50 protein-coding genes, 1 tRNA gene, 1 pseudogene, 1 CRISPR repeat array and 1 riboswitch are annotated in these 56959 nt (G+C 48.5%); of the genes and pseudogenes, 33 read left to right on the forward strand and 19 right to left on the reverse strand.

The genetic code is table 11. The features are described from left to right. Positions 1–178: 178 nt before the first annotated feature. The 7 genes from M0Q40_05205 to M0Q40_05235 all read left to right on the forward strand — a co-directional run bounded on the left by M0Q40_05205 (position 179) and on the right by M0Q40_05235 (position 9304). A complete protein-coding gene (locus M0Q40_05205; GenBank protein ID MCK9222010.1) occupies positions 179–2440 on the forward strand; it encodes an efflux RND transporter permease subunit in 2262 nt (753 codons plus the stop codon). Beyond that, positions 2437–3513, forward strand: a complete 1077-nt coding sequence (locus tag M0Q40_05210) for a TolC family protein (GenBank protein ID MCK9222011.1) — start codon at positions 2437–2439, stop codon at positions 3511–3513. The genes M0Q40_05205 and M0Q40_05210 overlap by 4 nt, the downstream gene beginning before the upstream one ends. Before the next feature lie 70 nt (positions 3514–3583). Continuing rightward, on the forward strand, positions 3584–5146 hold the full coding sequence (locus M0Q40_05215; GenBank protein ID MCK9222012.1) for a TolC family protein: 1563 nt from the start codon (positions 3584–3586) through the stop codon (positions 5144–5146). Between the two features lie 25 nt (positions 5147–5171). Next, positions 5172–5768 (forward strand): TetR/AcrR family transcriptional regulator, encoded by a 597-nt coding sequence (locus tag M0Q40_05220; protein ID MCK9222013.1) that lies wholly within the window; start codon positions 5172–5174, stop codon positions 5766–5768. A 230-nt stretch (positions 5769–5998) separates the two neighbouring features. Beyond that, on the forward strand, positions 5999–7729 hold the full coding sequence (locus tag M0Q40_05225; protein ID MCK9222014.1) for a GGDEF domain-containing protein: 1731 nt from the start codon (positions 5999–6001) through the stop codon (positions 7727–7729). Positions 7730–7826: 97 nt separating this feature from the next. Then, positions 7827–8807: a MoxR family ATPase gene (locus M0Q40_05230; GenBank protein ID MCK9222015.1), complete on the forward strand. Its 981-nt coding sequence runs from the start codon at positions 7827–7829 to the stop codon at positions 8805–8807. Between the two features lie 68 nt (positions 8808–8875). Then, complete coding sequence (locus M0Q40_05235; GenBank protein MCK9222016.1) at positions 8876–9304, forward strand: hypothetical protein; 429 nt, start codon at positions 8876–8878, stop codon at positions 9302–9304. Positions 9305–9341: 37 nt separating this feature from the next. Here the strand turns inward: M0Q40_05235 and M0Q40_05240 are convergent, their stop codons facing one another. Beyond that, positions 9342–10418, reverse strand: coding sequence for a DUF362 domain-containing protein (locus M0Q40_05240; GenBank protein ID MCK9222017.1), 1077 nt, complete (start codon positions 10416–10418; stop codon positions 9342–9344). 250 nt (positions 10419–10668) lie between these two features. Then, positions 10669–10771, forward strand: a riboswitch (TPP riboswitch). 219 nt (positions 10772–10990) lie between these two features. Between M0Q40_05240 and thiT the strand changes: the two genes are divergently transcribed. The 6 genes from thiT to M0Q40_05270 all read left to right on the forward strand — a co-directional run bounded on the left by thiT (position 10991) and on the right by M0Q40_05270 (position 16983). Further along, positions 10991–11509, forward strand: a complete 519-nt coding sequence (thiT, locus tag M0Q40_05245; GenBank protein ID MCK9222018.1) for an energy-coupled thiamine transporter ThiT — start codon at positions 10991–10993, stop codon at positions 11507–11509. A gap of 109 nt (positions 11510–11618) precedes the next feature. Then, positions 11619–12122, forward strand: coding sequence for an ECF transporter S component (locus M0Q40_05250; GenBank protein MCK9222019.1), 504 nt, complete (start codon positions 11619–11621; stop codon positions 12120–12122). Positions 12123–12154: 32 nt separating this feature from the next. After that, entirely contained in the window at positions 12155–13561 is a 1407-nt protein-coding gene (locus M0Q40_05255; GenBank protein MCK9222020.1) for a copper amine oxidase N-terminal domain-containing protein, read from the forward strand. Between the two features lie 58 nt (positions 13562–13619). After that, entirely contained in the window at positions 13620–14204 is a 585-nt protein-coding gene (locus M0Q40_05260; GenBank protein ID MCK9222021.1) for a uracil-DNA glycosylase, read from the forward strand. Positions 14205–14400: 196 nt separating this feature from the next. Continuing rightward, the gene (fusA, locus tag M0Q40_05265; protein MCK9222022.1) at positions 14401–16470 is read left to right on the forward strand and encodes an elongation factor G; all 2070 of its coding nucleotides are present in this window, start codon (positions 14401–14403) and stop codon (positions 16468–16470) included. Positions 16471–16602: 132 nt separating this feature from the next. Beyond that, positions 16603–16983 carry a TIGR04086 family membrane protein gene (locus M0Q40_05270; GenBank protein ID MCK9222023.1) on the forward strand — a complete coding sequence of 127 codons (381 nt, stop codon included), beginning with the start codon at positions 16603–16605 and terminating at the stop codon, positions 16981–16983. 3 nt (positions 16984–16986) lie between these two features. Here M0Q40_05270 and M0Q40_05275 read toward each other — a convergent pair whose 3' ends face one another. After that, complete coding sequence (locus M0Q40_05275) at positions 16987–17628, reverse strand: cell wall hydrolase (GenBank protein MCK9222024.1); 642 nt, start codon at positions 17626–17628, stop codon at positions 16987–16989. A 797-nt stretch (positions 17629–18425) separates the two neighbouring features. Continuing rightward, positions 18426–20637: a CRISPR direct-repeat array (repeat unit 30 nt; unit sequence GTTTTGGATCTACCTATGAGGGATGGAAAC). Between the two features lie 246 nt (positions 20638–20883). On the opposite strand from M0Q40_05275, the gene M0Q40_05280 reads away from it, so the two are divergent. From M0Q40_05280 to cmr6, 11 genes are all read left to right on the forward strand, one after another. After that, positions 20884–22464 (forward strand): methyl-accepting chemotaxis protein, encoded by a 1581-nt coding sequence (locus tag M0Q40_05280; GenBank protein ID MCK9222025.1) that lies wholly within the window; start codon positions 20884–20886, stop codon positions 22462–22464. 180 nt (positions 22465–22644) lie between these two features. Further along, a complete protein-coding gene (locus tag M0Q40_05285) occupies positions 22645–23139 on the forward strand; it encodes a chemotaxis protein CheW (GenBank protein MCK9222026.1) in 495 nt (164 codons plus the stop codon). Between the two features lie 26 nt (positions 23140–23165). Next, on the forward strand, positions 23166–24758 hold the full coding sequence (locus tag M0Q40_05290; protein MCK9222027.1) for a methyl-accepting chemotaxis protein: 1593 nt from the start codon (positions 23166–23168) through the stop codon (positions 24756–24758). A 976-nt stretch (positions 24759–25734) separates the two neighbouring features. Next, on the forward strand, positions 25735–25956 hold the full coding sequence (locus tag M0Q40_05295) for an IS110 family transposase (protein MCK9222028.1): 222 nt from the start codon (positions 25735–25737) through the stop codon (positions 25954–25956). 345 nt (positions 25957–26301) lie between these two features. Further along, entirely contained in the window at positions 26302–28065 is a 1764-nt protein-coding gene (locus M0Q40_05300; GenBank protein ID MCK9222029.1) for a TM1812 family CRISPR-associated protein, read from the forward strand. A gap of 33 nt (positions 28066–28098) precedes the next feature. Then, entirely contained in the window at positions 28099–29322 is a 1224-nt protein-coding gene (gene cmr1, locus M0Q40_05305) for a type III-B CRISPR module RAMP protein Cmr1 (protein MCK9222030.1), read from the forward strand. Next, positions 29319–31244: a type III-B CRISPR-associated protein Cas10/Cmr2 gene (gene cas10 / locus M0Q40_05310; GenBank protein MCK9222031.1), complete on the forward strand. Its 1926-nt coding sequence runs from the start codon at positions 29319–29321 to the stop codon at positions 31242–31244. The genes cmr1 and cas10 overlap by 4 nt, the downstream gene beginning before the upstream one ends. Positions 31245–31256: 12 nt before the next feature. Beyond that, positions 31257–32363 (forward strand): type III-B CRISPR module-associated protein Cmr3, encoded by a 1107-nt coding sequence (locus M0Q40_05315; protein ID MCK9222032.1) that lies wholly within the window; start codon positions 31257–31259, stop codon positions 32361–32363. Beyond that, complete coding sequence (gene cmr4 / locus M0Q40_05320) at positions 32360–33229, forward strand: type III-B CRISPR module RAMP protein Cmr4 (GenBank protein ID MCK9222033.1); 870 nt, start codon at positions 32360–32362, stop codon at positions 33227–33229. The genes M0Q40_05315 and cmr4 overlap by 4 nt, the downstream gene beginning before the upstream one ends. After that, complete coding sequence (gene cmr5 / locus M0Q40_05325) at positions 33201–33680, forward strand: type III-B CRISPR module-associated protein Cmr5 (GenBank protein ID MCK9222034.1); 480 nt, start codon at positions 33201–33203, stop codon at positions 33678–33680. The genes cmr4 and cmr5 overlap by 29 nt, the downstream gene beginning before the upstream one ends. Next, on the forward strand, positions 33655–34806 hold the full coding sequence (cmr6, locus tag M0Q40_05330; protein MCK9222035.1) for a type III-B CRISPR module RAMP protein Cmr6: 1152 nt from the start codon (positions 33655–33657) through the stop codon (positions 34804–34806). Before cmr5 ends, cmr6 begins: the two co-directional genes overlap by 26 nt. A 207-nt stretch (positions 34807–35013) precedes the next feature. Here cmr6 and M0Q40_05335 read toward each other — a convergent pair. Continuing rightward, positions 35014–35089: transfer RNA gene (locus M0Q40_05335), tRNA-Trp, on the reverse strand. Between the two features lie 125 nt (positions 35090–35214). Beyond that, positions 35215–35565, reverse strand: a complete 351-nt coding sequence (locus tag M0Q40_05340; GenBank protein ID MCK9222036.1) for a hypothetical protein — start codon at positions 35563–35565, stop codon at positions 35215–35217. A gap of 237 nt (positions 35566–35802) precedes the next feature. Here M0Q40_05340 and M0Q40_05345 point away from each other — a divergent pair, with 237 nt between their 5' ends. The 7 genes and pseudogenes from M0Q40_05345 to M0Q40_05375 all read left to right on the forward strand — a co-directional run bounded on the left by M0Q40_05345 (position 35803) and on the right by M0Q40_05375 (position 42244). After that, a complete protein-coding gene (locus tag M0Q40_05345; GenBank protein ID MCK9222037.1) occupies positions 35803–36381 on the forward strand; it encodes a phosphate propanoyltransferase in 579 nt (192 codons plus the stop codon). A gap of 164 nt (positions 36382–36545) precedes the next feature. Then, a pseudogene (locus M0Q40_05350) lies at positions 36546–36626 on the forward strand (zinc ribbon domain-containing protein). 13 nt (positions 36627–36639) lie between these two features. Beyond that, on the forward strand, positions 36640–36909 hold the full coding sequence (locus M0Q40_05355; protein ID MCK9222038.1) for a hypothetical protein: 270 nt from the start codon (positions 36640–36642) through the stop codon (positions 36907–36909). Positions 36910–37394: 485 nt separating this feature from the next. After that, entirely contained in the window at positions 37395–38747 is a 1353-nt protein-coding gene (locus M0Q40_05360) for an extracellular solute-binding protein (protein ID MCK9222039.1), read from the forward strand. A 13-nt stretch (positions 38748–38760) separates the two neighbouring features. Continuing rightward, positions 38761–40092, forward strand: coding sequence for a DNRLRE domain-containing protein (locus tag M0Q40_05365; protein MCK9222040.1), 1332 nt, complete (start codon positions 38761–38763; stop codon positions 40090–40092). A 309-nt stretch (positions 40093–40401) separates the two neighbouring features. Continuing rightward, positions 40402–40743, forward strand: coding sequence for a hypothetical protein (locus M0Q40_05370; GenBank protein MCK9222041.1), 342 nt, complete (start codon positions 40402–40404; stop codon positions 40741–40743). Next, a complete protein-coding gene (locus tag M0Q40_05375) occupies positions 40682–42244 on the forward strand; it encodes an endonuclease/exonuclease/phosphatase family protein (protein ID MCK9222042.1) in 1563 nt (520 codons plus the stop codon). Before M0Q40_05370 ends, M0Q40_05375 begins: the two co-directional genes overlap by 62 nt. 422 nt (positions 42245–42666) lie before the next feature. Here the strand turns inward: M0Q40_05375 and M0Q40_05380 are convergent, their stop codons facing one another. After that, on the reverse strand, positions 42667–43005 hold the full coding sequence (locus M0Q40_05380) for a LysM peptidoglycan-binding domain-containing protein (GenBank protein ID MCK9222043.1): 339 nt from the start codon (positions 43003–43005) through the stop codon (positions 42667–42669). A gap of 271 nt (positions 43006–43276) precedes the next feature. Between M0Q40_05380 and lexA the strand changes: the two genes are divergently transcribed. Then, entirely contained in the window at positions 43277–43891 is a 615-nt protein-coding gene (gene lexA / locus M0Q40_05385) for a transcriptional repressor LexA (GenBank protein ID MCK9222044.1), read from the forward strand. Between the two features lie 248 nt (positions 43892–44139). Here lexA and M0Q40_05390 read toward each other — a convergent pair whose 3' ends face one another. Further along, positions 44140–44457 (reverse strand): hypothetical protein, encoded by a 318-nt coding sequence (locus tag M0Q40_05390; GenBank protein ID MCK9222045.1) that lies wholly within the window; start codon positions 44455–44457, stop codon positions 44140–44142. Between the two features lie 353 nt (positions 44458–44810). Here M0Q40_05390 and M0Q40_05395 point away from each other — a divergent pair, with 353 nt between their 5' ends. Next, positions 44811–45113, forward strand: coding sequence for a 3D domain-containing protein (locus M0Q40_05395; GenBank protein ID MCK9222046.1), 303 nt, complete (start codon positions 44811–44813; stop codon positions 45111–45113). Between the two features lie 39 nt (positions 45114–45152). Here the strand turns inward: M0Q40_05395 and M0Q40_05400 are convergent, their stop codons facing one another. The 13 genes from M0Q40_05400 to M0Q40_05460 all read right to left on the reverse strand — a co-directional run bounded on the left by M0Q40_05400 (position 45153) and on the right by M0Q40_05460 (position 56324). After that, complete coding sequence (locus M0Q40_05400) at positions 45153–45770, reverse strand: tetratricopeptide repeat protein (GenBank protein MCK9222047.1); 618 nt, start codon at positions 45768–45770, stop codon at positions 45153–45155. A 275-nt stretch (positions 45771–46045) separates the two neighbouring features. Further along, complete coding sequence (gene surE, locus M0Q40_05405) at positions 46046–46822, reverse strand: 5'/3'-nucleotidase SurE (protein ID MCK9222048.1); 777 nt, start codon at positions 46820–46822, stop codon at positions 46046–46048. A 27-nt stretch (positions 46823–46849) separates the two neighbouring features. Then, positions 46850–47518, reverse strand: a complete 669-nt coding sequence (locus M0Q40_05410) for an MgtC/SapB family protein (protein MCK9222049.1) — start codon at positions 47516–47518, stop codon at positions 46850–46852. 11 nt (positions 47519–47529) lie between these two features. Then, entirely contained in the window at positions 47530–47901 is a 372-nt protein-coding gene (locus M0Q40_05415; protein MCK9222050.1) for a hypothetical protein, read from the reverse strand. A gap of 51 nt (positions 47902–47952) precedes the next feature. Further along, positions 47953–48591, reverse strand: a complete 639-nt coding sequence (sigH, locus tag M0Q40_05420) for an RNA polymerase sporulation sigma factor SigH (GenBank protein MCK9222051.1) — start codon at positions 48589–48591, stop codon at positions 47953–47955. 314 nt (positions 48592–48905) lie between these two features. Next, positions 48906–50141: a methionine gamma-lyase family protein gene (locus M0Q40_05425; protein ID MCK9222052.1), complete on the reverse strand. Its 1236-nt coding sequence runs from the start codon at positions 50139–50141 to the stop codon at positions 48906–48908. A 2-nt stretch (positions 50142–50143) separates the two neighbouring features. Further along, entirely contained in the window at positions 50144–50389 is a 246-nt protein-coding gene (locus M0Q40_05430; protein MCK9222053.1) for a hypothetical protein, read from the reverse strand. A 13-nt stretch (positions 50390–50402) separates the two neighbouring features. Beyond that, complete coding sequence (trpA, locus tag M0Q40_05435; protein ID MCK9222054.1) at positions 50403–51161, reverse strand: tryptophan synthase subunit alpha; 759 nt, start codon at positions 51159–51161, stop codon at positions 50403–50405. A 34-nt stretch (positions 51162–51195) separates the two neighbouring features. Beyond that, positions 51196–52398, reverse strand: a complete 1203-nt coding sequence (gene trpB / locus M0Q40_05440; protein ID MCK9222055.1) for a tryptophan synthase subunit beta — start codon at positions 52396–52398, stop codon at positions 51196–51198. Continuing rightward, positions 52385–53005: a phosphoribosylanthranilate isomerase gene (locus M0Q40_05445; GenBank protein ID MCK9222056.1), complete on the reverse strand. Its 621-nt coding sequence runs from the start codon at positions 53003–53005 to the stop codon at positions 52385–52387. The genes trpB and M0Q40_05445 overlap by 14 nt, the downstream gene beginning before the upstream one ends. A gap of 22 nt (positions 53006–53027) precedes the next feature. Continuing rightward, positions 53028–53810, reverse strand: coding sequence for an indole-3-glycerol phosphate synthase TrpC (gene trpC / locus M0Q40_05450; GenBank protein MCK9222057.1), 783 nt, complete (start codon positions 53808–53810; stop codon positions 53028–53030). Continuing rightward, positions 53785–54828: an anthranilate phosphoribosyltransferase gene (gene trpD / locus M0Q40_05455; protein ID MCK9222058.1), complete on the reverse strand. Its 1044-nt coding sequence runs from the start codon at positions 54826–54828 to the stop codon at positions 53785–53787. The genes trpC and trpD overlap by 26 nt, the downstream gene beginning before the upstream one ends. Beyond that, positions 54825–56324: a chorismate-binding protein gene (locus M0Q40_05460; protein ID MCK9222059.1), complete on the reverse strand. Its 1500-nt coding sequence runs from the start codon at positions 56322–56324 to the stop codon at positions 54825–54827. The genes trpD and M0Q40_05460 overlap by 4 nt, the downstream gene beginning before the upstream one ends. Between the last annotated feature and the right edge of the window lie 635 nt (positions 56325–56959).

The raw sequence follows: 56959 nt of genomic DNA on the forward strand, positions 1-56959 counted from the left end.
AAATTCACATTAATCACCGGGATACTGCCATCATCTCCCATTTACTTTGACGGTATACCTCATTTGGGGCAGTCAACAAACTGGAAAATACCTTCTGTTTCGGAGGCTTGCCTGATTCGGGTTCAAGCAGGTTAAAGAACTATCCCGGGTCAACGGACGAGAAAACGTCAGTCTGCTCATTAATAAGGAAGCTCGGGCAAACACAGTGGATGTCGCTCGCAAGGTGCAGGAAGCCGTCGCCTCCTTACAGGATATGTATGCTGGCCAATGCCAGCTATCCATCGTCACGGATAACTCGGTATTCATAGAAATGTCCGTAGATACCGTTACCTCCAATGCAGTGGTTGGAGGCATTTTGGCGGTATTGGTGTTATTGCTTTTCTTAAGGAACATCGGTACCACCTTGATCATTTCTGTGGCAATCCCCATATCCATTATTGCGACATTTACCCTTATCTACTTTAATAACATGACCTTAAACTTAATGTCCTTAGGGGGGTTGGCCCTGGGAATCGGTATGCTAGTGGATAATGCCATTGTAGTCATTGAAAATATCTACCGTCACGTCAGTGAAGATAGTACCCCAAGGGTCGCTGCAGTCAAGGGAACAGAGCAAGTATCCATGGCAATTACCGCATCAACCCTGACAACTTTGGCTGTCTTTTTGCCTGTGGTATTTATTAAGGGAATTGCCTCTGAGATCTTCACCGACTTGTCCCTAACGATCACCTTCTCCTTGGCCTCATCACTATTAGTGTCGTTAACCTTAGTTCCCATGTTGGCCTCACGGCTCCTAAGAGCAACACCACACACAGACAAAGCTGGAGGTTTCTGGTCAACTATTACAGGTTTTCTACCCCGGGTAATTAAGGTAGGCTCTGAGAAATATGCAAGATCCCTGGAGCGTCTACTGAAGAGACGCTGGATGGTAGTTAGTGTCGCGGTTGTCCTTCTTTTGGTGAGTCTTGGCGTCTTTCGAACCATTGGCCGGGAATTCTTGCCTCAGATGGATGAGGGGACAGTCCTGCTTCAAATACAAATGCCCAAAGGTACCACCCTAGAGGAGACTAATCTGGTTGTGATGGAATTAGAGAGGGATCTTATGAACCTTGAGTACATCACCACTGTATTCGCCCAGGTTGGCTCCAACGTTGGGGGAGACAATGCAAAGATATCAGCACAGCTGGTTCCCCATGACAAACGAAAGATCACCACAGCCATGGCTATGGAAGATATCCGCTTGATTGCCAAGGACTATCCCCAAGCTGAGATTACGGTTGCCGGGGTGCCGGTCTTTGGGGATATGGGAATCGGGGAGACTCCCTTCAAGGTGAATCTCCAGGGAGATGATCTCGATCAGTTGGAGGATTATGCCTTAGTCCTTGCCGAGCACTTGCAAGAGATTCGAGGTCTAAGGGACATCAGGACCAGTATTGAGGAGCCACGAATTGAGGCCCAGGTACAGGTAAAGCGGGATAAAGCTTCTACCTATGGCCTATCGATCTATCAGATTGCGGCCTCGATCCGAACAGCAATCCATGGTCAAGTTGCAACCCGCTACCGGTCCGATGGAAGGGAAATCGATGTCCTGGTGAAGCTGGAAGATCAGCCTGAATTGGGGCTCGGGGCAATTGGGGATGTTCCCATTTCCACACCTTTGGGTACCACAGTCTTACTTAAGGAAGTTGCAGACATGAACATGGTTGAAAGCGTCGATAGGATTGATCGTCAGGATCAAAGTAGACAGATTTCCGTACAGGCTCAAGTTGCCAATCGCAGTCTTAGCAACATTGTCGCCGAGGCAGAGAAGATTATCGCCGAACTGGAGTTACCCAACGAAATAGACGTAGTCTTTGGCGGAGACACCCAATGGATGAATGAGGCCCTTGGGGATCTGGCGAAATCCTTGGTTTTGGCAGTATGCCTGGTATACATGATTATTGCCTCCCAATTTGAATCACTATGGCAGCCTTTGGTTATCCTCTTAAGCATTCCCTTTGCCTTTGTAGGGGTGGCATGGGCCCTGTTCTTAACAGGAAAAACGATCAACATATCGTCAATGATCGGTGTAATCTTGCTGGCGGGTATCGTAGTCAACAACGGGATTGTCTTGATCGACTATATCAACCAGTTGCGCCAAGAGGGGCATACAAGGGAGGCTGCTGTAATCCTAGCAGGGAAAACAAGGTTACGTCCGATTCTTATGACTACGTTAACTACGGTCCTTGGGCTTCTGCCCTTGGCAGTAAAAACCGGTGCCGGGGGCGAATTGGAGTCACCCATGGCGATTGTAGCAATCGGGGGACTTACTGTGTCGACCCTGTTAACACTCTTCCTGATTCCAACAATGTATACGATCATGGACGATTTCGTTCATAATCTAGTGGGACTTTTCCCCACTAGAAACAAGGAAACAATTAGCAAGGAGGTCCACTCATGAACAAACGTATCTTAGTCATATCTGCCACTTTGATCTTTTTGCTGGGTTCATCCCTGGGTTTCGCCAAAGAAGAGCATGTTACCCTGGAGAAAGCAACAGCCGTCGCCTTGGAAAACAGTCTTTCATTAATCGCTGCCCAACTGGAGCTGGACGATGCAAGGTTAGCGTTGGATCAGGCCCGAGCAGAGAATCTGGTAAAACCGAACCCGGCCAATCTGATCCAGGCCGAGTATAATTACGACATCGCGCGACGAAAACTGTTGATGACTGAGTTTGAAGTAGCTATGGAAGTAAAACAAGACTATTACACTGTCCTTAAGGCGCAGGATATGGTTGAGCTGACTACGAAAGCCCTAGAGCTTAGCGAACGACAACTAACCGTTGCCAAAAGTAAGTTCGCGGCCGGAACGGGAACCCAAAGTGAAGTAATCAACAGCGTCGGGGCCGTGGCAAAGTCGAAAGCCAATCTCGCCGAAGCAGAGGGAGGTTACCAACTGGCTTTACTCAAATTCCGTCAAACACTGGGTGTATCGTTGGATGCCGTGTATCTCCCTGGGGCTTTGCCTACCACGGAATTTGAAGCATATTTGCCTAATCTGGAACGGGATTTGGACTTTGCCCTGAACAATCGTGTCGAGGTTATCCAGGTAAACGCAGGTATCCTGGCTGCCCAAACCCAAATCGAAGCCTTTACTAATGACTACACCCCTGAACTAGCCCTACGAAGGGCAACCGTGGCCCTAAGAACCACCGAAAACATGGCCAAGCAGCTACGATATGGAATCACCCTAGAGCTGCGTCAAAACTATATCAATCTACAGACAGCTCAGCGGAAGTTGGAGGCAGAACAAGAAAGCGTCAAGGAAGCAAAGGAAAACCAACGCATCGCCCAAAGACTCCTGGAAGCAAACATGGCCACCCATGATCAGGTCCTCGCCAGTGAAGTAGGTCTACTACAGGCAACGATTAACGCCCGTCATGCTCTTTATGATTACGACCTTGGTGTTCTGAAGTACCAAAAGGCAGCAGCATATCCGCTTAAGACCCTCACTGACCAGGAAAAGGAGCACTAGTCTACTTAAGCCACATGCGTTACAAAAGAGGGGAGGAAGCAGGTTACATTACCGTAACCCTGTGCCAATAATGAGAAGAAAAACAACGAATCTGTGCTTGATTGTCTTACTGTGCACCATCGTACAAATTGCTCAGGCCAGTGAGCATCCCCTTTGCTTAGGGGATGCCATTGATCTTGTGCTCACAAACCACCCGAGCATCAAAGAGAAGAATGCAGATGTTGCCCAGATGACCACAGTGATTGAGCAAATCGAAGCAGGTCTTGGTTGGCGGGTTGATGCCAATGCTGATGTGGCTGCAGAAAAAGCTTCTAAGCTGGTGCAGTTACCATATAAGGTAAACAATGAGGAATCTGTACCGGAACAAGTAAACACCTATATAGGCACTGTAGCCATCAGCCGCAGCCTTTTTCCTTCACCTGCCACAAAGGCACAAAGTACGCAAGCCCAACTGGGTAAAGAAGGAGCCCTGTGGCAGTTGAGGTTAACCCAAAGCAACCTCATCGTCGATGTTGTGCAATCATACTACAATGTCTTCCGGGCCAAGGATGCCTTAGTCCTTACGCAACAGGCCTTAAGTAATGCAAAGACGGCAGTACAGGTAGCCGAAGACAAACGAAAAGCAAAAACAGCCACAGAACGAGACGTCCTGCTGGCTAAAACCGAGTATCTCGAATGTCAGGCTGGGGTAACCGCCGCCGAACATGCGTTGGATCTGGCGCTGCGGCAGTTCACCAGTCTCATTGGAAAACCCGGTCTGACACTAGCGGACATCAAGTCACCTGGGATATCCATCGAAGCTGCAAAAGATCCGTCTCCGTGGCAATGGACATTAGATCGAGCTATTGAAGCAGCATTGAAGCACCGTCCTGAGATCAATCTTGCCAAAATCGCAATATCCGCTAAGGAACAGGATCTGCTCAACGCCAAAGCGCAAAGCAGACCCACGGCGAACCTAGCGGCGTCATACCAGTGGGGAGAGCAAAAGCAGCAGGTAACATCCAGCATTGATTCCAGCGGCCGCTTTATAACAGCACTATCCAAATGGGATACAAATCTGCCCCCCCTAGAGCCTAGGGAATTGACCGACGACGAATGGAGCAAAATTGAGGAATCCTGGGAAGAACTCTTTGGACCAGATTTTGAATGGCAGCCCAATCGAGAACAGATCAACCGGCTCATGAATGCGGGCATGGAAGAGATCCAACCCACTGAAGACAACTGGAACATTGCCTTCAAGATCAATTTGAACATCTTCGACTCAGGACTGGTAAGAAAAGGTGTGGAAAAGGCCCAGCAGGAAAAGGAAAAGGCAAAGGCTAACTATGAACTAATCGCCCAATTAATCGAGCTTGAAGTTTCAGCTAGCTACAACGACCTTTTACAAGCGCATAATAGAATTCAGACTGTCTCTTCTCAACTACACCAGGCCCAAGCATTGTATGAAGACTCTTTGGCGACAAAGGCATACAGTGCCTTGACACCGCTAGAGGAAAAGCGTCTGGAAACACTGGTACTGAGCGAGGAAAATGCTCTGAAACAAGCCTATTATGATCACGAGATAGCTAAGGTGAAACTAGGAACAGCAATGGGGCTAGATCCTGAGTGGCTCTTAAGTGTACTTGCCTTTTAGAGCCGTTCCTAGGGGGCAATAGAAATTGATTAACGATCTCCAAAAAGAAAAATGGTACCGCATTTTGGACGCAGCCCAAAGCGTCTTCGCCCAGAAGGGATTCCACTATTCCACTGTGGAAGAAATCGCAGAAAAGGCTGGCGTGGGGAAGGGTACGGTATATCTTTACTTTCGAAGCAAGGAGGAAATCCTCAACTGCCTGATCACCACCCGCATGAATGATTTGAACGAGAAAATCCAGGCAACCACCCTACAAGGCACGAATACCCTTGATAGAATACGTAGGGCAATCACAGCTTGCTTTGAGTTCTGCCATGAATACCGGGAATTTGTCATTCTGCTCTACGGCCAATTGGGACTACTAGCTGAGTACATACCAAATGATGATCAGTTAGTGGGGGATTCCATATTGCTGGTGGAGGAAATCATGGAGCACGCCGCGGAAGATGAGATCAGATGGAGATGTGATACTGGTATTCTCTCCGCTGCCCTTAGGGGGATACTGCGCACAACCCTACTGGAATGGGCCATCAACCGAAACACCGAGCCTCCTCAGAAGGCTGCCGATGAGATTTTCAGACTGTTTTGTTACGGTGCAGTCGCATCGGTAAAAGATGAGTAGCTAAGCGATGTTTCTGTGGCAGTAGCCGTGAAAGCAGGAAGAATAGCTTCGTATATGGAACTATTAAACATGTCAGTGAGATAATCCGATTCCAGCGGGCGTGTCCGCATCAAACTATGATTACTTTGTTCTTGTATCTAAAAAACTTGATCACTAACGGGGCTTCGGTCTTGCTTGAACGAATGTTTGGATCGGCATAGAAGGGGACAAGGGCGTAGACCTGATAAGCAATGAAGCGCTACCTAATCTACACATTAATACTTCTTGGAGTGATCTTTCCTAGCCACCCTGACCCCCTTTTTGCCCAACCGAGAGCTTCCCAAGGTATCCTTGAACTACCTTCATGGGATTTCAGCCAACAAGGTTCCATAGCCCTACGGGGGCAATGGGAGTTCTACTGGAAACAGCTACTTGCCCCTGCGGATTTTGCTTCTTCTTCCCCCGAACTGACCGGATACATGGAGCTGCCCCGCCAATGGAACGGATATGTTGTCGACGGGGACCGCCTTCCGGGAGAGGGCTATGCCACCTTTCGTCTGCACGTCATCGCCCCTGGAGCCGACAGGATCATGGCTTTACACATACCCTATATGGGGACTGCATACAAGATGTGGATCAACGGGGAGCTCATAGCCGAAAACGGAGTTGTTGCTGACCGGAAGGCGAACATGGTCCCAGAGTACGCTCCATTGACTGTGCATTTCGTCTCTCTGGGCGAAACCACCGAGATCCTCGTGCAGATCTCTAACTTTCATCACCGCAGAGGCGGCATGTGGCAGCCGATCACCTTAGGTAATTGTGCGACCATCACCCGAGGGAGGGAACGCAGACAGCTGTGGAATATGTTCCTGCTTGGGGGTGTGTTTTTTATCAGCATAGTTCACTTAGGATTGTACCTGTTTAATAGAAATCAGCGGGAATCACTCTATTTTGCGATCTTTAGCCTCTTACTAGGGGGTAGAACCCTGTTCCTCGATGAGATACTTATTCAAAGGATCCTTCCCGGCATTTCCTGGGAATGGCTACTGAAAATTGAATACCTGGCAATGTATCTGGCTGTACCTGTGTTTGCCGCTTTTACCCAAGCTGCCTCCACAAAGCTCAGCCCTCCGCACATCACCAAAGGCTACTTGATAACCAGCACGGCATTCTCCATCTTTACATTGCTTACACCGGCAGTTATCTACACAAAAGCATTACTTGCCTTCCAACTGGTGATCGTTTCAGCAATTGTCTATTTCCTATATGCCACAATAAAAGTTATATGCAAGGAAGGGCATTCAGTTACATTTCTTTACATTGGTTCGATACTGATTGCACTAACCGTGATTTACGACATACTATTCTATCAGAACATCCTCAAGACCGAAGAACCGGGCGCCTTGCGTCTTACTGCTTTGCTCCTAGTTGAGACGGCACTGTTCACGTTGTACTCCCGTAATACCAGCAAGTTAGCTCTCATTGACCCGGTCACCGAAATTTATAACCGAAACATGCTCTATCAGGAACTAGACCGTGTCCTTGCTACCTCCAAACGTTTTCGTAAGCCGTGCTCCTTGGCCATTATTGATATTGACCAATTTAAGAAGTATAACGATACCTACGGACATCTACAAGCCGATACATTTTTGCACAAATTCGCACAGTTTCTCAAACGCAGCATTCGTCGCTCGGATCTTGTTGCTCGTTTTGGCGGGGATGAATTCGTCATTATTCTACCTGCAACCGCTGCCGAGCAGGCCTTGGCAGTGATGCAAAGGCTTAAGGCTGCAGTAGACCGACACTTTCTACCCACAACACCACTCATTTCTATCTCTGTTGGTGTTTCCACCTATCCGGATCCGGCCACGACCCAGCAAGAGCTACTAGAACAGGCCGACCAAGCCCTCTATGGCGCCAAACAGGTTAGGAATAATGTCCGACACTATCAGCAAATTGTGATATCCCCATCGAATAATTGACAATTGCAGCAGGAAATTGCTCTCGGGCCACGTAATATATTGGTAGAAGGAAGTCACTATCAATCACGGCTTATTGCATATAGGGAGCGAATTGCCATTGTCATCTATTAGTATCCCCGTTAATGTAGAAACCTGGGCTAAGCAGATCACGGACAATATTGCCCAGGTTATCGTTGGAAAAACTGAAGCAATCGAATTACTCCTCGTGGCCTTGCTCTGTGAAGGCCATATACTAGTCGAAGACGTCCCCGGAGTAGGTAAGACCATGTTGGCCCGGTCTCTTGCCGCTAGCCTAGGGTGCAAGTTCAGCAGGATCCAGTTCACCCCGGATCTACTTCCCTCAGATATTACGGGAGTGTCCATCTTCAATCAAAAGACCAATGACTTTGAATTTCGTCCAGGACCAGTAATGTCACAGATCCTTCTTGCAGATGAGGTAAACCGGGCCACACCAAGAACACAGTCTAGTCTACTAGAGGCTATGGAAGAACGCACGGTTACCGTAGACGGTAAAACCCATCAATTACCCCGACCATTTCTTGTAGTTGCTACCCAAAATCCCATTGAATACGAAGGCACATTTCCACTGCCCGAGGCACAATTGGATCGCTTTTTTCTCAGACTTGAGTTAGGGTACCCAACGGAGGCAGAGGAGAACCAAGTCTTAATCAGGCTACAGAAACAGCATCCCATTGAGAATCTAGGGCCCGTTACCGACGGCGACACAATCCGCAAAATGCAACAGGCAACTAGGGAAATCTACGTAGAAGAGTCGGTACGCCAGTACATTGTCAGCATAGTGAGGGCAACTAGGCAGCATCGGGATATTGCTCTAGGTGCAAGCCCGCGGGGTTCACTCGCCTTGTTTAAGGCAAGTTGCGCCCTCGCCGCATTACAGGGCCGGGACTTTGTCACACCCGATGATGTTAAGCGCTTAGCCGTGGCTGTTTTGGCCCACCGAATCATTTTGAAATCAGAAAGTCAATTGCGAGGAAGATCGGACAAAGACACAATCGAGGACGTCCTTAATTCAGTACCTATAGTTCTAGAAGAAACCCCTGAAGGAACTTCAGGGTAAGTCAGTACCCCTAGGTCCTGCACAACAGAATCTATCCATAAAAGGGGCCAGGGAAAAGGAGGAGTCTTGTGAAAACAATGAACAAGTACTTGCGGGCCATACTGCTAATCATTGGTACATTAGTGATTGCCTCCCTGATCTGGTACGGTTTTTTGGTCGGGCTGGAACGTCTATCAAGACGCCGCTTTGGTGTTGGCAATTTCGTTCTTTATGGTCTCGGTTCAGGATTGGTCGGTGCAGTCGTTGGATACGGGTTACTCTATGGTACCCGCTGGAAAAAGGGTGCCTTACTGCAGTTTGTAAGCGTCGTTAGCACAATTGCTGTCCTTACCTTTAGCAATTGGCTCAGCCTACGTCAGTGGCAGTCGGGAGCCATCTTGACTTCTGTATCAGACCTCTTCGTCAACTCACTAAGAGAAAACCCCTACCAAATCTTCTTTTGGCTCATTGCCATCATGTCGGCTTGGTCCATAGGAGCTAAGAAACGAGCAACGTAGGAAACGGGCCCATAACCCGTTTCCTAATATCCTTTCACTAAGCTATTTCCTCAATGGAATATTGTTGACTCCCCAGACCTAGTTTCTCTAGTTGCACCAGCTGAACGAAGGGATCTTTCCCATGCACCCGCTCAAAGAGGTGACCCTGGGTGCCGAGTTCCTGGCCTTGAAGCACTCCATCAGACAGCAGATCTTCCACCTTGATTGCATCCAGTGAAGCCCGCTCAATTGCCACAATATCCCGAGAGGCTATGATCCCGATATCAGGAACCAATGAAGGTGTGGTCAAACCCCAGCAGTCACAAAGGGCCGTTATATCCGTAAGGAAATTGATGTATAGCACATGGCCAGGTGCAAAGGTCTTCAGCACTTCACTAGTACATAGTGCCATCCCCGTCTGGAAGTCCTCATAGCGATTATCTGTCATGGTAATAGCAGAAGTGGGGCACACCTTTACACAGTGTTGGCAAAAGGTACAGTGGTGGAAAAACACCTTGTATTTTCCGTCTTCAAAACTGTTAGCATTGTGATTGCAGTTATCAATACAAGCCTCGCAATGGATGCATAATGCTTCATTCCAGTCGAGGCCACCCTCCAAGCCATGAATCTGACGTCTAGTTCGGTCAGTGACACAGCCCATCGCGATATTCTTGCAGGCACCACCATATCCACACGCCCCATGTCCTTTGACGTGGGATAGGTTTATCATTACTTCCGCATCATGGATATGTCCTGCTACGTCAACATTGCGAAAATCTTTAAAATCGACGAATCTCTCGTAGTAATACTTCCCCATGAGGCCACATGTGGGAACAATCGGAACCCCCAGATACTCCTCGGTATAGCCCCGGACCCGCGCGTCACTTACCACTTGGTCCGTAATGAACACCTTGCCCCCCGCAGCCTTCAGCTTATCCACCAGGATTTTCACAAACAGTGGATGAATGGTTGAGTAACCAATACCACGCCCTACATGCATTTTTATCGCGGTCCACTTGTTCTTGACGATACCCAGTTCAAGATGGTCAAGCATCCGTTCGAACTTCGCAGGTAGAGTGGCACTAGCATCATACTGGTCGTACTTTACAGAGCTGAACAAAACCTTCGCCTGCATATTCTCCCACCTTCTAAGTATTATTTCACGGGTTAATTATACCAAAGGTACAGGCCACATTGAAGGCTTCGGGCAATAACGCCATTGTTCTATCTGCACTAGAGTAATTGGAATAGGTTCTCAGGCGCTATTACCTCGCCCATTGGGATCCTGCTAGTTTGACGCGCTGAGACTTTCACCAGCAATTCCTGCAGGAATTACTACCAGAGTGTCGAAGAAGACTAAGTGCTGCAACAAAAGTGAATATGGTTTTGCCCGCTGGGGGAGCGCTGTATGTCGCTGAGAGTGGACTTGTTCCTGACCCCGGAACCTGTAAGGATAATACCTGCGTAGGAAAGCGGATCTGAATTGAGTCAAAGCGCGTTCTCTTTCCTATGAAGAACGCGCTTTTTTGATCGACCGCCCCATGCATTATAGGCGGTATCTGCCCAAAAGCGAATCGCGAGAAAACAAAGGTCCCCAGGGTAACCGGAAACACTGCTTTTGCAGTACCACATCCACAAAAGGGGGTGTCTTGGGCAAACTACTAGCACAAACCCAAGGAAGCACCGCTAAGAAAGGAAGAGTTTCAAGTGAGAAAAGAGACAACACACAACGTTGTACTACTCGTGGAGGTAGCCATTATGGTTGCCCTTGCTACCGTATTGGGCTTCATCCGACTGTTTAGGATGCCCCAAGGGGGTTCCATCTCTTTGGAGATGGTACCGATTTTTATCATCGCTTTGCGTCGCGGTGGCCCTGTTGGGCTTCTTGCCGGAGGAATCTATGGATTATTGCAGCTGCTCATCGATCCTTACATTGTTCATCCCGTGCAAGTCCTTTTGGAATACCCCTTGGCCTTCGCGCTAGTTGGCCTGGCCGGTTTTTTCAAGGAAAAACCCTGGTTGGGCATTACCGTAGGATCTGCCGCCCGCTACATTGTTCATGTCATATCGGGAATGATTTTCTTTGGTTCCTACGCACCCGAAGGAACACCGGTTCTGATTTACTCCCTGGGTTATAATGCGATTTACATCCTACCTAACCTCATCATTTCGGGGCTTATTGTAGGTTTGCTGGCCCCAGTAGTTAAGTATGGATTAAAGCGCTAACCTGTCCGTAAAATGCCGGTGAGGACTTGTCCAAAACATGGGTTGAACTTCCATTGCCGTAAGTGGTATAATGCCCCTGAGGATGTTTTACATCACAGGGGGCGGTATCTTGAACAAAAAGTTAAATAGACTAGTCCTTACCGGTATTCTGCTTGCTATGACCGTCGTATTTCAATATGTGTTGCGTTTTTCTCAATTCGCGGCTGGACCGGCGGTTAATGCCATGCTGTTTTTGAGCACCGCAGTTGTCGGCACTGCCGGTGGAGTCATCGTCGGGGCCTTTACCCCAATTATTGCCTTCTTCTTCGGCATTATGGGGTTTCCACCAATGGTTCCTTTTATCGCCATAGGCAATGCGATTCTCGCCTTAGTATATGGACTTCTACGGAAATCCAATGAAATCGGGGCATATGTGGTGTCAGTAGTAGCAAAGTTCGCCTGGCTTGCTCTCTCAGTAAGGTACCTGCTACAACTTTTTGGTGCCACAGCTAAACCACCACTGGTTAAGGCCATGACCTTTCCCCAATTAGTCACTGGTCTATTAGGTGCCTTGGTTGCATTCTTAGTACTGACAATCCTTGAGAAAAACGGCGCACTAAAACATGTTAAGTAATCCGAAATGGGAACAATGAAAGGAGGGGCCGTATGCCGCGGATAGTCAAGCTATTTGTTGCAGTAACAGTAGCCTTATCTTTTGTTACTGCTACCTGCAATGCCAATCTAGAAATCCAAAGCAGCGGTCCCGTCTTTGTATTAGAGCAAGAGAAATATTATCCAGAGCTTAACTTGATCACCGTCGGCGATCTTACGGGGGATGGCAAGCTAGAAGTTGTTGTGGCCACTGGCGATGGAGTAGAGGTACTTGATGACACCCTTCAGCCCTTAGCATCCTTCACGTTTCCTTCATCTCCAACGGCCCTAGCTACGGGAAACATTGACGGCTATCCTGCGTTGATTGTGGGTAGTAGTGCCGCAGGAGCAGCTTATTACCTTAGACTACAGCAGGGGCGTCTGGTGCAGGTGTCTAGAACAGGTTATCTGTGGTCAAGCGTCTCCTTTATCTGTGTGACAAATCTCACGGGCCTTTACGGCGATGATCTTTTGATCGTCACCGAGGATGCCCGTTTGCTCTTGTTTACCTGGGACGGAAAAGGTTTTCGTTCCGTAACCGAAACCAGTCTGCCCTTTCAACCTGAACTTATGGCAGTGGGGGACTTAGGTCATACTGCCCAAGCAGAAGTGGTCCTTGCCAAGGGAAATCATCTACAGGTACTTACCTACGATGACGGTTCATTTCATGGGATCTGGGACAACTATACTTGGGGCAACATCAATCATGTGAGCATCCTACCCGTGGAGAAGACCCCGCAACTTGTAATCGGAACCAAGGAGAAAATCATTCAAAGTTACCGTTACAAAGATCAACGATTCCAATTGGAGAACCACTATTTCGGTGAGCATTTGAGTTTGACCGGTTTTTCTCCCTGCAATTTAGGACTAGGACAGTTCACAATTGTCGGCTACTCCGATGATCGCAATCCAGTCCTGATGAAAGCCTCCGGAAAGAATTTGTTGCCCCTGTGGACCAATCGAAATACTGACTCTACCATTCGCAATGTCCTAGTTGCCGGAACCGATACCTTGGTTACTTCCACTGACAACCTAGTGCAACTATGGAAGAGACGTCCCGTTAACTACCATACGATATTTCTTAACGCCGAGCCCTATACGGCCCGATTCCCTGCCCTCATAGCCTATGATACAATTTACATATCGTTACCCGATATGGGCGATTTAATCGGCATCGACTATAGCTATATCCAACCTGGCAAGATTGCGAAGATTCCCTATTGGCATCACTTTTTAACCCTCTATGAAGGAGTGTGGCAGGTCTTCCTCGGCCAAGAGTCGATTGCACTAGACGGTCCAGTGATTACTTACAATAACCAGACCTATGTTCCCTTATCTTGCTTAACCAAGGTCTTTGGACTCACCGCTGTCTGGGACCATAGCCGCAGGATACTCTGGATTGAGAAGGCCACCTTTGAGTAAGGCCTGTAGAATATAATCATGAAAGTTAAACTAGCAATACCTTGGAGGTAACTTACCATTGTACGATTTACCAAATGAAGAAGTAGATCACATTGATACTCTCCAAGATCTGCGGCGTGTAGTCGAAGGCTGCAGGAAATGCGGGCTGCGCCAAGGATGCAGAGGCGCGGTTTTTGGAGAAGGTAATCCCCACAGTAGGCTGATGTTTGTCGGCGAAGCGCCTGGGGCGGTAGAGGATGAATTAGGGCGTCCCTTCGTTGGTCGAGCAGGCCAGCTTCTTACGAAAATCATTGCCGCTATGGGTTATGAACGGGATGAGGTCTATATTACAAACATCAACAAATGTAGGCCACCCAACAACAGGACACCGGTTCAAGAGGAAGTGGCAGCCTGTTATCCATACCTACGCGCCCAGCTGCGCATTATTTCCCCCCGGGTAATCGTTTGTCTTGGAGCCCATGCCTCTAAGGCCTTGATCAAACCGGATTTTAAGATCACCCAACAGCGAGGACAGTGGTATCAATTAGAGGGAATCAGGCTCATGCCCACCTTTCATCCCGCCGCTTTGTTACGTAACCCACATCTGAAGCGACCGGTGTGGCAGGATATGCAGGAGGTCATGGCCCAACTCAAGACCGCTTAGGGCACAGATTGCCGTTATAGATTCAGATAGGTCTTTATGGTATAATACTTTGTATGTATGTTGAATTAGTGCTATTTTGCGTGCAGTCTGCTGCATATAAGGGCCCACTGCCGAAGAGCTTTGCTCCCGTTGGCCCAGCGTGTCTATTTTTCTAGCGTATTGGCTTTATCACCTAGTATAGGGAGGAGATTGTTAGTTGAAAAACTTCACTACCGAGAAACTGCGAAACATTGCCTTAATCGGCCACGGGGGAACTGGCAAAACAACGCTGGGAGATGCCCTACTGTATTTCACTGGTCAGACAAGTCGCCTTGGTAAGGTGGATGATGGAAACTCAGTCTTTGATTACGATCCTCAAGAGGTTCGAAGGCAGATTAGTATTAGCTCGGCGGTAGCTTTTTGTGAATGGGATAACCATAAGATTAACATTATTGATACCCCAGGGTTCTTTGACTTTGTCGGGGAAGTCCGCGGGTCCTTACGGGTAGCTGACGGCGCCGTCATTGTGGTCTGTGCGTCATCGGGGGTAGAAGTTGGTACCCAAAAGTCCTGGGATTACGCAGACACCTACGGCACGCCCAGGATGATCTTAATCAATAAGATGGACCGGGAGAATGCTGATTTTACCAAGGTGCTTGCTGACCTAAGAGCTGAGTTTGGGAACAAAGTTACGCCAGTCACGCTTCCTATTGGCGCCGCTGAGACTTTTTCTGGTGTTGTGGATATCGTCACAGAGAAAGCTTTCAAATATGTCAATGGAAAAGCCGAGGAGATTCCCGTCCCCGCAGAGTTGGCAGACGAGCTTGCCAGCTACCGGGAGGAATTGATGGAAGCTGTGGCTGTTGCTGACGAAGACGTCATGATGAAGTACCTTGAAGGTGAACCACTTACAGAGCAAGAGTTTGGCACATGTCTTGGCATCGGAACGGCCAACGGAGACGTTATTCCAGTGGTCTGTGTCTCTGGTGCAAAACTTGTGGGACTGGACCTGTTTCTGAATTATTGCCTACACTGTATGCCATCACCAGCCAACAGCAACTTACCCTCTGCTAAGAAAGTAAATAGCGACGAGACCGTCCAGTTAAAAGCCAGCCCCACTGAACCCCTTGCTGCGCAAGTGTTTAAGACCATGGCTGACCCCTATGTAGGCAGGCTTAGTCTCTTTAGAGTTTATTCCGGGACTGTAAAATCCGACTCTACAATTTACAACAGTACAAAGGACAAAGATGAGCGTCTATCCCAGATTTATGTGGTTCGGGGCAAAGAACAGCTTCCCGTTGATGAAGTAACAGCAGGGGATATTGGAGCCGTGGCCAAACTACAGGTAACCACCACTGGAGATACCCTCTGCGCAAAGGACAACCAAGTAGTTTTTGAACCTATTGAGTTTCCACAACCAGTATACGCCGTTGCCGTTGCTCCAAAGAGTAGGGCCGACGAAGAGAAGATTGGCGTTGGTCTTTCTCGGCTAACTGAAGAAGATCCCACATTCCGGATCGAAAGAAGTGCAGAGACAAAGCAAACCCTTGTTTACGGCATGGGCGATCTGCACCTGGAGATCATTGCTAGCCGGCTGAAGGATAAGTTCGGTGTCGAGGTCGAATTGACAGATCCTAAGGTTCCATACCGGGAGGCAATCCTCGGTAAGAATCAAGCTGAAGGCAAACACAAGAAGCAGTCTGGCGGAAGGGGCCAGTATGGTCATGTAGTCCTAGAGATTGAGCCCCTTACTGATAGCCAGGACTTCGAGTTTGTCAACAAGATCTTCGGTGGCGCAGTTCCAAAACAGTATGTTCCAGCAGTTGAAAAGGGCATCATTGAAACCATGGAACAGGGCGTTGTCGCCGGATACCCTGTGGTGGGTATTCGGGCAACCCTGCTAGATGGTTCTTACCATAGTGTTGATTCATCGGAGATGGCGTTTAAGATCGCTGCTTCCATGGCATTCAAGAAGTGTTTCATGGCTGCCAACCCCATATTACTTGAGCCGGTAGTCTTAGCCCAGATCCGGGTACCGGAAGAGTACATGGGTGATATCATGGGTGATATGAACAAACGCCGAGGTCGAATCCTCGGAATGGAACCCCTTAGCAATGGACTTCAGTTGATCAAAGCTCATGTACCCATGTCTGAGATGTTCAAGTACGCTGTAGATCTTCGTTCGATGACCCAAGGACGGGGCGATTTTACCACAGAGTTTGTTGCCTACGAACAAGTTCCCCACGAAGTTACTCAGAAAGTCATCGAAGAGGGAAAGAAAGAGTAAGTTCATGAGAAAGCCAGTGCGTCTTGCATTGGCTTTCTCATTTCGATTAATAGACTTTCCCCCCCTTGCCTTTGACCCACCATGAATGATTAATTCCCCCACCGCATACCTTTGATTAGGGGGGATAAACCGATGGAAAGCAACCTCAATGGGAAAGCAACCTTCAGCATGGGCGCTATCTTCAAGGGAACATTGATAAGTCTCGTATCAGCCACCGTGTTCTCACTGATTGCTGCTACCTACCTGTTGATCACGAACATAACGGTTCTTCCCACGAAATGGCTTTTTTATCTAGGAATCCTTGCCACAGCCATTGGTGGTTGCCAAGCAGCCCGCCGCATCAAGGCTAAAGGATGGCTCCACGGTGCACTTGTTGGAGTGTTGTTTCTGATCCTAAGTTACTTGCTTTTTGGTCTAGAGGGATTCATCGGCCATATTCGTTGGTCGAAGGCACTCATCACTATCATTGCTGGCAGTATTGGTGGCATGTTCGGTATGCTCTTTGCCCGGTAGACTCTAGGATCTTTCCCTGTAAAACCTGTGGTTACCAATATCCACCGTAGTCGGCTGCTTTCGCACCCAGTTGTTGTAAGATACCGTATGGTAATTGTAGAAACCTACAGCCCCATCTGTGGGATCAGCTCCCTCTAGGGCTTCCTTCACAGCATCAACACATTCAAGGTATGCCTTTTTTTCCGATGCCGGATCAAAGGGCCCCGGATACAAGTAGAGCCTGCCGTCAGCAACTGGGCTATACTGGACATACCCAGCCACGCGCTGAAAGATCACACCTACGATATCACCTGGGTAGGAGGGCGATTTCACCCGGTTCAGTACAGAAGCTGCCACGCCTACCTTGCCCAAATAGGATTCTCCGCCGGCCTCCGCATAGACTAATCGGATCAACCAACCAGTTTCACAGGGCTCTAAGGAATAGTAGAGGGTTTCCAAAGGCCGAAATAGAAGGACGCTGTTCTCGTAATCCTTGAATCCATCAGCTGCGATGAAGACTCTGTGGGTGCCAAAGGCCAACTCAAAATCAAAGAATCCTTCCTCAACTTCCACAATTTGCTCACCAACTTGAAACTGAACCGGTTGAATCAAGGGCTTTCCTGAGATGCTATCTCTAACACTACCCATCACACGAGCTTCATACATGGGACTCCCCACCTTTTACATGTTTTCTACTCGTTGGTATTATAATCTTCCACGCCCGTAGTGGTGACAGGACAAACGCCCCTGATCGAGCAAATAGACGATTTAGCCATCAAATCTTGCATTAAGAGAACACGTGTCAACACACATGAATAGCCCAAGGGTTTCGCTCTTCGATTAAATGTTAGGAGTACTTCTGACGTGTCCGAATGGTCCCCGCGCAATGATGAATAAGCAATTTACGCTATCCCTTTGATATTCAGGGGACAATCAAAAGGGGCACGTGCCGGGTCATATTGTTTGCAGAGTTCGTATCCTTGGCGTTCCCCGGTCCTCTTTAGCCGTATTGCTTTTCCTAGTTTGTTGTCGATTACGAGCTCAAAAGCATCAAGGAAACAAACCTGGACAGCGTTATGGATAACTTAACGAAAACTAGATAGCGTTGTCGGCTCCTAAAGTCGCGTTCTCTGGGGGGAAAGGGGGGATCATGACCTTTTCTAAGTATCCTTGTCCAAGACAGGAAAAGCAACCAAAAAGTCTAGACTATGGTAGCAAAACCGCGTATACGATTGACAATATAGTCCTTCATGGACTATCCTATTACTATAGAAACCAACCGGGTGGTTCGACACATCGCGTCGACCTCCAGTAGCGCGAAAACCCCGGGGGATCGACGCGCTTTACAGTGTCACCCAAAAACATGGATTTCCGCTCTACATCGGGAGTAGTGCTAAAATGATTAATCTGCTACCATATAGATACACTCGTACTCGTAACAAGGAAACCCCAGTGTAACGAGGGTTTTGGATCTACCTATGAGGGATGGAAACAGGTCACCTGGGATGATATTTTTGGCAACACCGAGTTTTGGATCTACCTATGAGGGATGGAAACAGCACAATACAACGTTTTGTAGGTTGTCGGCCTTGTCGTTTTGGATCTACCTATGAGGGATGGAAACATAAAACAGAAAGAAAAACAAGGGGGTCGCAACCCCCGGTTTTGGATCTACCTATGAGGGATGGAAACCGAGACGCTCGAGGGGGACTGCAAGAGTTGCTATGTTTTGGATCTACCTATGAGGGATGGAAACTATACAAGTCTAAGCAGTTGATTGGAGCAAGGACCCCGTTTTGGATCTACCTATGAGGGATGGAAACCTTGGGAAGAAGTCACCCCACGTTTTACGAAAATAATCGTTTTGGATCTACCTATGAGGGATGGAAACAACAGTTCGCCACGGAGGACAAGCTCTTTATAGGCTTGTTTTGGATCTACCTATGAGGGATGGAAACACTCATTGCGTGTTGGCAAGTCACTGATTGCCTGTCGGGTTTTGGATCTACCTATGAGGGATGGAAACCGGTTATGGGGTTTTTGACGAAACTTACCATAAACAGTTTTGGATCTACCTATGAGGGATGGAAACATGAACTCATCCAATGTTCTGATTTCAAAGTGTAGGTTTTGGATCTACCTATGAGGGATGGAAACTAATGGCGGAAATCAGTAAGGACAGAAAGACGTTTTGTTTTGGATCTACCTATGAGGGATGGAAACTAACAGCTTGAATAAGGCGGAATTGATTAGAGCCGTTTTGGATCTACCTATGAGGGATGGAAACTGTCCAATTAAGTAAAACGGCGAATGAATTGTTAGGTGTTTTGGATCTACCTATGAGGGATGGAAACCCGGCCTCAATCAGCGACACGAGCGCTTTACGTACGGTTTTGGATCTACCTATGAGGGATGGAAACGACGATCTTCATCCCCATCACGGAGAGGGAGTTTCAAGGTTTTGGATCTACCTATGAGGGATGGAAACCCTCTGCCATAAATCTCTCTTGCTCATCATCCCAAAGTTTTGGATCTACCTATGAGGGATGGAAACGAAATGTACCATGAACTGTTTAATACCGATTATTATAGTTTTGGATCTACCTATGAGGGATGGAAACCGCCAAATACAGAGAAGCCAGCAGCACTAAGACGAGTTTTGGATCTACCTATGAGGGATGGAAACGGAGGACTTCGTCAAAAACCCACCTTTCGAAACGTTGTTTTGGATCTACCTATGAGGGATGGAAACATACTCGGCTTCGGTCAAGGCCGCCTGTACCGATTCCCGTTTTGGATCTACCTATGAGGGATGGAAACTTATCGGTAATCTGCGTTCTGCAGGTTGTAATCTGGTTTTGGATCTACCTATGAGGGATGGAAACGGTGCATCATCTGCACCCCTTCCATCCTGACACTTGTTTTGGATCTACCTATGAGGGATGGAAACAACATGCCTATTACGCTGGTTTCCAGGAGTTCGGCAGTTTTGGATCTACCTATGAGGGATGGAAACATGGGTGCAAATGGATAATAGCAATCAGGATAGGAGTTTTGGATCTACCTATGAGGGATGGAAACTCCACGTGGATCAGCCTAGCGTAGTAACGTACGCCGTTTTGGATCTACCTATGAGGGATGGAAACAGGCGCACAGAGCAAAAGCGGAAATTTACGACTTAGGTTTTGGATCTACCTATGAGGGATGGAAACACCGGATACGAGTTCATCAAGGTGATTCGGATCTCCGGTTTTGGATCTACCTATGAGGGATGGAAACACCGAACCATCCCGGAATGATAGCGCAACCTTTCCGTTTTGGATCTACCTATGAGGGATGGAAACCGCGAAGCGGCAGCATTACGACGCTTGGAAGTACGTCGTTTTGGATCTACCTATGAGGGATGGAAACGTAATAATAATCCGCGTAATAGGTGGACGCGTTCCCGTTTTGGATCTACCTATGAGGGATGGAAACTCGTGTTTCAACTACCTGAATTCAAGTTCAGCTACGTTTTGGATCTACCTATGAGGGATGGAAACTTGTGCCTCAACCCAAACATCAAGCGCCGCATTCGCTGGTTTTGGATCTACCTATGAAGGATGCAAACACGCCAAATAGTTCTCTTCAGCCGCTTTCTCCGCGGTTTTGGATCTACCTATGGCAGTCTAAGAGCATCACAGTATCGACAGATTTTCTTGCATGCGTCTGACCTTTTGATGAATGATCCCCTAAAGCTTGACAAGCAGCAAGCCAGTGGTAAAATAAGGATGAGTTAGCCATGTTATTGTATCGGTAAATCACAGGCCTTACCGTATGGGTCAGTGATGTCCTTCCGCAGGTATCCTTCTATCCTGTTGCCTTTATATCTCTATGCTTAGATGCTCCATCTATGTCTAAAACTGGAGAGGAGAATACCTATTGTTCAAATGGTTCAGGAACGCTAACATCGGAGTAAAACTTGCCATCGCCTTAGCTACTAGTATCGTCGGATTTGCCATCTTCTCCCTTGTGGGCATGTCCAGCATGTACAAGATGCAAGGCGTTATAGAGGATCTGCAAAGGCAGAACGAAATGGGCAATTTGCTTTCAACCCTGCAAAACAACCTCGTCGCTTTGGATTCAATCATCAACCAACTACCACCTAAAGCCCTTGTTGATGAAAGCATCGCTACCTGTGAAGACTCCATTGCCAAACTAGACGATAAAATGAGCCAGGAACCAGATGAGGAGCTAACAGACCAATGGGAGGCATTTAAAGCTAACTGGGTTTCGGTGAAACAAGAAGTAGACTACACCATGCAGAACATTGGTGATTCCGGGCTTGGGGGACTAACATACAGCGTTGACGTCTACCAAAGCCTGTATAGCTATCGAGCAAAACACTCGGTTCTTAATGAGGACCTAGAAGAAGTAATTAAGATCAGTGCGGCTTTGTCGTCCTCAAGACACGCGGAGGCGCAGAAACAGTTCAAAAGGATTATTAAGCAAATTGCTGTTCTTATTGCTTGCATCCTTATTGCCGTAGCCTGTCTTGGCTACCTTGTTTTCTTTAGTATTTCACGGCCCCTGATTAAGCTACAGCAAGCAGCAACTGTAGCGGCTCAAGGAGACCTGACGGTACGGGCAAAGCTAGATACTGAAGATGAGGTCGGAAAACTGGGCAAGGCGTTCGACCAGATGATTCTGTCCTTGCGTAGTCTTGTGGAGCAGGTTCAAACAGTGGCAGATAATCTTAGTGGTTCCAGCCAGGAATTAGCCAGCACCGCTGTAGAAAACGGTGCTTCAGTGCAGGAGATGGCTGCTAGTATCAGTCAGTTTGCAGCTGCAATCCAGCAGGTTAGTGCAAATACCGAGAAAATGTATGAGTCTGCTTCATTGATGAATCAAGACGCCGCTTCTGGAAAGGAACAGATTACTCAGACAGTAGAGAAAATCAAAGATATCGAGGCAAACGTCACCGAGCTTGCTGTAGCAGTGACACAACTCGGTCATAACTCTCAGCAAATCGGTAAGATCACTGATACAATCACAGCGATTGCCGACCAGACCAATCTACTTGCTCTTAATGCTGCCATTGAAGCCGCAAGGGCAGGGGAGCATGGTCGTGGTTTCGCAGTCGTTGCCGATGAGGTTCGCAAACTTGCTGAGCAAAGCGCTGCAGCTGCCACCGACATCGGTCGACTAGTTCAGCAAACAAGTCAAGCCACCACTAATACTGTGAAAAAAGCAGAACAAGGAGCCAAACAAGTAAGAGAAGGTGCTCTTATCGTAGAGACTACTAGCCAGGCGTTTAACAATATCATTGTGGCGATCAATAATCTAAGTAAAGATATCCAAGAGATTCACACGGCAACACAACAGTTAAGTTCCGGTAGTCAGCAAATTGCAGCAGCGAGTCAGCAGCAATCTACGCAGATACAGCACGTTGCAACGGCCGCTGAGACCCTAGCAGATTACGGTCAGGACTTAACCGAAACCGTTCATCAATTCAAAATCTAACCAGTTACTACCTTTGGGCCGCTACCCTTGAAAGCGGCCCAAAGTCCTCGATCCCCTTAACAATTCACCAAATTATACCGATATCTCTTTATGAGGCAGATAAGGAAGACCTATATTCCAATGCGGAACCGAACAATACATGGCTAACTCACACACTCAAGGTTCCGAGGAGGGAGATCCTTGCCTAAAGAACGTAATGTCAATATAGAAGAGCGTCAGTTTGTGGTCTTTTCGCTTCAGTCAGAGGAATTTGCCATAGATATTATGAAGGTCAGGGAGATCATCAAACTAATTAGCATTACCAAACTACCACAGACTCCCGAATTTGTGGAGGGAATAGTCAATGTCCGGGGCGAGATCATCCCTGTAATCAGTCTGCGCAAACGTTTTGGACTGGCAGACAATGGGGACGATTCATTAACCCGAATCGTTATTGTAGAGCTAACCGAGGGGAGTCTCACAGGCCTTATTGTAGATGAAGTCTCTGAAGTTTTGCGACTCTCGGCAACGGCCATAGAGCCACCACCTCAAGGTATCGATGGGCTCCGTACGGAATTCATTGAAGGCATTGGCAAAGTCGATAACCGACTTCTTGTTATCCTACGCATGGAGAAGTTACTCAATACGTCCGAGAAACTGGCCTTAGAAGCGGTCATACCGCGAGAGACAGACTAAATATATCCCTTTATAGGAGGCTGCCTATGTCTTTCCTTGACGACCTACCAGTGTGGGGCAAACTTTACCTTATTATCGGGGTCTTTATATTAGGCATGATCCTGATTACTACCTTGTCTACCGTTCATCTTAACACCGTGGGTTCTACCATGACGAATATTCACGCCCATGATGACGTAGAGGTTGTACTCTTGGAACTAAAACAGGGGTTACAGCAGGCCCGTCAGACACAAATCACAGCCCTAGTACCTCAGTATCAAAGTGGTATTGAAGAACTATATGCTCGCTATGAGCAGAGCATGATCCGTCTAAAGAGCCAGTTTGCAGATTTTGCAGAGCAAACTCCAGTGGTAAATCAAGAAGAAACCGAACTACGAGACATGTTTCGCAAGGAAATCGCAAAATATGATGAGAAAATGATACAAATATGGAGTATGGTTACAGATCCGAATAAGGCTGATGCAGTTTTTAACCTGATAGCCGAAACAAGAACCAACGCCAATGCCGCGGATCAAGCCCTGAGTGACCTTTTGAATCTGCGCCAAGAGAGTAATCAGCAGCTGTACGATAAGGCGATCAATGATAAGGATAACGGGATCCGATGGCTCGTTCTTGTCGCAGCAGTCTCAGTCGGGTTTGGCTTTCTAGTGTCCCATTATATCGTGCAAAACATGTCCACGAGATTAGGCAAACTAGCAGTAGCAGCCGAGGACCTAGCAACAGGTAACCTAATAGCTTTTGAAGATAGTGTGTCCGGTAAGGATGAGATCGGGAACCTTGCTAGAGCTTTTGAGGTAATGAGGGATAATCTTCGGGATTTAGTCGGACAAGTGGTGCAAGTAGCTCGGGAAATCTCAGGTAGCAGCCAACAGCTAGCTGCCTCTGCCCAAGAGACCAGTGGCGCGGCAAACCAATCGGCGTCTACTGCACAGCAATTTGCAGCCAACACCCTACAGCTTTCCCACAGTGCGCAATCAGTCGCAGCAGCCGCCAAACAAAGCGTAGATGGCTCTAAAGGAGCTCAACGTCAAATGGAGCAGGCGGTAGAATTGATGCATGTTATTCAGGACACCGCTCGATACTCCACCGAATCTGTAGATGAGCTATCTGACAACGCCAATCGAATCCATGAGATCACTGAACTAATCCGTAAGATCGCCGAGCAAACTAATCTTCTTGCTCTAAATGCCGCGATTGAGGCGGCTAGAGCCGGTGAACATGGAAGGGGATTTGCCGTTGTCGCAGACGAGGTTGGTAAGCTAGCCAAGCAATCCCGCAAGTCCGCAGAGGAAATAGCTAATCTACTACAGACCATTAGCTCCCAAGCCTATACCGCATCGACCAATTCGAGGCAATCCGTCGATAAGCTGGATGAAGGGGTACAGACTGTTCAGAAGATCAACAGGCTCTTTGCAGAGGTAGCCTCGGCTAGTGAGGAAGCAACTCGGTCAATCCATGATATCTCCGGTGCCGCGCAGGAAATGGCAGCCGGAAGCCAGGAAATCGCTGTCTCAGCCGAACGGCAGTCAAGTGCAATTGAGCAGATCAGTGGTTTGTCTCAAAGCTTGGCAGCTTTAGGTGAGCAGTTGCACAATGTGGTCGGGTGGTTCAGTCTATAGCTCCGTACACAGAATATTACCTGCACACCAAAGGAAGCTGTGTACGCGGCGGTATCGACAGGTCATATTATATCCATGGTGGTTTATGGCAAAAGCTCCCACCGCTTCTGGAGAAGGGTTCACCGTATGGTGTTCCCTTCTCCAGTATACCGGCCTAAAAACCTGCTAGTCTCCTCAAAATGTGAAGTAGGCAATACCCTTGTAGCATTTGTTTTAGCAAAGAAGATTAATGAACAAAGGTGCACAAAGCCTCTCGCCCAGAACGCAGTCTTCCGACGAGATCCATAGGGTCTATGGAATGGGTAGGGTACCTTCCTTAGAAGGGCATGGATTAGCACTACCATTTGCGTTGCCATCACAATAATAACGTTGTCCAAAACACCTCTTGGTCCCTCTAGTACCCGGGAATTCATCGAAGATACATAGTCTAGGACCAATCGAAGGTCTGTAACTACCGTCCGGAGGATATTTGCCAAGAAATCATCTACTGCAGGGTCTTGACGGCAATAGGCAATTGCAGAATCCGCATATTCCGAATACACGCTGACTTTAGCTCCTGCAAGAGAGTATCCATTACAGTTCCTTTGGATTTTGACCAGCTCAGACTAAGCATCTTGCTAAGTAATAGACAGAACGAATCCGTCTATGAAGTGCATCAGTCTGGAACATACACAAGTCCCGTTCAGCGAACAAAGCAGGATTTTGCCATATCTTAGGTGAATGTTATACATATCTTATTGCTTTTACTGGAGAACACCGTAAACATACTGATAATTCGATTAGGGCGATTCCTGTAGTTGAGGAAATATGGATTTCAACAATAATGGTACCTCAACAAAATACACTATACTAGGGTATTTGACTATCGGGGAATTGAATTAGGCGATGTTTCCAATATAATGATGAATTCGAGGCATTTCGGACGTAGGTACAAGACTTCGGCTTTAGAAACGTTAAAGATGAGGTAATTGTCGGGATGGAGACCACAGGATACTACTGGTACAACCTTGCTCAGTATATCATCGAACATGATATGAAGGTGTTTCCTGCAAATCCTTATCATGTCCGGTGCGCTGGAGAGCTCGATGATGACAGTCCGACAAAGAATGACCGCAAAGATCCCAAGACTATTGCAGTGTTGGTTAAGGGTGGTCGGTATTTAGTTCCGTATATCCACGAGGCTGATGCAAGATATTGAAAGACCAGTACATGAGTTAGCAGCTTAAACAACACCTAGTTCCAGTATTTGCACTTTGAAAAATGAGCTTGTGATTAGTCAGGTGGAGTTTTATCCATCCGGGCTTAGACCCTGCATAGGAGCATAACTGACATCCACCTCATGGACAGGCAGGACGAAGGAATTTGAGGTTGTGACCCCAATTAAAAAGCATATGGGTTGAGCCTTATTTTAGGTTGTCGATTTCTCGGAACCATGCCTACTTAGGGCGAAAGGGCCCCAGTCTTCGCTCCTGCATCAATATGCAATACTGAGGATTAGTGAGCTATAACAAGGAACTCCAAGATTAGAGAAGGAGGGTCTACAGTGGGTAATTACGGAGAAGTAAATGCAAAGAACACCGTAATCATCGCCTCTATCGGTACTAGCAACTACGAACAGGCCAAAACCCGGTTTGAGGACGAAAAAGACGGTCCTTTGGGCAACTGTTGCGTAAAAACACCTTACTCCCAGATAGCTTTAGCAAAACTATTAGGGGTAAGAAGCATCTATCTGCTGGCCACAGAGGAAGCGCAAAAGATGCAGGAGGATAACTTTCACAAGGAGAGCGAGAAATATGGTCTTGAGGTGATATGGCATACCGTCCCCCCAGGAAGTGGAGCTAAAGAACAATGGTGTATCTTCATGAAACTGGCGGAAGTTGCAAAGCCCCTTGCTGGAAGCTCTGTAGTCTTTGACATTACCCATGGGTATCGTTCCATCCCCATGATTTTCTTACTTGGCGCTACCTTCCTTAGAACCGCCTTTGATATGCAGGTAGTGGGTATATATTATACCGAATTTAGAAAAGCGAAAGAAGGACCCCATCAATCCAAAATCATCGATCTCAGTGACTTTCTTATCCTGCAAAATTGGCTGGAGGCCACACGAGACTTTAAGCGATTTGGTGATGCCCAAGAAATTGGTACCCTTGTACGAAACATACATAATGAGTTCCGCAGAACTACAGAACATGAGCCCGTCCGTCTTGGAAACATCGGTGATAACCTTGATGACGTATCCTTGGCCATTACTTTTGGCAGATTTATGGAACTACGGAAGCAGGTAAGAAAGTTGAAGGAAAAAACAACGGGGGACAATCTGAAGGCTCTACATGAGGAATTGGAACAACTGGGCCGCAGCGCTACACCCTTCCCACTCCTACTTCCCCTGATATTAGAACCCTACTACCAAATGGAAAGCGATGACCAATTCCAGGATGGATACCGACTGGTTAAGTGGCATGTAGATCACCGAAACTGGACCGTGGCCGCCACCCTGATGCGGGAACTAATGGTGAACAAGGTTATCGTTGCGGTACTGAATTGCAACGCTTTAAATGACAGAAAAATTCGGGCAAGGGCAGAGCACATGCTTAACAAAATAAGGAATTCTCGGAACCCCCGCCTAACCCAGCAAGTTGGGGCCACTTGGTCCCGAATTACGACATACCGAAACGATCTCGCCCATTGTGGAGCCAAGGAAGAGCGTCTAAGAGTGACAAAACTACAAACAGAGGGACAGGAACTCTTCACTCAGTTTCAAGCCATCATGCAGTGGGATGATGATCGCTGGCGGGAAGCCCTAAAGCCTGTAATTGGATCCATTTCACCGTCGACACCGGGCGAGGAAGGCACCCTTTGTAAACCACGGGTACTAATCTCTGCGGCGGGATTAAGTCCGGGACTGCTTTATACGGCCTTACTGCAGGTACAACCAGATTATGCAATAATCCTCGCTAGTGCCGACACCGAATCCAAAGTAGCAGGTTCCCAAGCGAGGGCGAGGTACACCGGGAATTTGTGTATACTTCCTATGCAGGATCCCTTTACCGGTTTTGATGAAGCCCCGCAACTATGCAAACAGCTAGACAAAATGTTACCGGCCGATGATCAAGAAGCGGAGGTTATCGTCAATCTTACGGGTGGTACTACTGCGATGCAGTTTGTCATAAGTCGTCTAGGCGAATTTCTTGAAAGCCGCGGCCATGAAGTACAGTACGTGGCAATGATCGATCGACGTACGCCGGAAGAACAACGCCAAGATCCCTATGTTAAAGGGGAGATGATCTACTGCCCAACTAAAATCTGAGTTACCACTTGCTCACGAAAGGAGGACCATAGTATGCGTCACATCGAAGCCCGGTTTCGTGTCGTTACCCCGTTATTTATGTGTAAAAGGCCCCAAGAGAAAGCTGAATTGCGCATAAGTTCCATCCGAGGGGCCTTGAGGTCTTGGTACCGGGCCATCGCTTGGCCCAGGGCCTATGGGAAAGACAAAGATTGGACGGAGGTCGAAAAGGAGGAAAGCAAATTATTCGGCAGCGCAGAAGGTGGACAAAGTCAGGTCCTATTGTCCTTTGGCGATCGTCAGCTGCCGTCTCCAGCCGAGGTTAACGTATGGAGGCAGTCAGTAAGGACTCCGGGTATCCGCTATCTTGGCTATGGAGTCCTTGGCGAAAATAGAGAGGACAGTATACGGAATCTAGAACGGGCAATTCTGCCCAAAAGTTGCTTCACACTCCGTGGTGTTTTTCGCCCGGGGACAACCGATGAACAAATAGAGATGTTATGTAAGTCAATCCGTGCCTTAAACTATTTCGGCGGATTGGGGGCCCGATCCCGTCGTGGGTTTGGTTCAGTCGCTTTAGAAAGTCTGCGACTAGGAGATCAAGAGATTTACCACGCCCCCAAAACACGGACTGACTTGGTGGGCCAACTAGACTCTTTCATTTCGGAATTGGGTCCGCTTCCCCGAGAACTGCCCCCCTATACAGCATTTAGTGCAAAGAGCAGGATACAGGTGGTCCTAAGTGAACTCGAGACTGACGTGGCCCCAAGTGAACTCGAGACTGACGTGGCCCCAAGTGAACTCAAGACTGCCCGCACCATGGAGAAACTCGGTAAGCGTTTTATGGAACTAAGAAAAGAAATGAAAGAAGGTGAGAAGGACAAGTTAAACGCACTGACCTTTAACCATGCTAAGCCCAAGTCGCAGGCCAAACCCCATCCGACGCGAGTGGCCTTTGGCCTTCCCCATAACTATCACCTCAGGGATGAGGGGATAGAATATGAGATCTCCCCCATCGGGGATAACCTTGGTAAACGCCGCGCTAGTCCTATTTTGTTTCATTTGCACCCCCTAGACAGGAACTGTGCGGTAATTGCCTCTTTCTTACCAGCGCAGTTTTTGCCCGTGGGTGCTCAGCTATGCATTGAAAGGTCTAAAGAAAACAACAAAGTTCCCGACGGTATGGCGATTGTTCCTTGTGACGTAAATCTGGAACAACAGGATTTGCTAGCCAATATGTTCACCGATCAGCTGGTAAAGGAGGTGCATATCAGTTGAACGAACGGATTACTTTTCATTTTACAATAGGACCCGTGCAAAGCTTTGTTACCCAGGCAAGGCGTACGCGTGATTTAGCAATTGGTTCATTCTTGCTCTCCTACCTAGCCGGTGTGGCAATGCAGGATGTTATCGACCAGGATGGCGAGATTCGCTTTCCTGCTATAGAAAATGCGCAGGGACAAACCGCACCGTTATTAAGGGCAATTAGGGACGTTACGGCTGGTGAAAAACCCGCAGTGCCGATCACCACAGGTTCTTTACCTAACAGATTCTTTGCCGATGTTCCGGCTGCTTTCGATCCAATAAGATGCCAAAACGCCGTCAATAGAATCTGGAATAACATTGCCCAAGCCGTTTTCCAGCGTTTTGTAGAACCTGTAGTTGACTTTGGAAAGGATACCGCGGACATCTGGGAAAGACAAGTACACAACTTTTGGGAAATAAGTTGGGCCATTGGCGATGAGAGTAACGTACTGGATATGAGAAAGAACTGGCGAAGCTACATTCCACCGGTGGAATACGGTGATAAATGTACTTTGATGGGGCAATGGCAGGAACTCTCAGGATATGCGCGATCCCGGGAACGAAGAAAACAAGATCTCTTTTGGCAGGAATTGCGGAAATCCACCAAACGCTTGGACTTGACTGAAGGAGAACGTCTTTGTGCCATCGCCTTGATTAAGCGCGTATTGCCGGATGTGGCGGAACAGACCATTGGCTGGCCGTTGCCTAGCTCCTATCCCTCGACGCCCTACTTAGCGACAATCCATTGGATTGAAGAGATAACTAAAACCGAACCCGAAAAGGCCCGGGAATTTGGCCTTCAAGCCTCCAAACTCGAGGGAGGAAGCATCTCACCGATCTACCGGGACATACCGTGCCTTGCACGGCTAGTCAAACAAGACGAAACACTACGTGATTTTGTGTCCTTAGATGGTAATTGCTTTTTCCGATCAGCTTTAGAAAACGACGCGCTTTGGAGCGCCTCTAAAAAAGATCGCGAAGCGCTAATAAAAAGCCTAGGCGCATTTAACAACGAACCAAGTCCTTACTATGCCATCCTACTTATGGATGGCGATCACATGGGCCGGTTGTTACAGAGCTTTGAACCGCCGAAAGGAGAACCGAATCACATTAGTCTAGCGGTGTCGGCTTTTAGTGAGGCTGTACCGGGTATTGCCCGCCAGCATGATAGCGTCACTATTTACGCGGGCGGAGACGATGTGCTCGCTTTCTGCCCCTTGGAGGATGCTATACCATTATCAATAGCGCTAAGAAATGAGTATCTGCGCGCCTTTGAACGCTACTGTTCACAAAATATGGGGATTCGCCAGCGGGCTACCATTTCGGCCGCCATCGTCTATGCGCACTGCCGCGGCCCCTTACAACAAGCTTTAGCTGAGGCGCACAAACTATTGGATGAGGTTGCCAAACGTAAATGCGGCCGGGATAGTCTGGCTGTCTGCGTCTGGAGAACCGCGGGTACAACTTTAACCTGGGCGGCCCCATGGACCGTGGTTTTCGGGCAGGAGAATAATGATAACATACTTCCACAGATTGCCTCTGAAGACCAAATGGTACTTCTGGAATTGGTACAAAATTTGACTAAGGACAACGGGAAAAGCGTTTTCTCTAGTTCCTTTCTGTACAATCTACGCAAGCACTATGGCGGCCCGGACCGCTCCGGTCGGGAGATTAAGGGGATCTCCGATCATCAGTTCCGTCAGATAATGCTAGCGGAATATCTACGTAGTCAACGGGAGCCAACGCTTACTCCCACAATAGAAAAATGCATTGACCAGCTTGCACATATCTGCCATCAGTACTATAACAAGGACGATGGTACCTTAGGGCGTCGTGAATACATGAATCTTGATGGTGTCTTATTAGCCAGATTTTTAGAAGCAAAGGAGGTGTAGCGAGTGACTAGCATGCTTTGGATGTTCCGCCCGATAGACACATGGTTTTTCCGGGGTAGTAGCTCCTTCAATGCCGGCGAACCGGCAAACGCAGGCAGGAGCATTTTCCCTCCATCGATGCAGACTTTACAGGGAGCTATACGTTCAGCGTTGGCGCAGGGACAAGGTTGGAACCCACGACAAACCCACCTATGGCCCGAAGCCCTTGGCGATCCAAACTCTCTTGGCGAACTACAACTCTCGGGTCCATACCTTTGCCGGTTCTCGAATAATCAATACGAGTACTTGTTTCCTCCGATGGCTACTATCCTTTATGCCACTGATGCAGAGGACAGGGTTCACTTTACTCGGTTAGAACCCGTTCTATGTGATCTCGATCCTCGTCAGGGCATCCGGTTAGCTACTCCTCTTGAGCCATACGAGGGACTCAAACCCTTGCAGGAGGTCTGGTTAACAAGAAAAGGCTGCGAAAAGGTGCTAGCCGGAGATATTCCAGCATCTGCGGATATCATAAAGGCCGATGCGCTTTGGACCAATGAGACGCGGGTGGGGATCGGGCTTGATTCAAAACGTCGGACCACCATCACAGGACAGCTTTATTCCACCACACACACCAGATTCGTCTGCAAGACCTTATGCCTAGTAGTTGTTGTGAATGGTGTACCCCAATCATGGCATCAGCAATGCCCAAACACTGTCACCTTGGGCGGAGAGGGCAGAATGGCCCAGATTGAAATCAAAACAGCACCTCCGCATTTACTTCCCGAGGTACCGAGATTAAGCCCGCGCAATGGGAAAACCCGTTTTACAGTAAGTCTTGTAACTCCGGGTGTGTTCAACGACGAAACGGAGGAAGTCGTTCGTTTCGGACCAAAATCCTTTGGTGAGCGTTGCATCTGCGCGTGTATCGGTAAAATGCAGCGCATCGGTGGCTGGGATATTGCCAGAGGTGTACCCCGGCCGGTAAGGCCCGTAATCCCGGCCGGTAGCACATGGTTTTATGAGAGCGAAGAAACTGACATAAATACGATCCTAAGTTGGCACGGACGAAAAGTAGGAGATATGACTGAATACGGCTATGGTCAGGTGATCATAGGAAAATGGGGGGAGAAGCTATGAGTACAGCGTTAATGGGGTTGATGGCTGAAGTCAGTTTGCATCCGGGGGCCGAGTCTACGGTGGGCGTAGTGGACCTACCTGTTAGCCGGGAGGCGTATACCAACTATCCGGTCATCACTGGTTCAAGTCTTAAAGGAGCATTGCGAGCTAGGGCCACGGAATTGTGGGGCGACAATAATGAACAGATCGCCGCGGTGTTCGGAAATCCTAATGGTGCCGGAGGCATCTCTGTATCAGATGCCCGGCTGCTGCTTTTACCGGTACGCACCTTACACGGCGGTCCGTTTAAGTGGGTAACCTGTCCATATATACTTGAACGATTTCAGCGGGACTGTCGAATGATTGGCATCAATATTGACTTGAATGTACCGGCCTTAGAGAAGGGTGAATTACTTGTCGCACATAATGGTGCAGATGAGCGGGATTGGACCCATTTAGAAGAGTTGTGTTTGGACAATAAGCTAGCCGAAGAGACGATCCTGCAAGTGGTGAAGAATATACACCTGCTAATTAGCGACAGACTGCACGAGAGGACAAGACAGCGACTACCGGGTCAACTAGTCATCTGTCATGATGACCAGTTCAGATACTTCGCCCAATATGGTTTGCAGGTTAACGCCCGCAATCGACTGGACAGCAACAAAATCAGTCAAGGCCTATGGTATGAAGAGACAATCCCACCAGAGACTCTGTTCTACGCGTTGGCGCGTTCCCGGATGGGTGAATCTGAGCCATTGAAAACAGTAGCGTCGCTATTCACTGATGTACCTTATCTACAGGTTGGCGGAAACGAAACGATTGGCCAGGGATGGTGCGCTGTAACTTGGACAGAAAGTGATGGTGAGAGCCATGTACGGGAGTCTTGATCAGCAGCGGGCACAGGATGTAGCCACGAAGATCGCGGCACTAACCGATGAAGTCGCTAAAAAAGTGGATAACAGGCAACAAGACTGGATCCGTCGCTATTCCAATCGGGTGGAATGTCTACCTGCAACCATCTTGATGAATGGTCTTGGCCAATCCATGGCCACCCTTCTAGCCGCGGCGAATAAGGACCAACATAGTGCCGACTATCAGTTATATGCGCACATCGAAGCTTGGCTATGCCGGGATCACAAACTAGCCCCATTTCAGGTAAGGGAAGGCGGTTCTTGTGATCTAATGGATGCGATTATTAACAGTGACCGCCATACGTATCTGTGGGCCCAGGAAGAGACACTAGCCTGGTTAGTTTGGATGAAGAAGTTTACCCGGGCTTATTTTAAGATTGTAAAAGAAGGGGCGGAAAACAATGCTGATACCCCTGTATCAAGATGAGCGGCATCGCAGATTGGACAGATTACCAAACTCAGCCCATTGCGGGCTCTGGTATGATAAGTTCTGCAATCAATGGCGCCGAGAAGGGCGGTTTTGGGGACTAGCAGAGGATGGAAAAGAGACTTGGATAACTACATTTGCTGAGCAGGTAGAGTTACGAAATGAAGAACAGTCCGATAAGCTGGCAGGCCAATTAGAAGAGATGACCATGCGGGTGGAGCGTCTTGTGGTGGCCCTAAATGGTCAACTTCACCTTTACAAAACCACGGAGCGCTTTGTCACGGGAATGGGGCGTAACCACCCGATGGAGAATGGCTTTTTGTGGCACTGGACACTAGGAAGCCCATATCTGCCGGGTTCATCAATCAAGGGCTTGGTTAAAGCCTGGGCGACAGGGATGTGGGAGCCAGATGATGGGATGAATAAAAGCTCTACTCTCATACAAGTCTTTGGTACCGATAAAGATAGCTCCGATGGCCCGAATGAACCGCGTCAAATTGGAGACATCATCTTCTTCGATGCCTTGCCCACAAAACCTGTTAATCTGACGCTAGATATCATAACCCCGCATTACGGACCATACTACCAAGAATCTAAGGGAAAACAACCACCAGCCGACTGGTATGATCCAGTTCCCATTCCATTCTTGGTGGCCGAAAGTGGTGCCGAGTTTGCCTTTCCCTTAGCTTCGCGTTCGCAGGATACCGGGAATCTGAACCTTGTAAGCCAATGGCTTGAAGAAGCATTATCTTGGATGGGTGCAGGGGCCAAAGTGTCCTCAGGGTACGGGCGTTTTGAGCGAGACAAAAGAGCGGAAAGCAAACGACAGGCCGAATTAGAAGAGGCACAAGCCGCTGAGATCGAGAGAAAACGGCTAGAGAGTATGCCCCCACTCGAACGGGAGATGGAGCAAGATGACTATTCCAGCAGCGAGTTTATTCAGGAAAACATATCCTTATGGTTGGAACGAATGGAAGACCCCGACATCGCGCTCGCTGAGCGCAAGCAAATCGCTCAACTCCTACTGAAATGGTACCATTCCTATCGTCCGAGAGAATTAGTTAAACCCAATCGAAAGAACAGAGTAAAGCTTGAGCGAATTCAGAAAGTCCTTTCCGCCCACTAAACCTATCTTCTTTCGGTTAAGGGAAAGAAGCCCTTCAGCGGAGGGCTTCTCCCTAACGAATCCCGGTCTTTTTGAGAACGCCTTCTTGGGTAATATGGTGCCTCTTTTTTGGTGGCCCACCATAGCCACCATACCCAAGTTGCGATGGGATGTCCCAGAGTCAGAATGATTGTAGTGGGTAATTTTCCCAGTGACTAGATAAAAAAATGGCAGGGGAGACAGGAATCGAACCCGCAACCCCCGGTTTTGGAGACCGGTGCTCTGCCAATTGAGCTACTCCCCTGCGGCAAAGCTAGTATAACATAAATCTATTTTCGGGTCAACACACCGTCCGCAGCAAAAAACACGCAATTTCGCTACTTTGCTAGCTAGGGGATAAGCTCGTCACCTCAAGAGCCTGGCAGAATACTACCTAACCTCGACACCTATGGCCCCGTGCTTGAACATGAGCTCTTTAGCCCTGTCAATATCATAGCCTTCTGTACGCAATCCTACAGCAACCGAACCTTGTGCGGCAATCTCCAGCTGTATGTTCTTCATAATCTCGTTCACATTGCTGTTTACCATATCTATCGGTAAGGCCTCCTGTTCTCTTGCCTCTCGGGCTACACCTTCGGTAACGCTTTCAGATAATGACAGAAGCTCCTCTTTGCCTTGCCAAAGGGCTACATCATCAAGAAGGTACCCTCGACTAACAAGGTCACTATACAGCTTCTCTGCAGTCTGTAGATCGTTAAAGACAGCAATTACTAAACTCATTCGTTCGCCTCCTTTGCTCCTGATAGTATTCTCAAGAGCCTAAGCCCATATTCCCGCGGGTATATCAGCTTTATCGGTAGAATAGGCAGGAATTTGGTGATCAGGTGTTGTAATTATTAGATGCAAGCGTTCCGTGGTCTCTGGCACTTGTTTTGGGCACACTAGCGCTAGCAGAAAATAATCGTATAATCCTCGGGCTGTTAAACCGTGGCCCGAATTCTAGAGGAGGCACTTTGATTGGCACAACTACGTGGTAAAGTACAATTAGGTATATCCAACCGACACATCCATCTAACAACCGAGCATTTGTCCACGCTCTTCGGGGAAGGTTACGATCTTACCAAGATAAAGGACCTCTCCCAACCAGGCCAATTCGCGTGTGATGAAACTGTGATCATAGTCGGAAGAAAGGGCGCAATCCCAGGTGTAAGGGTTTTGGGACCAATCCGTAAGGAAACGCAAGTCGAAATATCCAGGACGGACTCCTTCGCTCTAGGCGTCAGACCTCCGATTCGGGATTCGGGTCAACTCGATGGTTCCCCGGGAATTGTGGTGGTTGGTCCGAAAGGGGCCATCAACCTTAATAAGGGTGTCATTATTGCCAAGCGTCACATCCATATGACCCCGAAAGATGCAGCAAACTTCGGAGTAGAGGATAAGCAAATCGTTACTGTCAAGGTAGGAGGGGACAGGGCGCTAACCTTCGATGAAGTCCTAATTCGTGTTCGAGATGATTTCAGTCTTGAACTACACCTTGATACAGACGAAGCTAATGCTGCAGCTGTTTCAAACGGTGACTGGGCAGAAGTATACTAAGGATACCAATGACACATAACTAGAGGGTCGGTATACGCAGATCTCAAAATGCAAATACTGGCTGTTTTGACGCGATTTAGAACGACGGTCTTGTCTTTTTCTCGGTATTGCCCTAGGCTTGTGGAAACGACCTAGAATCGAGTGTAAGGATAGTGAAATACACCATGCCAGTTTATGAGTTTAGATGTACTAAGTGTAACCAGAAGTTCGAGGAGCTTACACCATGGTCGAAAATCGACGAGGTGGTTTGCCCTAAGTGTGGCAGTAGTGAGGTTAAAAAGCTTTTGTCCCGCTTTGCCGCCCGCAGTTCAGACAGCCAAGGCTGTTCGACCTCACTTGGCTCTGGTTGCGGTTCCTGTGCCGGCGGAAACTGTTCCACCTGCCACCATTAAGAAAGATTGGTTGGCGCGCAGCAACTCGTTTTTGCGCGCCAACCAGCACAGCACTTACAAGAGTTTTTTCAACAGGTTCAAAGGTGATCCTATAGAGACAAAAACAGTAAAACAAAATGTTAAGCGATTCTGGTAGTCTTAGATTAGACCCATTGACAAAGACATACCACCAGAGCACCCGGTTAATATCGGACTGCTACAACGTTCCTGACTTTCCCCGTAGTTGAGAGATGGGAATATTGCACGTCGTAGGCAGGCAGTGCTTGCTTGCTTGTACGGACAAGGACAGACAGTAATATAGAATGACTCACGGGCAACAGACCATACTCGACTATGGACGCGGCTGACTCTAAGGCCACCTGGTCGACAATTATATTGCATCCTTCAACGACGCCTACCAGTAGTCACAACACGTCATTAGATCACAATCTCGATCATGACTCTTGACAAGCACCGACTTCGGGAACCAACCTTCTTCACCTTTTTTCTCATACAAACCCACACAGATTGAAGCAAACCTGTTGACTTGAGTGCAAAGACAGAAAGACACTTTTTCCAAGACGGCCCCTCGTGCCATCTCGGAGAGGCCAATTCGTCAGGCAAGGAGGTATCAGAATTAAGATGTTCCGTCGTCGCACCAAATACATCATTTTGACGTTCAGTGTCATCTTTGTTCTTACCATGTCGTCGAACCACATGTTCGCAGCCGAAGAAAAGGTTTCCATTGTGTTTTACCACCGTGGCTACACCACCGAAGTTGAGTGGGCCGAGGCCGTTATTGAACGGTTTGAGGCGCTAAACCCTCACATCATGGTAGAGTCGCTTTCTAGCGGGTCCGGCGGAGGTAGCGAATTTTCGGAGAAGCTCACCGTCCTGGTCGCCTCGGGTAACGCACCAGATGTCTTCTACGGGTCCACCGACAAACTGGGCTTCATTCTCAAGGGGTGGACTAGGGACCTCATGCCCTTCATAGAAAGAGACGCCACTGAAATAGCCCTCGACGACTTCTTTCCGGGTGTCATGGATAGCTTCGTTCGTTCAGGCGCAATCCATGGCATTCCACTCACCGTAACCCCACAACTAATATTCTATAACAAGGACATGTTTGCTGAAGCAGGGACATCTGCTCCTCCGTCTGACTGGAACGACACCCAATGGACATGGGATGCCTTCATCGACGTGAGTCGCAAGTTAACAGTCACCAATGCAGATGGTACCTACTCACAACTGGCCTTAAGCCAAGCAACAGATATGCAGCTCCCAGACGTCTCGTGGATGTTTGGTGGTGATTGGTTTGACGAAGAGGCCTACCGCACGGGTTACCCCACACACTCTACGATGCTCACTACCGAAAACGTGATAGCATTTGAGGCGATTGCAGACCTATATGCGCACTACGCGGCCGCCGGCCCTCGAAAGGGAATTGATACTTACTACGGATTTGGCCGAGGGCAGATCGCTATGGACTGGATCGGCGCTTACAAGCTTAACAACTATGTCGAAACACAGCTGGCGGGCGGCATGAGTTTTGCGTGGGGACTGGCAGCCACCCCTCTGGTCGATAACCGGGACAACACGCGTTGGACTGATCCGTTGTTCATTTCATCGACTACTGAAAATGCTGAGGCCGCCTGGGAGTTTGTTAAGTTCGCAACCGGGGCCGAGGGCCAGCGGCTTTGGGCCGAGATAACCGGTAAGATTCCGGCTCGCCGGAGCACGCTCTTTGCCTTTGTGGACCAAATGGCTGGTCTCTCTGGACTACCCGCAGGCGATATTGCCCAAGCAGTGGGCGGAGCGCTTGAAAACGGACGACGCTCGCTAGAAGAAGCGATCGCAGACCTACCACTCGAGATATTCAACAACCGCGCTCAATGGATCGCACCGATGCTAAACGGGCGGATACCAGTACGGTCAGGGTTAGCCGAGATGGATCGTACACTCAATGCGATTATTGCTGAGCGCAATTGGCATTAAGAAGGAGAATAAAATGAAAACTCTTGAAATCCATAGCACATCATCGTTCAATCTGGCCGTCAATAACGTAGCGCTCATCGCCGGCATAGCAATGCTGTTCGCACTTGCTATACCATTCGTTGTTGTGGGGACATCGCAGGCTAATGTCGCCTTGACTGACCTACAACTGAGCGTCGGCGAGCTAGTACAGCCCTTTTCAAGTGACACGCTCTCGTATTTCGCCAGTGTGCCGGAGACCGAGTCGGGCATAAGTGTGGTACCATTTACTAATGATCCAAGTGCAATCATCACGGTGCAGATCAACGGCGAACAGCCAACAGTAGTCAACAATGCTACCGCAAGCCCAACGCTTCCGCTTGAGATTGGTAACAATGTGATTATCGTGAGCGTGGCTTCCGCGCATGCATCTCAGCAGAGTCGAGCGTATCGGCTCACGATTCCTAAGCGAACAGTGCGTTTTCAGGAGGGGGCTGGGGCGTACTCAGGTACATTCGACACGCAGATCGCCCAGGCAGTCAAGTACGTCGACCATAACATGGGCGCACAACACAAATTCGAAGTTGGGTACTCAGGACCTTGGGCGAGAGACCAAAAGTACGCAATGATTCGGTTCGACAACCTGCCCATCCCGGATGATGCAACAATTACCGAGGCCACCCTAAACGTGTGGTATTTTGGAGATCGCTTAAGCAGCGGTTATGAGAACAAGTTTCCCGATAAGGAAGTGTATATGCATCGGATTCGTATCCCCTGGATCGAAGGAAACGGCGGCACAGAAACCTCTCACGACGGTTTACCCGGTCAACCAGGTGAAACCACCTGGAACAACTTTATGAAGGAGTCTGCCCCGTTCCATTTTGATATCATCGATTCAATAGTGGTAGGAACCGAACCTAACTGGTTCTCATTTGAACTCACAGATCTTGCTAACGACTGGCTCAAAGGGAAACTTCCCAATTACGGCGTGTTGCTCAAAACCTATGAGTACCCAAGTAACGGTGATGAGCGGATGATTGGAACCAAGCAGTTTCGGTCAAGCGAGTACGTAAACGTAACCGAACGCCCATATCTGAGTGTTATATTCACAGTACCATTACAGGGGTTAACGTTAGACGTCAGTGCTTTAGTGTTGACGGCCGGTCAAGACCCGTTTGCTATAACTGCCTTTCCAAGGCCGCTCAACGCAGAGTACACCGGAATCGAATGGTCTTCAAGCAACGATGCTGTGGCGAAGGTAAGCCAAGGGCTCATCACGCCCGTAAGCAAGGGCCTAGCTGTGGTGCGTGCTACGGTCTCTGATGGCACCATAAGCTACTCGGCAGAAATAGAAGTCACGGTAAAATAACCATAGTGACTTCGTTGACTCGCTAGCTCCGGAGCGCAGGAACTGATGGCGGGGCAGAGATGTTCGTGCCTTGTGCCGGGCACTCGGCCTCGCCAACCGTTTCCTGTAGTTTGGGTGAAAGCACAGCGTCTGGCGGTGCAAATCGCCACGCAAAGCTATCGCAAATATCACGGCAATGCCACTTGACTTAAAGAAGGGAGTGCGGAAAGCTTGTTGCAAAAAACGCGCTGCAGTGCGCTGATTCTGATCGTTCTGCTTCAGCTGATGGGGAGCCCGGTTTCGAGCGCAGAAGTGGGGGCCTCAAATGTAGTGACTGTAAAGTCGCAGTGGCAGATCGGCACCACCAAGGACCCAGCGGGACTCCTTATCGGTGGCGTAGCAACACAACCAAAGGGAGAACCTTCGCTGATTTCTGCGAGACTCACCGTAGGTTCATCCGGATGGTTCCCCGTTTGGTTTGTCACGTTGGAAAGTCCGGTTAAGGCCGACTCCGAAAGTAGTGTAGTACAAAGCACAAAGATAGGCCCGCTTTCCCTGGCGCCAGGTGTAGATTACCAAAGCGTCATCAGTTACAATCCCGAGGAGGGCGTTGCTTCGCTCGCAGTGCGGGATGCGTCAGGCAAAACCCTATCTTACGTATGCAGTGGCTAACGCCGATGTTTTCATGAACCAGTATCCATGGTACGAACCGGTTGAAACAAAATGGAGTCTGGGAACGAAAGTTAACGGCACATTTGTGCCCAGAAAAACTTTGAATCCTGGTACTGATATATGGGTACGAGTCGTAACTGAGACGCAAGGAACAGGCCAGTTTCGATTAGTTGTACACGAAGAGACTAAGTGCAGAGCAATCGCAATGTTTGATGCCCAGCAGGGCGAGATGCTAATTCCTATACAAAGCAATGTTCTACCCTTAGGTTCAACGACCGTCGCTTTGCAATACCTCGAAGACGGACACGTCCAGTTCACGGATCATCAACAGGTTGTCGTGGGCAATCTCCAAGCTTCACTCGGTTCGGTGAGGCTAGATCGGAGAGACGACCTACTCAAGGCTACTATGCAGCTACGCAGTGAGGTCTTTCTGTACGACCTTCAGGTGAGACTTGCTGGCGAGTTGGAGAGTTTGGTCTGGGACAACCAAAGACAGGCCTACATGGCCAAGCCGTACGGGGTGCTTGAGGAAGTAGGCAACAACGTGGCAAACATTACGTTCATACAGCCCGGAGCAACCAACATCCCTATCGCATTCACCGTGCCCGAGGAACCCGGACTGTGGCGGGCACGGTTTTCGTTCTCGGTCACGCCTGATCTGGCGGTGAAATGGACAGGTAACGAACACGTTTTTGCCACAACAACCCCGACCAAACTAGTACAATTACAAGGAGTCAGTTTACCCGTGCCAAAAGACATATCAACTCTACGGTTCTGTACGTACAACATAATGGGTTTTCAAGGCTATCCGGAATCGGAAGCAGCCGTGGCACTTGGGGCGCCAAACGACCAGCGCCGCATTGACCACTTCAAAGAGGTCTTCAACCAGCTTGATTGTGACGTGGTGGGAATACAAGAGGCTGGCTCGGCGGAGATGCTCGAACGACTGGCCGCTGCTCTGAACATGCATGTCGCGATCTATCCGTCTTCGACCATTTACTTGGGAGGGTTGTTGAGTCGCTTCCCAATCTTGGAAAGTCGCCAAATCAACAACGCATACGTCACCGGAGGCCCATTCAGCCGTTTTGCTGGTGCCTCATTACTTGATCTTGATGGTCAACCCACATGGGTGGTAAATCTACATGCCTACCCACACAGTGAGGCAACTCGCGTGGAGGAGGCCAAGTTGCTGGGCAAACAAGTGGATGACTTCCTACAAAGAAATCCACGCGTCATCGTGCTTGGTGACTTCAACTCACGGCCTGGGGAAGTTCTACACGCGACACTCACTCAGCGCGGATTTGTGAATGCACTTGAGATCAGCAGTAAAAACGGCGTACCGGCAATCGACCACATCTACGTCAGCGAAGCACTGAAGTCCCAACTTGACGTAGGCTGGATTGTGCGTCATCCCGGATTTGATCTGCATGGGTTGGAGGGTCCAGGCATTTGGGTACACTCCGACCACGTGCCTACGGTTGTGGAGCTGAAGTGTCAGTAGTGACTTCATGCTGCTAAAGGCCGTACGATGTGCCACTACCGAGGAACAGTGAGTCCAGGGGTGTTGCGTGATCTCGAAATACGGGAATGAAGAAGTTTCACCGCTGGTATACTTCGGCCCAGTTACCATGCCGACTATTGGCGACCCTGTATACAGAGGTACACAGGGTCGCCAATAGTCGGCATTCTCGTCACGCGTAGCGTTTCTCGTTTAGTCAGTCACAAAAGAAAAGGAAGAGGAAGGTTTGTCACCGTCACCGTGCTGCTTATTTATAGAGAGGTAGTCGTACTCATTTACCGACAACAGCGGATTAACGCATGTTAACATAATATCCATTATACGAACCAATGCTGGTACTAAAGAACCACCTCTCTCTTTGTTCTTTAGTACGATGAAGTCATTGCAGATAACCAGTTTTCTCTCTACAGCGATTCCGGCTTCACGGGAACGAGTAGTTTCTGGCCAGGATAAATCAAGGGATTCCTAAGCTCGTTCAGTTTGCAGATATAATCGACCATCTTCCGGGTATCTGTTTTTACGTCCGCGCAATCGCGGGCAATACTCCACAGTGTATCTCCTGGTTTTACAGTAATCTCAATGTGATTGTAGGTTAGTAGCTCCGAGCCCACAGTTACTCGCATCAATGCTGCCACGCCAATCAAGAGACACACAATCAGGAGTAAAACCAGTCTTCCGTTATTCGTATTTCGTTTCCGCTTAGTCTCCCACGTTTGCTCCCTGTAACAACTATGGTTGTACATTGAAGATCACTCCCTTGACCTTTTCAGCTCTCCAACATGTTACATTTGTCGCTGCGAACATGTGTTGCCCGACCGTATGTTCGGTACACTGCTTTTAGGATATCAAATCCGGAGAAGAAAGTCAAGAAAATGGCGAACCTGTGTTTGTATGCGCCAATCGAACCTTTGTTTGAAACGTCTGTTCTCCTATGTTATAATACAGATGCCAAAAAGCTCATAGAAAACTACATACACACACGTTAAAATCTGGAACGAGGAGGTGGAATTTGCTATGAACGGTGATTTGACTGTACGACAACGGGAGATCCTTGAGATCATCAAACAGCATGTTGAAGCCAACGGTTATCCCCCGTCAGTTCGGGAGATCGCTAGCTCTGTAGGTCTGAAATCTACCTCCACCGTACACGGTCACTTAGTGAAACTCGAACAAAAAGGTTATCTTCGACGGGATCCATCCAAGCCAAGGGCTCTGGAGATAACCGATAAGGCAGGTTCAGTGCCACGGGACGTTGTAAGTGTCCCTATTGTTGGTAATGTTACAGCTGGTGAACCGATTCTCGCCACCGAAAACATTGAAGAGCACTTCGCACTCCCAAAGGATTTTATACGAACAGAGGAAAATGTATTCATGTTACGGGTCCAAGGCAGTAGCATGATTGGTGCTGGAATTTTGGATAATGATTTTGTGCTGGTCAAACAGCAGAATGCGGCCTACAATGGAGATATCGTAGTTGCCATGCTCGATGATGAGGTCACGGTAAAACGCTTTTACCGCGAGACGGATACAATCCGATTACAACCGGAAAACCCCTCAATGGAACCAATTTACTCTAGTAGCGTAGCAGTGCTAGGCAAGGTCATTGGTGTTCTAAGAAGGTTCGAATAGTTTGTCTGAGGGAGGGCACCGGTGGGCACCCCTCCCCCATTACTGTGTTCTACTTTGTGGAGAATCTGCCCATCATCATGGAAACACCAATCCAATAGGAAGACTATCTTTCAAATTCAAATCAAGCTCTCCCTTGGTTAGTCTATGATCACATCACCTCGAAGTGCAACCATTATCCGACTATCCCTGCAGCTCCTTAACACCTCGACTCATTAGCTAGTATGCACCACTCGTATAAAACCCGTAGACTACTCAGCCTCTAATGCCTGAACACCCAAAATCGTGAAGAACATATTCAACGCCTGCTGCTTACCTAGTACGGCAGCGTCTTTAGAATTAACAAGGGGTAGCGAAGCTTCTTCTTTCCGCGCAATGCGGTAAGCTTCGTCTACCCCTTGTTCTTGAATCCACAACATCAGTTTATCGTACATTTCCCGGCGGGCCTGGGCCTGCTCATTCCAAAACTCCGGGTCAGAAGTCAAGGAACTTGCCAGCAGGTCCTGCTTAGCCAGTCGCTTGAACTTCTTTAGCCCCCTCAAGACGTCTTCATCGTCGACAATAAACATCGGTATCGCCCCCTTTGAAATTGCGTCCATCAGTGATTATTCACTTCCATAGTTCTGCACTAGATGGCAGAAATCCTTCTCCGCGAAATATGCTTTACCTACCAATTAGTGTCCACTATCAGCGATATACTATACTAATTATTGCTAGACTAAACAAATCTCTGTCGGTCAAAATAATAGTGCCGCGGTGGATCACAAAGGAGGTAATAGCGTTGCACATAAGATCAAAGGTTGCAGCCTTGTTTCTGATTCTTTACGCAGCAACCATTTGACTCTATGCCGGAAATGCCCAGTGTAACGAAACCGTAGTTAACCTTGCATTCAGTAACGAAAATCGGTCCGTCACTTTCCCAATGAAAGCGACGGCTTACACGGCTGGCTATGAATCAACAGGTAAATGGCTCGGTCATCCCGCGTATGGAGTCACCTACACCGGGGCACTGGCCACGGAAGGCCGCACTATTGCCGTAGACCCCGCAATTATTCCCCTGGGCAGCTGGGTCTATATTGAAGGACATGGTCTTTTCCATGCCGAAGATACAGGCGGTGCCATCAAGGGAAACCGAGTCGACATATTCATGGATGATGTCAACAAGGCAATCTCTTTCGGTGTACAGGAGGTTGAGCTTTGCCTGCTGAACCACTCCGTGTATTGAGCCTCGCGGCATCCAAAGGGGGAGAACTTTCTCCCCCTTTCAAAAACCCCTTCGAGACATTTCCTTTCGAACATCAGGGCACTTCAGATAATGATAAACAGCCCGCATATAGTCGTTTAACTCGAAATAGGCAGCACTAAGTAAGCAATGGGCATACTGATTGGTCTTATCTAGCTCGTGGGCCGCTTTTAACTCTGTAAGCGCCACTTGGGTTTCACCCTGGTTCCATAAAGTAATTCCCAAAAACAAGCGGATCCATACATTTTTCGGTTCCAATTCAATAATCCGTCTGAAGTGATTACCTGCCTGTACATAGTCTGCCAACGCCCATTCTACCAAACCGAGTACATTCAACGACAGTAGATTCTGGGGGTCTTGCTGGAGAAATGCTTGATATTTTACTTGCATCTGTTCGGCAAATTCCAAGTAGTTCTCCTTCTGTCTAATCTCCTCAATTTGGTCAAAAGCGGTGCCCAACTCTCCTAGGTTTACTAAGGCAGTTGCCTTGATCAGCTGCCCTTCTAGGGTATCAAGATCTTGGGTGTCTAGTAGTACCTGCCCCCACTCCACAGGGATAACTTGGGCCATGGACTGAATGCCAGGTACAAGAAGCACTAATAACATCATCGCCACGGTGCTGCTTACAAACATGCGCATAAAGACTCCCCCACTACGTGACTTGTAGTATTAAGGACATAAGTAGGAACAAAGCTACAACAACAACAAGTGCAATGGTTATACATGCAAGCACATACAACCATTTCCTTACAGTTTCCTTAGTAATTGCCAGGACTAATACCACAGCACACAATAACTGGCTCACTAGGCCAACCCAAATCCACGGCTTCATACCCATCGCTCCCCATCAACAGTATATGCTGCCAATGAAAGCGAGGTTTTTAGGGTAAGACGTCTTACCACATCATGACCAGCTACAGTCTCAGGTCAAACTGCCACTGACTCATCTCATCAAGCATGCCGTATTCAGTAAGGTCATACTGAATTGGCGTAATCGAAACGTATCCGTTTTTTACAGTCGCGGTATCGGTTGTGGGATCATCATCTAAATCCACCACATCACCCGCCATCCAATAGTAGGCCCGTCCCCTCGGATCAACCCTCTTGTCAAAAACGTCCCGGTAACGACGGGTACCCAACCGTGTACATTTGACTCCTTTGATATCGCCTTCCGGAACAGCCGGAACATTCACATTCAAAAGAGTATCCTTGGGAAGACCCTCTCGGCTGAATCGCTCAACAAGGTACTTGGCAATACTCGCCGATGGTGTATAGTCAAACTCCCCGGTATGGTTATGATCAAGATTAACAGAAACAGCCATAGCTAAGGCACCCATAATGGCTCCTTCGACAGCTGCAGAAACGGTACCGGAGTACAAAACGTCAGTCCCTAGGTTTGGACCTCGATTAATTCCGGAGATGACGATACTCGGTCTTTCCTCGCTGATGCCTTCCATGCCGAGCTTTACACAGTCAGCAGGTGTTCCATTTACCACGTATGTATCAATACCGCTAGAGGACTCTATCCGTTCTACCCGTAGCGGTCTATGTACCGTAATAGAATGACCAGTTCCACTCTGCTCCTCACTTGGTGCAACAATCATCACTCGACCAAGCTCCGCTATGGCTGAAGCCAATGCCCAAATGCCCGGAGCATTAATCCCATCATCGTTAGTAACTAGAATAAGCACCTAATTGATCACCCAGCCTTGCGAAATCTAATTGGCATATCTCGCTTCCTTAACTCCGTCAAGCTCGACAATCTGGGTCAACACCAAAGACCTATTCGTCTTCGGAGGAATCTCCAAACTCAGATCCAAAACAGCGCTGTTCTCGTCTTCCGATTGCAGATTAGCTCGCGTAATGTTAATCTTATAACCCGCCAACACCTCGGTCACCACCGCCAACTGTCCCGGACGATCCGCTATTTTCAGGATCAACCGATTGCGCTTGCTAGCCAGTAGTTTATATTCATATTTGTCCAATCCTCCGAGGGTAATCACGACCAGGATAGCTGATAATACAGCCCCCAAATAGAAACCACTACCTACCGCAAGTCCAATGCCAGCCACCACCCATAGACTGGCGGCAGTAGTCAGACCCCGAATAGTTGCGCCTTCTTTCATAATAGTTCCCGCTCCCAGAAAACCTATACCACTTACAACTTGAGCGGCGATCCGGCCAGGATCAAACGCAGGTACACGATCAGTGTATACACCCACCATACCATAGGAAGAAACAAGCATAATGAGGGCTGCACCAATACAGACGAGAATGTGTGTCCTGAGTCCCGCAGGACGACCATGGATTTCCCTCTCTAGGCCAATTGCTCCGCCTAGCAGAACAGCTACCGCTATTCGAGTAACAATCTGAAGACTGCTGATCAAAATCACTCACCCTATACTCGTCCGCCACATTTCGGACACTTGGACTCATGCCACGGCACCATGGTGCGACAGTGGGGACACTCTTTTTTTGTATCTTTCCCGCAATGGGGACAACTGGCCATCCGTTCCAGGTAGCGTTCACCACACCGGGGGCAACTGCCCAGTTTCCCTTTCGGGCGAAAAGTAATGTACAAAGATGCTATGATAGAAATCATAATCAGCGCCACTGGCTGGAATAAGAACGTAGAGGATACTACGAACATGGCCATAATCCAAAGCAGCGGATGTGCTTGACGGGGCTTGGCATCCCGTTGAATGAAGTAGCTTGCTATTACCAACACAATCAAGTTGACGACAATAGAAACCGGATCTAACTGAGGCATTTACTTTAACACTCCACTTATGCAAAACCTACTCCCGCGTATGGTTGCTGTCTAGAGAAACTTGCTAATCTTGGTCTTAATCCGGCACAAAGCATTATCCACTGACTTAGTATGTGTATCTAGCCTCAGCGCCATTTCCTTATATGACAACCCATTTATATACAACCTAAAGACCTTAAACTCAAAATCGCTCAGTACCTTCTTGATGTGTTCTTGAGTTTGCTTCAGCCGTTCGCGGTCAATAACCAGATCTTCGGGGTTGTCCACCTGCGAATTAGAAAGTACCTCCATTAAGGTACGGTCTCCTTCTAAATCATAAATCGGCTTGTGCAATGAAGTGTAACAGTTGAGTGGAATATGTTTCTGACGTGTTGTCCCTTTAATAGCACTAATAATGTTTCGCGTAATACATAACTTAGCAAAAGACCAGAATGACGAGGTGCCAGGAGTAAAATCCCTGATCGCCTTATATAACCCAATCATGCCTTCCTGGAGAAGATCATCGTCCTCAGCCCCTTGTAGAAAATAAGGGCGAGTCCAAATATAGACTAACTTTTGATATTTCATTAGCAGGTAATCAACTGCTTCATCGCAACCTTGCTGGGCCAGGTGAACAACCTCTTCATCTGATTGCTGACTAAAGTCTACCTCGGCATGCCATCGATGAGGTTCTGCCAATGCAGGACTCATATCACTCACATTTACTCACTCCCCAACCCAATAATAAAAAACAACAACCATCTAGTCCTTCCCGGCTCGACAGGAAATGCATAGAGCGGATAGAGACATCACTCACCTGAATGCCTCTAAGCTATCCGGGAACTGCAGGGCTCATATAAAAAGACGAAGGATATACATATATGGAATAGGAAGAGCCTTGAACTACAATTAATTGTAGCAAACTGCGGTGATGAAAGTCAAGCGTAACCGACGGGCCGGAATTATTACCCATCTTTTACACCGTATAAACCAAGCTCGGTGGGAACCCGTCGGTATACAAACAACTAGGCAGATGTCTCGGATAGTTTTCCCGCGATGGCCGCCAGTGTTAGCTGCCAGTGCGCCAAGGACGTTCCCCCCTGGAAGTAGACCACATAAGGCGGACGCACGGGTCCGTCAGCGGACAATTCACTAGAAGACCCTTGGATGAAACTTCCTGAAGCCATGAGAACGGCATCATCGTACCCTGGGAGCACCGATGCTTCCAGCTGGAAATGATGATCTACGGCCCCACTTTCCTGAACGGCCTGACACACCAGCTTCTGGGTAGCCGGATCCCCACACACCACAGCCTGTACAACGTCTCCGCGCAAATCATCCACCCCAGGATACACCTCAAAGCCAAGCCTGCGGAAAAAGGAGCCAATCAAGGTTACACCACACAAGGCCTCAGCCACCAGATGCGGTGCAAGCCAAAGTCCTTGAAAAAGCAACCGATTTAACCCATAGCTTGGTCCTAGACGATTACCAAGTCCCGGCGCTGTGAGATGCTCCGCTACTTGTTCAACTAATTCACCCTTGCCCACGACGTAACCCCCCCCAGGTGCAATAGTACCCCCTGGGTTCTTAATAAGCGAACCGGCCATGAGATCAACACCCACATCTGTAGGTTCTCTCTCCTCCACAAACTCCCCATAGCAGTTGTCCACAAAGATAATCGACTCTGGGAATCTCTCCTTTAAGTGCACAACGGCGGTCTGGATCTGTGGCACGGTCAGGGCTGGTCGCAGACTATACCCTCTGGATCTTTGAAGTAGGATCATCCTTGGAACAACTGACACTTTCCCCAGGTCCCTAGGGCTAAACTGTCCCTCTGGGAAAAGATTAATCTCTTGGTATCTAACCTGCCACTTCTCTAGCGAATTCGGCGAATCACCTTTTTGCCCGATCACCATCTGCAAAGTATCATAGGGAGCTCCCGTAACGCTTAATAGCAGATCCTGCGGCTTTAGAAGACCGAACAGGCAACAAGTAATGGCTTGAGTTCCTGAGGTAATCTGGGGCCTAACTAGGGCCTCCTCCGTATTGAAAATCTCAGAGTAAACCTCTTCTAATGCTTCCCGCCCCACATCACCATATCCGTAGCCGGTACTCCCCGAGAAGTAGTAGTCGGTTACTCGTGCTTTATGAAACGCGGAGAGCACCTTCGCTTGATTCTTAAGCTCTGTTTGTCGTATCTGTTCCATTTGTGCCGCTATTTCGGCCATGGACTCGGCCAATAGCTCATGCCAATCCTGCATAATCATTCCTCTTCTAGTTTCTTGCGTGCAGCTGTAAACACCGACTTAGGAGATATAGACTCTCCTCCGAGTTTCTTCACTTGGTCCTGACCCAAAGTCTTCTCAGAATGAACGTACAACCGCCATTTACCACTATCCGTTGGCATTACTTCGGTCTCTCCAGTAATCTTCATTTCATGCCAAAGAAGCGACACAGCCTTCGTCACTTCATCCTTTGATTCATACTCTAAAGCAAAGGACATCATCAAGAACCGCCCTCCTCTATTCGCTATGGTTGTTTAATGCACTTCTTAGCTTCTTAATGAAGCCTTCCACTGCAGTGCATGAATCCCTACCCGCTTCTTGGATTAGCTTGGCCAAAGCACTACCCACAATGACTCCATCGGCGATTCCTGCTACTTCAGCAGCTTGTTCGGCCGATGAAACCCCAAAACCAACTGCCACCGGCAAGTCGACGTTCTCCTTGATCCTGTTAACTAGTTCAACCAAATCAGCCGGAAGCTGCTCCCGGGGACCGGTTACCCCAGTTAAGGATACCGCATAGACAAAACCCTTAGAACGTTCCCCGATGGCCTTAATCCTCTCGGCCGGTGTATTGGGAGCAACCAAGTAAACAAGGTCAATACCGGCCTTGCTTGCCTTCTCCTCTAGGCACGCCGCTTCTTCATAGGGAAGATCCGGAACGATTAATCCTGCAACCCCCGCCTGACTAGCAGCCTCCACGAAACGGTCCTCTCCCCAACAGTATACCAGGTTATAGTAGACCATGAAAACTAGTTCCGTGGATAGCTCCTCTTTCCTGATCTGTCTTGCGGCACATCCTACCATGTCCATGATCTTGGCAATAGTAGCGCCGCCTTTTAGGGATTCAACGGCGGCCATCTGCAGAATTGGTCCGTCAGCTAAGGGATCGGAAAAGGGAATACCGATCTCAATAATATCCGCTCCATTACGGGCTGCAGTTAGGATCAACTCCTTACTAGTGGCCAGATCCGGGTAACCTGCTGTCAGATAGGGCATTAAAGTACTCCTATGTCTAAATTGTTTTTGCAGTCTACTCACGTCCTGCTCCCCCGTTTCTATGAATCTCGTGAATTTGCATGACGTCCTTATCCCCTCTCCCCGACAGATTAATTACAACAATCTGGTCCGCGGAAAAGGCCGAGGCCATCTTCTGGACATAGGCTACTGCGTGGGCACTCTCCAATGCAGGAATGATGCCCTCTGCCCTACATAAGAGATCGAAAGCCTCAAGAGCTTCGTCGTCCGTTACTGGATAGTATTCAGCTCGCTTTTGATCCGCAAGGTAGCTATGCTCCGGGCCAACACCGGGATAGTCTAATCCGGCGGATATGGAATAAACAGGAGTGATTTGGCCATCTTCATCGTGCATTAGATAGCTAAAGGCACCATGAAGTACACCCTTTGTGCCCTTGGCAATACATGCAGCATGCTGATCTGTGTCAAGGCCAAGCCCACCGGCCTCCACACCGACTAAGCGAACGGAAGGATCTCCTACGAAGGCGTGAAATATTCCCATGGCATTGCTTCCGCCGCCGACAGCAGCAACGATACAATCCGGTAGGCGACCTTCGTGATGCAAAATCTGCTCCTTTGTCTCCTTACCAATGACAGCTTGAAAATCACGCACAATAACCGGATATGGGTGGGGACCAACGACGGAACCGATCAAGTAATAAGAATCCTCAACGTTAGAAACCCAGTACCTTATGGCCTCGTTGCACGCATCCTTCAATGTGCCGGTACCCGATGTCACAGATTCAACCCGTGCCCCCAAAAGTTCCATGCGAAAGACATTTAGCGACTGACGTCTAATGTCTTCCTCTCCCATGAATACCACACACTCCATGCCAAACATGGCCGCTGCCGTAGCAGTAGCTACTCCATGTTGCCCGGCACCGGTCTCGGCAATCACCTTACGCTTACCCATCCTCTTTGCCAAAAGAATCTGCCCAAGGGTGTTATTGATTTTATGGGCACCGGTATGATTGAGATCCTCCCGTTTCAGATAGACCTTCGGTCCTCCAAGAACACGGGTAAGCTGCTCTGCAAAATATAAAGGAGTAGGACGTCCTGAATACTCCGTCAAGTACCAATTCAACTCATCCCAAAATGTAGGGTCACCCTTGGCAGCCCGATAGGCCTCCACAAGTTCATCAAGGGCGGGTATAAGTGTCTCAGGTACATACCTGCCTCCATACGGGCCAAAATGACCATTTCCTTCAGGTACTGTCATTGCTATTCCTCACCTTCTTCAAGAACTCACGTACTTTACTGTAATCCTTTTTCCCCGGATAAGCCTCAACACCGCTACACACATCAATGCCAACTGGTCTTACTTTTTTGATTCCTTGGCAGACATTCTCCGGGGTTAACCCGCCTGCCAGAATTACAGGAACCCTACAGGCCATCTTGCGAGCAAGGTTCCAATCGCATGTAACGCCTGTCCCACCTACCACACCATCTACACAGCTATCTACTAGAAATGCATCGGCCGGATAGCGTTCAATCCCGTCCAGCATATCATTATCAGTTAGATGAAGAACCTTAATCACTCGATGGTACCGAGTTAAAGCATAACATTCCGTAGGATTATAGTACCCGTGAAGCTGGACCACATCCAATCGAACTTTGCCTGCGATATCAACGATATCATTAAATGAATGATCTACGAAGACACCTACTATCTTAGTAAACACAGGCAAGGCCGAAGTAATCTCACAAGCTGTTTCCACGGATATAGCCCTTGGACTTCGTGGAGCAAAAATGAGTCCAAGGGCATTTGCGCCAAGCTCCACTGCATTAAGGGCGTCATCTTTATTAGTTATACCGCAAATCTTCACCTGAATCAACCGGACCCACCACCTAAGCCAGTGATAGAAGCTTCTGCAACATCTGCGAAGGGTAACTATCACTGCATAGTGCTTCTCCAATAAGGATTCCATCGACTCCACAGTCTTTGATCTTCCTGATATCCTCACCAGTTCTAATCCCACTCTCACTGATCACCACACATCCAGAAGGGATAAGTGGGCGGAGCCTTAAGGTCACATCAAGACTCACTGTGAAGTCTGCTAGATTACGATTGTTGATACCAATCATCTGAGCCCCTGCTTCCAATGCCTGATAGACTTCCTCTTCATTGTGAACCTCAACAAGGCATTCCAGACCCAAACTAGAGGAATACTCTAGCAACCGTTTCAGTTCATCAGGTCCTAGGGCTGCCACTATTAGCAGTACAGCATCAGCTCCCCACAGACGCGCCTGAAGAACCTGGTACGGATCAATAACGAAGTCCTTCCGCAGAATGGGCAGATTAGTTGCGGTCCTTGCTTGGATCAAGTCTTCTCCACTTCCATGAAAGAATTCCTCATCAGTAAGCACAGAGATTGCAGTTGCACCGGCCCGCTCATAGGCCCAAGCTGTATAGGCAGCTTGTAGGTCACCATTGATGACACCCTTTGACGGTGATGCACGCTTAATCTCAGCTATGATCCCAATGGGACATGCCTGCAGAAGACTGTCGGACAGACTCCTGCAGCTATTAGGAGATGCCACTTCCAGTCTCTGGGCAAGGGCCTCAAAGGAACAGCGCTTCTTCTCTGCTGCCAGCTGTGCACGTTTACATGCAAGAATTCGCTGTAGCATCACCTGCACACCTCCTGGAAAACATCTGTAACTTGTGTAGCTTCTCCAGTGCCTGGCCTGAATCGACTATCTCAGCGGCCAACTGAACCCCTTGTTTTAGATTCTGCGCAAGCCCTGCTACCAACAATGCAGCGGCGGCATTAGCCAGTGCCACATCACGGTAAGGACCCCTCTCTCCGGTCAACACCCGTTCGATAATCGCTGCGTTTTCCGCGGCACTACCTCCGGTAATATCTTGTTTCTTCACCGAGAGAAAGCCAAAATCTCTCGAATCAACGAGGTAGGTATCTACCGTGCCATTTTTCAAATGTGACACTAAGGTAGGTGCGCCCAATGAGACCTCATCAATACCGTCGGTACCGAACACAACTAAGGCTTCTTTAGTGCCCAGTCGGGCCAATGCTTCGGCCAGAAGCTCCGTAAGCTCCGCTTTGTAAACGCCAACCACTTGATACTCGGCACAGGCGGGATTGCTCAAGGGACCTAGAATGTTAAAAATGGTTCGGATCCCAATCTCCTTACGAGGACCAATAGCATGCCGCATAGCTGTATGAAACACCGGACTGAACAAGAAGCCAATCCCCGTTTCGTTAATGCATTGCTCCACTTGCGCAGGCGTCAGATCCACGTAGATCCCTAACGCCTCCAATACATCAGCACTACCGCACTTACTTGATACCGAGCGGTTACCATGTTTGGCTACATGCAAGCCTGCGCCAGCTACAATAAACGCTGCCGTGGTGGAAATATTGAAGGTATTGGCACCATCACCACCGGTCCCACAAGTGTCTACCAACTTGGAAACCTTTGGACGGATCTGTGTCGCAAGGCTACGCATGGTCCGTGCAGACCCGGCCACTTCATCAAGGGTCTCTCCTTTCATTCGCAGAGCCGTGATATACGCAGATATCTGTGCAGGGGTGGCCTCCCCACTCATAATCTCGTTCATCACCAATGAGGCCTCACACTCACTAAGGTCATATCCATCACTGAGCTTGGCAATAGCCTCCCTAATCATGGGGCAACCCTCCTTTCCCCAATGACCGACTGCTCTGCGCGACTAATCGCTGCAAGCATTGCCCTCGCCTTATCCAGTGTTTCCCGATACTCGTTTTCCGGAATAGACTGGGCAACAATACCAGCCCCAGCCTGAACGTAAGCGGAACCGTTCCTGCAGAGAATGGTCCTAATGGTAATACACTGGTCCATGTTCCCGTGGTAACTGAAGTATCCCACCGCACCGGCATAGGGACCACGCCGGTGCGGCTCCAGCTCGGCGATCATATCCATGGCTGGTCCCTTCGGAAACCCGGTTACAGTGCCCGCGGGAAACACCCTTTTGAACAGATCAATTTGGTCCTTATCCGGCTGCAGTGTGCCGGTGATCCGACTCACCATATGCATCACATGGGAGTACTTGACAATCTTCATAGACTCCTTTACGGAAACAGTACCTGGAACACAGATTCCTGTAATCTCTTGCATCCCCAACTCAACCAACATCCGATGCTCGGCTAACTCCTTCTCATCAGCCAGAAGCTCAATGGCATAGGCCTCATCTAAGGCACTAGTACTTCCCCGTTTTCGCGTGCCAGCAATAGGGTGAATCTCCACGGTCCCCTCTTCTATTCGCACCAGTACCTCAGGGCTTGATCCGACTAACTGGTAATCGCCCAGATCAAGATAGAACATGTATGATGATGGATTAAGGCTGCGTAAAGCTCGATACACTGCAAAGGATGAAACAGAAATAGGAACTTCAAAACGTTGGGAAAGCACCGCTTGTTGCAGACTACCCTGTCTAATTGCCTCCTTGACCCGCTCAACTGAAGCCAGGAAGTTATTCTTGGGCATGCCACTTGTAGCACTAATGCTGTAATTTTTCGAATCAGGTGGCAAGACCCTTAGCACACACGGTGTCTCGGTAATCTGCTTCACGGCACAGCTCAAGCGAGCTCCTGCCAACTGGTATTGTTCCTTGGAATCTCCATCTACCCTTACGTTAAGCACAACTTTGATTGTATGGTATAGATGATCAAAAACATAAACAAGATCCGGGATCATGTACACACAATCAAAGAGGTCCAACCCATCATCCTGATCCAAGGGCCGCGAAGAATCCAAATACGCCAGTTCGTAACTGGCATAGCCTACAGCTCCACCAGTAAAGGGTAGATCTAACACCGGTGCAGGCTGCATCTCTGCAAGAAGCTGCTTTACCACTTCCAGCGGGTGGTCTTGTCGAGACACTGTTGCTTGCTCTCTTTGTTCAACGATAACCTCTGTCCCTCTACTTTTGATGACCGTCTGCGGGGATACACCCAAGAAGGAATAGCGTCCGAATCTGTCTCCCTGTTCTACACTTTCTAACAGGAACCCTATACCCATATGAGTAACTTTGGACCACAGTGAAACAGGAGTCTCAAGATCAGCTGTTACCTCGCAGTACACAGGTACAGTCTTGTACTCCTTACTCAACTCAATAAACTCTCCTTCGCTTGGATACAAAAGCATTTAGATTCCCCCTCTGTTGATCACTTGTGGAATCTGAATAAAAAAAGGCCAGATCCCTGCATATAGGAACCTGACCATTACCATGCGTTACCACGCGACTCATCTCATCTCATCTCATCTCTGCTCAGCTCAGACTCCACTATGCTCTCCATATTTAGTTGTTAACCCCGCTACCGAGGTTAGCTTAAATTATAGAAAAACTGCTACCGATTGTCAAGGGCACCATAGCAATTCATCCAAGAGTAACTCCACCTCTGATACTGTATGTACTTCAAGATCGCCAATACTACGTCATCCAGCTCCCCTATCGGCTAGTCTACTGGTTCCCTGAACACTACCGGCCTGACGTGGCCATGTCTGCCACATTTATTCTGTATGACGACATTCCTATCCGTCTCAGTAGTATACAATAGTCCTTCAAGGCCGTAAGAAGACCACCGTTATCATACCATTATCATGCAACCGCGCCAATCCTGTAACTTTAGCATCAGAATGTCGCTGGATAATACACGGGGTTCATCTCCGTAAGTGTTGACCAAAATGAGTAAAAAAAGGACACCGGGTAATACTCCTAATAAGATAACAACCAAAAGGAGATGACCCGATGTCTACTATCAGTATACCCAGATTGTTTG

The sequence above is a fragment of the Limnochordia bacterium genome (genome assembly GCA_023230925.1).
Classification (GTDB): Bacteria; Bacillota; Limnochordia; order DUMW01; family DUMW01; genus JALNWK01.

What these genes read in the sequence shown, in the direction of transcription:
- M0Q40_05210 (MCK9222011.1), top strand. Translation starts at nt 2,437, where the DNA reads ATGAACAAACGTATCTTAGTCATATCTGCCACTTTGATCTTTTTGCTG.
- M0Q40_05215 (MCK9222012.1), top strand. Translation starts at nt 3,584, where the DNA reads ATGAGAAGAAAAACAACGAATCTGTGCTTGATTGTCTTACTGTGCACC.
- M0Q40_05225 (MCK9222014.1), top strand. Translation starts at nt 5,999, where the DNA reads ATGAAGCGCTACCTAATCTACACATTAATACTTCTTGGAGTGATCTTT.
- M0Q40_05240 (MCK9222017.1), bottom strand. Translation starts at nt 10,418, where the DNA reads ATGCAGGCGAAGGTTTTGTTCAGCTCTGTAAAGTACGACCAGTATGAT.
- M0Q40_05255 (MCK9222020.1), top strand. Translation starts at nt 12,155, where the DNA reads ATGCCGCGGATAGTCAAGCTATTTGTTGCAGTAACAGTAGCCTTATCT.
- M0Q40_05270 (MCK9222023.1), top strand. Translation starts at nt 16,603, where the DNA reads ATGGAAAGCAACCTCAATGGGAAAGCAACCTTCAGCATGGGCGCTATC.
- M0Q40_05275 (MCK9222024.1), bottom strand. Translation starts at nt 17,628, where the DNA reads ATGTATGAAGCTCGTGTGATGGGTAGTGTTAGAGATAGCATCTCAGGA.
- M0Q40_05290 (MCK9222027.1), top strand. Translation starts at nt 23,166, where the DNA reads ATGTCTTTCCTTGACGACCTACCAGTGTGGGGCAAACTTTACCTTATT.
- M0Q40_05295 (MCK9222028.1), top strand. Translation starts at nt 25,735, where the DNA reads ATGGAGACCACAGGATACTACTGGTACAACCTTGCTCAGTATATCATC.
- cmr1 (MCK9222030.1), top strand. Translation starts at nt 28,099, where the DNA reads ATGCGTCACATCGAAGCCCGGTTTCGTGTCGTTACCCCGTTATTTATG.
- M0Q40_05315 (MCK9222032.1), top strand. Translation starts at nt 31,257, where the DNA reads ATGCTTTGGATGTTCCGCCCGATAGACACATGGTTTTTCCGGGGTAGT.
- cmr4 (MCK9222033.1), top strand. Translation starts at nt 32,360, where the DNA reads ATGAGTACAGCGTTAATGGGGTTGATGGCTGAAGTCAGTTTGCATCCG.
- cmr5 (MCK9222034.1), top strand. Translation starts at nt 33,201, where the DNA reads ATGGTGAGAGCCATGTACGGGAGTCTTGATCAGCAGCGGGCACAGGAT.
- cmr6 (MCK9222035.1), top strand. Translation starts at nt 33,655, where the DNA reads ATGCTGATACCCCTGTATCAAGATGAGCGGCATCGCAGATTGGACAGA.
- M0Q40_05340 (MCK9222036.1), bottom strand. Translation starts at nt 35,565, where the DNA reads ATGAGTTTAGTAATTGCTGTCTTTAACGATCTACAGACTGCAGAGAAG.
- M0Q40_05360 (MCK9222039.1), top strand. Translation starts at nt 37,395, where the DNA reads ATGTTCCGTCGTCGCACCAAATACATCATTTTGACGTTCAGTGTCATC.
- M0Q40_05365 (MCK9222040.1), top strand. Translation starts at nt 38,761, where the DNA reads ATGAAAACTCTTGAAATCCATAGCACATCATCGTTCAATCTGGCCGTC.
- M0Q40_05380 (MCK9222043.1), bottom strand. Translation starts at nt 43,005, where the DNA reads ATGTACAACCATAGTTGTTACAGGGAGCAAACGTGGGAGACTAAGCGG.
- lexA (MCK9222044.1), top strand. Translation starts at nt 43,277, where the DNA reads ATGAACGGTGATTTGACTGTACGACAACGGGAGATCCTTGAGATCATC.
- M0Q40_05390 (MCK9222045.1), bottom strand. Translation starts at nt 44,457, where the DNA reads ATGTTTATTGTCGACGATGAAGACGTCTTGAGGGGGCTAAAGAAGTTC.
- M0Q40_05395 (MCK9222046.1), top strand. Translation starts at nt 44,811, where the DNA reads ATGAAAGCGACGGCTTACACGGCTGGCTATGAATCAACAGGTAAATGG.
- M0Q40_05400 (MCK9222047.1), bottom strand. Translation starts at nt 45,770, where the DNA reads ATGCGCATGTTTGTAAGCAGCACCGTGGCGATGATGTTATTAGTGCTT.
- M0Q40_05415 (MCK9222050.1), bottom strand. Translation starts at nt 47,901, where the DNA reads ATGCCTCAGTTAGATCCGGTTTCTATTGTCGTCAACTTGATTGTGTTG.
- sigH (MCK9222051.1), bottom strand. Translation starts at nt 48,591, where the DNA reads ATGAGTCCTGCATTGGCAGAACCTCATCGATGGCATGCCGAGGTAGAC.
- M0Q40_05425 (MCK9222052.1), bottom strand. Translation starts at nt 50,141, where the DNA reads ATGCAGGATTGGCATGAGCTATTGGCCGAGTCCATGGCCGAAATAGCG.
- trpA (MCK9222054.1), bottom strand. Translation starts at nt 51,161, where the DNA reads ATGCCCTATCTGACAGCAGGTTACCCGGATCTGGCCACTAGTAAGGAG.
- trpB (MCK9222055.1), bottom strand. Translation starts at nt 52,398, where the DNA reads ATGACAGTACCTGAAGGAAATGGTCATTTTGGCCCGTATGGAGGCAGG.
- trpC (MCK9222057.1), bottom strand. Translation starts at nt 53,810, where the DNA reads ATGCTACAGCGAATTCTTGCATGTAAACGTGCACAGCTGGCAGCAGAG.
- trpD (MCK9222058.1), bottom strand. Translation starts at nt 54,828, where the DNA reads ATGATTAGGGAGGCTATTGCCAAGCTCAGTGATGGATATGACCTTAGT.
- M0Q40_05460 (MCK9222059.1), bottom strand. Translation starts at nt 56,324, where the DNA reads ATGCTTTTGTATCCAAGCGAAGGAGAGTTTATTGAGTTGAGTAAGGAG.